Here is a 43,469-nt window from a genome sequence, read left to right as displayed (position 1 = left end):
CGGTGCGCCTATGGTACTGCCTTCACCGGTGGGAGAGTCGGTCGCCGCCAACTTTACAACGAGAGAGCCCCCTGCCCTTGCGCTTTGACCAGCGCCCGGCAGGGGGCTCTCCGCATTTTAGCCCGTCCCGCATTCAACCTCATTGTTGAATATGGTTCATTTAATTCAATGATTTCGCAGGTTATGAGCGTAAATACTAGATTGCTTATATACCCACACTTGCGCGTAGAATAAAGTTGTGCTTATTTATTGCGCATAGATAAGTTGTGGGTATTGTAATTTGCAAGAAATAGTTTAGCCTCTTATTCTCGATTATGAAAGACACAGTTGTTTTAATCACGGGTGGTACATCTGGGATTGGCCGAGCTTGCGCATTTGAGTTTGGCCGTGCAGGGGCGCATGTAGTTATTACAGGGCGTGACGCGGTGAAGCTAGCAGTTACGATTGCTGATTTGACAGTTGCTAACATTAAATGTCATGCGGTGCAAGGCGATGTAGGTATATCAGCCGATGCTAATCGTGCAGTTGTTGAGACTATAACCACTTTTGGCCGCCTCGATGTACTTATTAATAATGCAGGACTAAGTATGCGCGCAAAGTTTGCTGATGCTGATGTAAAGGTTTTAGAACAGCTTATGCAAACTAATTTCTTTGGTACAGTATATATAACCAAAGCAGCTTTGCCGTACCTATTGGCTTCTAAAGGTACAATTGTAGGAATTAGCAGTATCGCAGGTTATAGGGGGCTGCCAGGACGCACAGGCTATTCAGCATCTAAGTTTGCAATGAATGGTTTTCTTGAGGCATTGCGTACTGAGTTACTACCTCAGGGTGTAAATGTGCTTACTGCTGCCCCTGGTTTTACAGCGTCTAATATTCGACACACTGCATTGCTTGCTGATGGGCAGACTCAGAATGATACTCCACGCGATGAGGAAAAAATGATGACAAGTGAAGAAGTTGCTCATCATTTGCGTCGGGCAGTGGAAAAACGCCAACGCAGCTTCGTACTTACCAATGAGGGTAAGCTGGTCGTTTTCTTAAATAAATGGCTACCGGGATTAATGGATAAAATGGTGCTAAATAAATTTCGTAAAGAAGAAGGAGAATTATAAAAGATATATGGTTAATTATTGATATTGCTGATGTTCTATAGCCTGTGTCTTCTTTTTTCTTTTGATATAATAGGAATAGGACTTGGTATAAATTTATTATTGTTAACTCTATTTGATAAAGTTAATAATAGCTACATCTTGCGCTGATAGATAATTTATAATAGAAAAATTAAGTGCACTTCGTCTAAGCAGAGGTATTCAGCTATATATTTTTAGCTGATAATACGCCTCATGTTATAAGTATAATCATTCAATTACAAAAGTGTCGCCGGCGCGCACATAGGCTACGCGCTCTTGCCAGCGCACACGTAGCCAGATATCCTGGCGCCCAAGTACGGGCAAGCGGTCACCAGGGGCTGCAGTACTTAGCCAAGCTGCGCCTGCGCCTGGGCCAGCCATCAAGGCTACGCCGGGGCGTGCGACAATACTAGTTGACGACGGACGCAGCAAATAGAGGTAAGCGATGGTGCCAAGTAAATATACACTGTAGAAGAGCCATATTCCTTGGCTAGTGCGCCTGCGTCGTAGCATGAGCCCTACTGCTAATAGTACTGCTACACTCAGCAGCCCCTGTAATATCGGATAGTAATAGCGCTGTATTTGTACCCTTATTTCTTGCTGCCAAGTGGTAGGGTAGCCTACCAAGCGCTGCCGCTGTGCAAGGCTGGCTAGCTGTCGCCATGTACTCAAGCGGGGCTGTCGCACTAAAGCCATATTAAGGTACAGTATCTCGGCAGCATAGTGCATCTGCTGATGCTCAGCGTACGCTAGTCGTAACAAAAGGCGCGCTGATACCTTTCGCTGTTGCCAAATTTGGGCTCGATAAAGTGGTAGTACGGTCTTGAACTGCCCTTGCTCAAATAACGAGTCGGCTATTTCAATCTTTGCGGGCTGTGAGGCATTAGTATCAACCGCAATTTTTTTAATGTCTGTTGATGAAGCCAAGATGCAGAGAGGCAATACAATAAAGCTGCTCAGCAATGTAATGGCTTGGAATAGGGAGGTTTTTTTTAGCAGCAAGGTTGTCAGATTCAAAATGATGCTGTACTTTTGCACCCACAAAAACGGTAATACACCGCGAGTTGTGAACGCAAAGGTATCGGTTCTGTAGCTCAGCTGGTAGAGCAGTACACTTTTAATGTACGGGTCCTGGGTTCGAATCCCAGCGGAGCCACTAAAACCCCCTCAGATAAGAGGGGGTTTTTTGTTGTAGTTAGTTCCTTTGGAAAAACTGTTGTGTCTTCGTGTTATGGAGAAGACGAAAGCGTTTTTTAAGAGCATGTACGTTAGTGCTCGATTGAAGATAATGCTTGACATAGAGAAAGCCAAGTGTGGTTAGCTATGAATAGGATGCTGGTTAGATAGTATCTAGGGTATTGTCACCGATAAAAATCATCTGAGATGAATAACTGAGCACGAATTGAAAAACGTCGAAGCTTGCCAATACAGTTAGCGCTATGTAGATTAGTAAAAAAAGCTATGGCAGCTAAGAACATACGGTATGTGTCTGAAGAACAGGAACAGGAGTATGAAGAGATAGATTTTGCAACGCACGCCGATAATAAAACGGATTTTGAGTCAGAAATGAGCGAGCCGCGTTGCCCGGATTGTAACAAACTGCTAGCTTGGCACGAGAATACTTGTGCCGTAGTGCCACTTGAAGCTGTGGCGATGCCGGCAACGGTTGTAAGGGCTAGCGTAACATGGGTATTTGCGTATGAGTTAGGGCATCAGGTATTGCCGGTGACTAGTACTGCGCCCCGAATAGTTACCTGGCGGAGCAATTAAAAGAACGGCATCCGAAGACGAGTATAGTGCATCGCGTGCTAGTGTATAGCCTCGATGAGGGTTACTGGGACTGCTATCGCGAGGAGGAGTTGCAAGTCGCCTAGGGGCTGGGTAGCGGTTGTGTATAAACTATGTGAAAGCGTTAGACTGTGAATACTAAGAGTTTATAACGTAGAGTGCAGCATGCGTAGCCTAGGCGGAAATTCGGCGACTGCGCCTTGATAGAGTATGCCAAGGCCTGCACATGTACTTTCGCACCTATGCATCATATTATTTACTTGAGCCGGGCTACAAAGCGCCCGACAGACGACGAGCTAGCTGCTCTACTAGCACAGGCCCGGACTGCGAATGCCCAGCAAAATATAACAGGCGCCCTAGTATATGGCGATGGGCAATTTATGCAGATTATCGAGGGTGATGAGGCTGCTTTAGCCATGCTCTACGCGCGGCTACTTCAGGATGGGCGCCATGAGCAAGTATTCAAATTCGCTGATAAACCCATTGCGCAGCGCAGCTTTGCCGATTGGTCTATGGCCTTTCGGCCAGTGTCAGCTGCTGAGTTTGCCGAGTTGGCGGGGTATGTTACGCCGGAGCAACTAAATCTGAGCGCTCCTGGGCTAAGCGCCACCGATGGCATGCTCCTACAAATGATGAAGTCCTTTGTTCTCAATCCGGGAGTTTAAAACTGACGGTGTGCAACTAGAGCCCATAACTCCGATGCTGCCCTCACGTACAAGCTAGCCCACTTTCCTTTGCCTGTATGCAGCCACATCCGCCCCAACTACCTACTGACGATGCTAGCCGCCCAGTGCCAAAAAGGCTGAGAAAAGGTATGCTTTTGTTTCTGCTTGCCATTGCAGTAGCTGCGGCTCTCATTGCCTATGCATTCCCCAGAATGCAAGGCAAAGCTGCCCAAGGACCAGCCTCCGCGCAACCGGCAACCCCGCGGGCACAGCAGGCTCAAGCTGACGCTTACAAGAGCCCCGCCGCTAAATAGCCGCTTGCTAGGTGAACGGTCTGGTGACTTGCCTAGGTAAAGGGCACATAAGCAAATTATGCTAACCTAGGCAGTTTATACTGGCTTCTGCATTAACTAAGCGTATGAGGTCAACCTGACTTAGTGAGTGCCTGTTGGTTGCTTGCTTTTAAGCACAAGCCTACTAGAGATTAACGCGCGAAGGGTAATAACTTACTTAAGAACCAGCCAACGTACATTGCATGAGTTAGCTAGTGATTAGGTATGTTATTGAGCCAAGAAGTTCCTGACCGGCGGGCTTATGTGATGGCCATCTGGGATGAGAAGAGGCAAAGACTGTGCTCGGTAAGCGTTGCTCGCTAAAAGAGTCAGGGCTTGAGGAGGATAGGTGCAAAAACTGTGTAACAACTGCCTCTGTATTAACGGCGATAGGGTGGGAGGCAAGTAGCTAAAAGAGAAAGGAAGCGATGCGGACTATAAAAGGTGAAGAAGCGTATTTGGTCGATTTGATATGGCCGGAGTTGATGCCTGGGAAGCTACCAGAGCCCCCGCCGATTCATGATACCCCTAGTACCTCTGCCGACCCTGATTCTGGGCAAACCTTTACGCTGATGGGGTGGCGTGGTGCCGGTTGGCACATAGTCTTTTTCGACAAGCCTGCGGGTTAGCGAGGCCCAGGTATATGTTAGCGGGCGTAAGGCCACTTACTGCTTGCTGAATACCAGCTAGCTGGTAGAAGTAGGGCGTTTGTGTACTTATGTTGCGCAGAACGTAGGTCTTGCGAGACGCAGTGAGTATTTAAGTCGTGATAAAGCGGACAATCACAATCCGCAAGGCAGATTTTTTTCGTAGTTTGACAGGAATTGACCCAACTGCAGATGTCTCTAATTAGCTTTTTAGTAAATAATTGCTAGTTAGAACAGTAACGAATTCAACCTGTGTATACGACTACGTCTTCTACAGTTCACATTTATTTCGAGAATTCGGTTGGTCGCTTGCTAGAGCATCCGGCAGGACACTATATCAGTGTAGAATATCGCACAGGCCCGCGCCAAATAAGTGAGCTGCAGGCTTTTTTAACACACGCTGGGCAGCTTCTAGCCCACAGAGGGTGGGACAAGCTTCATAGCCATCAAGGCTCGATGACTGCTCTTACGACCGAGGAGGTAGAGTGGCTAACAGGCTATTGGCGCACCAAGCCGCAGCAGCGTACTGATATGCTCTATGGCGCGTTATTGCTGCCTCACGACGTATTTGCGCGACTTTCTTGGAAGGGTAGTAGCGGCTCGACTGCCACGGCAAAATAAAAGCATGTGCCTTGTGTAGTAACCTTCACTCACACCGATTACTATTTTAGAATAGCGAACTTCCTTAGTTGATAGCTATCTTAAAATAGGCAGTGCACTCGGCCGCAATGTCGGCAGGCAAGGCGGGGTCTACCCAAAGTACAGGTTGCAGATTAACCCACTGTGGCTGTACATACTCGGCCAGCGTGGCGGAGCGGTGCTCACCTTCTGCGGCGTACCTAGACCTCTGGCTAGCAAAATAATCCTGATGCTTTTCGGCTAGCACTTGCATGGAGTTTTCGATTGCCTTCATTTTACGGGCAACCACTTTGCCATAAAGAAAGGCGTTGATGTCTTTCATAGCGCATATGCAGATGGCGCCTTCCCTGTACGCGAGTAGGCAAGGCGCTAGTACTTGGTATCTGCAATATTAAGCGACTAACTCAATAGCCGCAACGTTGACTGTTGTGCAACAGCCATCTCGTACCGTAGTTATAGCCACGCTGTTACTCTAGCGGCTCTTGGGAGAGAGTGCTATGTTGCACTAGTGCGAAAGCAAAGAAGCTGACAATAGAAGCAAGAATGAATAGGACGAAAACCCAAATGGCTAAATAGCAGTAGATTGCCAAGCCGCCGATTACCCAAAGTAGGGTAACTAATAAACTGGTGAACATACTTCGAAGCGTGGTGGGAATGAAAAGAAGAGCTAAATACGGAGCTACTAATCCGTATTATACAGGCAGAAAGTTAACCCGTAATTGAATAATTTCAAGTAATAGGATGGGAAAATAAAAACAAATTTTTAAGAAAAGTGACTTAATAGTGCTAACATCTCAGAACTAATGGGTCTGCGTATGTAGCATAATAGTAACAAGATTAGATAATAAGATATTAATAAACAATCGAATAAATTAAGCATATGAGGAGGTTTTAAGTAGTATGCGCACGCTGTTGTTTTTTATATATGCTTTTTGTTAAATAATGATTTATGGCCACGTTACCTTGTAAATTGTCTAGCTGGTGGATAATCTTATCCCTTCTTACAACTGCATCTCTAAAGTAGCCAATTCGGCTAAGCATGGGCGTTTCAAATGAAATAAGATGGCATCGCTTAGCTCTGCTTATCTGTCTGCCAGAATATTATGGCAGCGGCCCCTTTTGCATCGCGCAAAAGGGGCCGCTATAGATAACGTTGAACTTAAGAGAATGCTGTATATATAATTAAAATACTTTGTTGAATCAATTCAAAATTGCCTTGTATTTATCGACTATATCGTGCTTGTGAAAACCCAAAGCCTTAACAGGGTATAAAGACAACACTGTAGCCAGTAGGCCATATAAATTAAAGGGTAGCGGCCGATACTGCTGCTATGCGTAGTAATGGCGCCTGTGCGGCTTTGGGGGTGGCTAAGGCCGGCTCATGAGGAGCCCGGGCGCGTAAAAAAAAGAACAGCCCTACTAGTAGAATCAACACGAAGAGAACACCAACGAATGCAGTACGGAGAACACCAAAAGATAAGCCTGGGGCTTCGAGTGGAGCAGTGGATTGATGAACGAGAGGATGAGCCGAGCGTTTCATAAGAGAGCGGGGTGGGATTACATACCCTGCTAACGGTAGATTTTAAACGCCGGTTCACTATCTGAGGGAAATCTGATTAGTATTAAGGCAAGAGTTGTGTCGTTGGTAGACTTGCTTGGATACTATGGGTAGATAGGGAAGAAATACCACCTAGATGATTAGTATGATAGTTTGCTTAATATAATATCCTGTTTTATTTATTATTATATAGTTAAGGCATTCAGAAGGTTGTAAAAAAAATAGTCATTGTTTTATGAGGTAGTAGCTTATGGCTGATGCGCTTGAGATGGTAACGTTTCATGTTTATACACCATTTCATAGCCAACTGTGATACCACTGTTGCTAACAACTGTTAGTGAGACAATACTAAGCCTGAGCCTGACGAGAATCAAGCTAATAGCCTTGCAGTTTTTAGCTGACAAACGTGTTGATTAGCGGTGCTTAATAAAAATGAAAAAGTCTTTACACTGCACCCTTACTACTTTAAGTAACCCAGAAGCCGGTCATGTGCGTAGAATAACTTGATGACCACTCAGCCACCCCCCCCTAATTACCTGCCAGCGGTAAACTATCAGCTCGAATACCAAGCCGGGTTGTTGCCTAATAAGGCGGGTCCTGTTCCAGCCGCTACAGTAGCGTCGGTGCGAGAACGTGCGTGGCTGGGAGCCGATTTTACCCACGTGATTGTCACACGCTAAGGATACGCTCTTCTCTTGGTATCCTCTACGGCCCAATACAGGGTGGATATAGAAAGTAGCAGGACCACTAGTTAATAACGAGCGCTTACGGATGCGAGATAGCGCAGAAGCGCCAAAAGTGTACATTTATTATTGGATATCAAGTTATTGGATATTTAGAGTAGTAGAGTGGCTGACTCTAGTAGGATAAAATGGATTCGTTTAGCGGGTAAATAGTTCGCGTTGCTCAACTGACTAACGTTTAGAGCGGGTTGTTATAGATGCACTACTTGCATTAGATTTGTCCAAATAAGTAGCTTCCGAGTACCAGCTTTAGTGGTGGATGATAATTGGCTTGCTTATATAGCAGGAATCTACGACAACGATATCTATGTTTAACCGCCACAGTAGCGATAATGCACTTTATCTGCTCATGCTTATTACGCTGGCGGTTATCAGCTTATGGGTATATCGGCTAATATTCTGGCTTCTAGGACAGCTGTGGTACTTCTTGCGTGCCTTATAGCTGACTTTTGAGTTCGTGAATAGTAATAGGTGCAGTAATAAGAGTATGGTTATTAGCTAGTAAGCTCCATTATGTAATGGTTAGGCAGAGTGGAGCTTTCTCAGTTGGCAGCCTCAATAGCGAGAACGTAGTAGGCAATTATGAAGCCCCTGAAAGCCGGGTCAGCCAGAAGCAGGAAGCTAAAATTGGTACGCAGGCGATATACCCTGTGATTAAAACCAGATAAATAAAAAAAATGCAAAAACGCTTTGCTTTTACGTTTTTTGATAGCTTAAATTTGCGATGTTGTTGATAAGTTAATTATTGTATTATATATGGAATATTCGTGCTACAAAGATGCGTTCGATGTTGTTGTAAAGGATAATGACGGGGTATTGCCGGATTTATATGAGGTGTTCGATTTTATAATTTATTCTCGGCCATCCAATTTAACGGAGCCACTTACTGTAGCTGAGATAGTGGCTTATGCTATTATAGAGGCCAGCGAAGCGGAAGTAATCGAAGCAGCAGTTAAGGCAACTGAGCGAGAGCTTACCAGCGTACCCGTTGTGGTTGGAGAGCCGTTGTACTTAACCAAGCTGTTTGACCAAGCGTCGGTATCGCTCAATTAAGGTCATAGTCTTCGTGCATCCTGTGCATGCCAACAAAACCCTGCGGCCCCTAGGTGGTGCGGCAAAGGGGCTCTAGCAAGCGCAGGATGCAGTACTTGGTATGCTGCGATGATAGACACACAGACTAGGAGATACGAAGTATAGGGGGTAAGCTTAACGCTAGGTACCTTCGCGTATGTCTGAATACCTAGACCTACTCCGGCCGCTGTTCGAGCATCGCAATGAGATATATTTCGCTTACGACCTAGGCGCGCAGCGGGTAGTATACGTGAGCGCTGCCTACGAGCGTATCATTGGTGACCCCGGCGAGCATATCAACGACGATTTGCCTTACTTGCTGACACGGGTGCACGCTGACGACTGGCAGTTTTTGCAACAATGCGTGGCGCAGGCCGCGCTCGAGGAGCTAGTGCAGGACGTGGAGATACGCCTCAGCAGAAGTAACCAAGGGCCTCAGTGGATGCAGGTGAGCGTGTGCCGGCGGCAACTGCCCACTGGTGCTCATTACTTGGTGGGATCGGCGCGGGACACCACGCGCGAAAAGGAAGTGCTGATTAACGGGGAAAAGTTTAACTCGAAGAAGAATGCGACGCTCGAAATATTGTCGCACGACTTAGCTGCCCCTTTGGTTTTGCTGCAGCAGCTAACCGAGCACCTCACATGGGAGCTGCCTACGCCTGACGACAAAGTGCAGGAGGTACTGCACCTGATGCAGCGCACGTGCACGCAAGGCATAAACCTGATTCGGGACTTTGTAGATAACGAGTTTCTAGAATCGTCTAACGTGGAGATGCGCTTCGACCGGGCCGACCTAGTGGTGTGGCTGCGCACCTTGATGGAGGAGTATCAGCACTCAGAACAGCATATGCACCTGAACTTCGGCTTTGTGGCTAGCGAGGAGCCCATTTACGTCAGCTTCGACATTAATAAGCTGCAGCAGGTTGTCAACAACTTGATTTCTAATGCTATAAAGTTTACGCCCGACGGCGGGCAATTAATGGTGAGTATTGAGCGCCGGGGGGAGCATGCCTTATTGCAAGTGGCAGATAACGGCGTCGGGATTCCTGCGGACTTGCAGGGAGTATTATTTGAGAAGTTTACCAAAGCGCGGCGGCCCGGGCTGCGTGGCGAGCGCAGTACAGGGCTGGGCATGTCGGTGATAAAAACGATTGTGGACCTGCACCAAGGGCGTATTTGGTTTGAGAGCACCGAAGGGCAAGGCACTACGTTTTACCTGGAGCTACCCGCACTGCCGGCCTAGGGCCTTATCAGCAAGCCCCTAGGTGGGCTACTTGCCGGTTTCGGTGGTAGGAGCATCTACTGGCTTGGACTGAGGCGAGGCCTGCTGGCGCAGGAAAATCGACAAGCCCACCAGCGAGAAGATTGAAACAAACTCGCTTTGCCAGTTCTGAAACGACTCGAACCAGAAGCGGGCCGTGTGCAAGTAGCCCCACACCGTGACGAGGGGCTTGCCTTCGTGGGCTTGTTCGATGTTGTAGACCGTGGCTCCGCCGCGGGCGTGCAGGTAGAAGGCCCCAAAAAACAACCCAAACAACGCTAGGCTCAGCGAGTGCCGGTAGAGGAGCAGCCACACACCGCCCCGGCGCACTGGCCAGGGCGCGCCGGGCTTGGCGGGGTCGGGCTGCTGGTCTACCTCCTCGGGCTCGTCAAGCTTTTTAGATTCGGGCGAGCCTTTTTGGCGCAGCCAGATGGTAAGCACCACGTACACGCCCATCTGCAGAAACTCGCTTTCCCAATTCTCAAATGTGGCTTCGAGTAAGTGACCCGAGTGCAAGTATTGGCCTAGGGTGAGGGGGACTAGCCCCATTTGCTGCAAGTCATCGTTGTTGTCGTGCCAGCCCGTAAGCACCTGGCCAAGCAGCGCGCTCGCAATGAGCCCAAACGTGACAAGTAATAAGCCATTCTGATAAAAGAAACGAGATAAGCGGGACATGAGGAATAGGAAAGCTGATAGGATGAACCAGGCTGGTAAAGCGGCCTAGGTGCCAGGTACGCCTACGGCCAAGCGAAAGCCAGGGATGGCGCATAAGCTGAAGCCTAGCCATAAAAAAAGTCCCGGCCAGTGGCCAGGACTTGCTGTAAGAAAACCCAAGCTCGGCAGCTAGCGTGCCGAGGTGGTAGTGGGCGTTAGAGTTGGCTCCAGCGAGTCGTGGTAGCCCAGGCCGTTAAGCATAAAGCGGAAGTTGCTGAAGGCCCGCACAGCTTTGGCTTGGCAGGTCAGATTTACGTACACGGCGCCGGTAGCGGCGCGCTGCGCGCTATTGGGGAGCGGGCCGGGCTTGCAGGCAGCATCGCGCAGCGTTTTGACAATGACATTGGTGCTCAAGTCGGCCGCGCCGAGCTGATACACGCGCACCGAGGCCACCTGCGGGCAGCCGCCGTCGGCCACGGTAGTCCAGTCAATCTGCACCGGTACGGTTACGGTTTTGCCAGTGCCCACCACAATATCGGTGGTGTAAGAATAGGTGCGGGGCTGCTGCGCCGGGGTAGCGTAGGTGGTATCGTAGCACAGCGTTTTGGTGGCCGCGATGGGCTCGGCCGAAGGAGCGCTCTTCACGCTTGTGTTCGACTCGCGGCAGGCAGCCAGCGCGGCGAGCGCCGCCAAGCCAAGTAACGACTTTTTCATAACAGAATAAGGTGGACCAATAGAAGTAGGTACGCCTCAAACGTAAGAAAAACGGGCTGGTTATGACCAAAAGCCGCCCGCCAGATATTATCTGAGCAGTGTGCAGTTTTTAAGCTGAATAGTACCGCTAAAGCAGTTGCTAAGGCCGAGTAAACTCATTTCTGCCACTGCGTAGCAAAGCACACCTATGTTAGTAAGCTTACAGGCTGGTTTGAAACACGCGGGCCAGTACTTCGTCTTGCAAGGCTGCCCCTAGAGGCAGGCGCCGGCCCGCCACGGCCAGGGCATTGCCAACTACGGCCGTAGTGTGGCCCAGGGCCACGGTACAGGTGGCGTTGATGCGCAGAAACTGTGGCTCGGGCAGCTGGTCGGCCAGCGCGGCAAAAGGCTCTTCGGTAACTAGCTCGTAGTGCAGGGTTTTGATGCGCGTGCGGCCGCCTAGGTCCTCTACATACAGCACTTCAGACAGGCGTAGCTGCACCAGTTGCTTATCTACCCACAAGTACAGGCCATCGGGGCGGGGCTGGGTGTGCAGGCCGCCCGCGAGGGCCGGGGCAGCGGCTGGGCGCTGGGTGTGCAGGCGGCCCGCCACTTGCCGAAAGCGCGTCGGGCAAAAGGGCTTCAGCAGGTAGTCGACCACCCCGTAGGTGCCATAGCTCTGCAGGTTGTAGTCGGGGTAGGTAGAGGTGAGCACCACGGCTGGCCCCTGGCCTGCCGGGCGCAGCAGCCGCAAGCCCTCTAGCAGGGGCAGCTCGATGGGCAAAAACAGCACATCGACGGGCTGTGTACGCAGGTAGGCCAGCGCCTGCGCCGGGCTGGTGCAGCTGGCCACCAGGGTAAGAAACGGCGCCTGCTGCACGCAGGCCGCCAAAGCGGCCGCCGCTCCGGGGTCGCTATCGACGACAAGGCAGCGAAGAGCCGCAACGGGGGCCGGGGCAGCAACGGACGAATAACGCATGGCGGACAGCATGGCGGGGCTGGGTTTGAGGTCGCCACCGATGGCGAATTGCACTTAGCTGACGCAAAACTATTGGGGCGTTTTTCGGCCTGTCGGCTTTTTAGGTGAATAATCCAAAACGGGCGGTGAACGGGCTATTTTCTCGCTTAGCCTGCCTATAGCGCTTAACCAATGGTTCGGGTTACTTAAGGTTAGGGCAGGGGTTACGGCTCACTGAATGCCCACCTGCTTGCTGCCCGTGCGGCCAAACTTGGTGGGGAAGTACACCAACTCGGCGCGGGCGGGATTAAGGATGTATTGCCCGCGGTAGCGTGGCTGCAGCGCCACCCGGAAAGTATGCCGCCCCACCGGCAGCCGGTCAATAAAAATGCCGGTCTGATGACGCAACTTTTCGCGGTGGGTTTCGAGTGGGTGGCGCGCTGGGTTGGGGCCGTATGAGCAGCCCGCCGGAACAGGCACTTCGAGCAGCACGTAGCGCGCCTCCGCTTTCACATCCACGGTCACAACAAGTTCGGCGGGCTGGCCGGCGCGTAGGCTAATACGGTGGCCAGTTTGGCCACCTAGGGTAGTAGTTACGGTGAAGGGCTTGGCAGCGGGCGTGGGTGCGGGATTCCAGCGAGTTTGATAGGCGGTGGCGTACACGAGCAGGGTGCCGGTTTTGTGTAGGGTAAGTGCGCCGGTAGCGGGTAGCTTCAAGGTGAAAGGAAACTTGCTGATGGTGCCCGCCGCCTCGGCGGCCGGCGCACTTTCCAGGCGCACTTGAGCCGTGGCCGCTTGCCCACCAGGACCTAGCAAGTCGGGGCCGATGGTGGCCAGTATCTGAGCGGCCTCGTAGGTGCTGCCCCAGTAGCTACCGCCCCGGAGGCCTAGCAAAAACGTGCGCAGTCGCGCTAGCTCGGCGGCGTGACCGCCTTGGGTGCGTAGTACGCGGTAGGCCAGCAGAGTAGTGCCCACGCGGTCGGGCAGCAGGTAGCGGTAGTAGGTGTTGCGGCCCGCCGTATCGGCATAGAAGGCACCGCCCAGCTCAGTGCGCAGCCGGTAGCGCCGCAGGCTGTCGAGCTGGTAGGGCAGGCCCAACTGCTGGCGCAGTTCTACGCTGGCCAGGTAGCGGTCGAGGGCGCGGCGGCCGGGCTGAGCACGGTCGAGGCGATCGAGGTAGGTGCGGTAGTCGGTGGCAGTGCCGAGCTGGTGCAGCAAGCGCAGTAGGCGCAGGGCTTCGTCGGCGTCGGGGTTAGGCGGGGTGGGAAGCGCAGCGGTGCCGCGCCGTTGGGCAGCCAGCACTACCGGTGGGGTGGGGGCACCTAGGCGCTCATCCAGCTCGCGCAGCAGGCGGGCTTGCAGCTGCGGCTTGTCGAGGTCGATTTTGAAACCCGCTTTTTCGGCGGCTAGCAGGGCCTCCAGCGCGTGGGCCGACACCCAGACGCTGGGCGCGGCCCCCGGCCAGGTACCCCACAGCGCCTCGGGCTGCGGCCGGCCCTGCTGCAGCTTGCGAATGAGCGCCTGCACCGCTCGCTGCCCCCTAAATTCTTCGCCCCGCGCCGCCCGAATGCGCTGCTCTAGCAGCAGCGCCAGCAGCTTGGAGGCCAGCTGCTCGTGGCAGAGGTAGGCGTACTCCTGCACGTGCCGAATCTCGGCCAGCAGCGTGGGCAGCGCGTCGCTTTCGAGATGCACCGCGACCTCCCCTAGGGTGGGATTTAGGGGAAGCGTCAGGGTAGTGTCGGGGGCCATGATGGCCGCGAAGGTGCCCAGGTGCTCGCGGGTGCCGGCCGGCAGCACCGGGAAGCTGCGCTGCTCGCCATCGGCGTAGCCCGAGGGCTGCGCGAGGCTAAACGTAACCTGCACCGAATCGGCCCCGGTGGCCGGGGCGGCCACCGTCAGCGTATCAACGACCGAGGTACCCACGCGCCGCGCCTGGCTGCGCACGGTTTGCGTGCCTATCTTAAAGGTGGTAGTCACCTGCGCCGTGTCGGGGTGGTAGTTCAAAACCTTGCCCAGCACCTGCGCCCGGTCGCCGGCCACCAGAAAGCGCGGCCCGGCCAGCTCGGCCAGCAGGCCCTTAAACGAGCGCAGCCGCCCGGTAGCCGCGCCCGTGCGCCGGTGCCCGTCCGAGCCAATCACGAAGGTGTCCCAGCTGGTTACGTCGTCGGGCAGTACCACGTCGGTAGTGGCGCGGCCTTGCGCGTCGGTGACGAGGGTGGGCCGCCACCAAGCGTAGTCGCGGAAGCGGCGCCGCAATGCCAGGCGCGGGTCGCCGGTGGGCACGTCGGGCAGGGTGGGCGGGGCCGGGGTGGGTAGCAGCTTAAGCTTGCCTAGGTTAGGGCTACCCGTGGTGCTGATAATGAGCACGCCGCTGGCGGCCTGGGAGCCGTAGAGGGCCGTGGCTTCGGTGCCCTTCAGCACTGTTACGTTGGTGATATTATCGGGCGAAATATCAGCGAGGCTGCCGCTGTACACTTGGCCATTGACCACGAGCAACGATTGATTATTGCCAGACAGAGAGCTACTACCGCGAATCCTAATACCACTGTGGACATAGCCGTTGCTGGAACTAATGCTCACACCGGCTACCCGCCCACTTAGACCTGATACCGTGGCTATTGATGCGGATAGATTACTCCGCATTTGTGTTCCGTAGCCCACTACTACCACTTCGTGCAGCGCCGAATTTAGAGCCGAGTTACTTATGCCCAGCTTGAAATAGATTTCATTAGTAGTGGTGATGTCCTGTTCTTCAGATGTATAGCCAACATAAGCGGCGAGTAACGTAAGGCTGCCTGGTGGTATGCGCAGCATGAAACTGCCATCGATAGCAGTAACAGTACCGAGGGTTGTGCCCTTCACCAGAATCGTTACCCCTGCCAAGCCCTCTTCGGTCTCAGCATCCAGCACCTGCCCGCGCAACGTGCGCCAGTTAGGCTGGGGCGGCCCCGACCGCCTAGGAAGTAGCTGCGGTGCGGGCACCGGCCGAGCGGGCGGCGTCGCAGCCGGCTCCTGCGTCACGCGGAAGTAGCGCGCCCGCACCAGCCGCCCAATGCGGCGGCTAAGTGCCCCGGCTGGCTGCCGGTCGGCCCAGCGCAGTTGGAAATACAGTTGGCCGTTGGCTTGCACACGGGCCAGCTCCCTAGGTGCCAGGCAGGTGCTGTCGCTGAGCAGCACGGCTACTCGGTAGCGGCCGGGGGCCAGGGCGGGTAGCTGCCCCTGCCGGCTCAGGCGCAGGTACTTGGGCTGGTCGGGGCGCGTGAGCAGCACGTAGCGCAGCGTGGGTAGCGGGTATCGGGCCGTATCGAGGCGCGGCGGCAGGCGCAGGGCTAGGCGGCCCTGGCCGGGCAGCGTACGGGTAGGCTCGTCGAGCTCGGGTTCGGGCTCGAACGGAGCGGGGTAGAGCTGAGACCGAATGTCGGCCTCGGTGAGGGCAAAATCGGCTAGTGGCAGCGCAGCCCGTAGGCCCGACCCATCGAGCCGGCCAAAGCGAGCCGGTGGCACGGCCACCATTTTTAACAGCTTGGGTTGCGGCGTATAGGCAAACAGCGGTTCGAATAAAAATTTGAGGCGCAGCCCATTCGCGTGGCGTAGCAATAGTGAATCGGGCCGGAAGGGGCCGGCCTGGTGGCGACCCAGCCCGTAGCTGTAGCCTGGCAGCACCCGCAGCAGCCGGCCCTGCCGCAGTGCGGTAAAGGCGGCGTTGCGGGGCTCATCGACCAACAAAATAGTACGACTCAGTGTGAGCTGCTCGGCGGGTGTGAGCAGGTACGGGCGCCTTTCCACTGTCAGCTCGGGGCTAGGGTGGTGGAGGTCTACGCTCAGCGTGAGTTTGTGCTGCGGGCGCAGGTACACCTTGCGCAGGGTAATGAGCTGACCGGGCAGGCGCAGGCTCAGCGTGTGGCGGCCGCTGTCGGCCACCATCGTGTACGGGTCGTGCTCGTTCACGTCGTGGATGTAAGCCGGCTGCCCATCGATGTACACCGCAATGGGGGCCAGCACCCGCCCCGAGTCGACCACGAACGGCGCTACCTGCGTGAGCCCACCCGGCGCGGGCCGATACTCCTGAAACGCGCCGCTTGCCGGATATAGGAAGCGGTAAAATTGCAGCGAATCGAGCCCCAACTGCGTGCGCCAGCGCGCCCACGGCAGCGGCTGATGGGCCGCCGCACGTTGGTCGAACGCTGCGCCCAGCTTGAAGCGCCGCCGGGCCGCCCGCCCCACCACCGGCCGCGCCAGCGCGGGCACGGCCGGCAGGGTCGGCGCGCCAAACTTATGGTTGTAGGCGTAGGCCGTGAGGTCGGCATCGGGCACGGGCCGCCCGCGCTCGTCGGTGACGGTGAAGCCAAGCTTGATTTTCTGGCCGGGGTAGGCCACGGCGGGCTGGTCGGTGGCTACCAGCAGCTGGCGGGGCGGCGCGCCCACTGTGTATTCGGCCACGCGCAGGGCCGCGCCCCAGCGATAGTGCATCGATACGTGCCAAGCCACCGCGCTTTTATCCTTGATTTTTAATTGGTACGCCGACCCGTAGCCTCGGTAGCGCAGCGCATTTCCCCGGTATACGAAGTACCAGAACGGCACTTGGTGCGGGTTGTTCACGGCTAGCACTACCGAGTCGGCGGTGCGGTCCGAGCGTAGGCTAAGGTTGGCGTTGCCAGCGTCGAGGTCGAGGCTGGCCGAGCGGCCCGCCGCATCGGTAAGGCGGTAGGTAGCGGCAAGAAAATCGACCGGCACACTGAGCGGTAATTGCACGGCGTGGGCTGGGGTGGCGGCCCGGCCAGGCTCCTCGCGGCCACCTAGGTGTAGCGTGGCGCGGTGGGGCCGCGCCACGCCCAGCGAGTCGTAGCTCAGGCGCACCGAGTCGGCGCTGAGCGTGAGGAGCAGCCGGCCGGGGTCGCGCTGGTAGGCTACGGCAGCGGTTTCGAGGTGGCGCTCGTTGTCGGCGGTGAGGAAGGTGGCCTGCACCGCGTAGCTAAAATCCACGTCGGGGAAAATGCCGGGCGGCAGGTTGATGCGGGTTTCGCCCACCGGGTCGAGGGCCTGGGTGTGCGTCCAGAGCGTATCGGCTATGAAAACCTGTTGCCTAGGTAGCGCCCCCGGCTCGCGCTGCGGCACTACGGCCAGCCGCACCCGCGCCTCAAGCAGGGGAAGCTCGTTGGCATCGGTGCCGCGCAGGTACACGGCCTGCGGCTGGCCGTGGCGCTGGGTTTTTTCGGCTACGCGCAAGGTGTAATGCGCATTATCAAGCTCATAATCCTCCACCTGAAAGTCGCCGCTAGCCAGCTCGGTGCCGCGCGCGTCTTTCAACTCGAGGGAGGCGTAAGAATCAGCCCGCAGCCCCAGCGTATCGGCCAGCGGCAGCACGTACTCGTAAGAGCCGGGGCGCACCGGGCGCAGCTTGGCTATTCGTTTGTCGTCGCCCCGGCCCGACAGCCACAGCGTAAGCGGCCCCCGGTAGGGGTGGCCACTGCTGCGGCGCAGCACCCGCGCTTTTAGGCGCAGGGTGTCGGCGGTGGGCCGGTAGCGTGGCTGGCTCAGTACCAAATAGCTAACCCAGCGCTGCTTGCGTTGGTACTGCCGCGTGCGCTGGCGCTCGTCGCGTACGTCTTCATCGAAGGGCGAGCGCAGTAGTCCCACCAAACCCGTAGTGGTGTTCGATGCGTGCCCTAGGTCGCGCCCCAGCTGGTACAGCGGCCTCGCGGCATAGCCCAGCGGCCAGCCAAATACCACTCGCCGCCACACCCGGCCGCCCAGCGAATACAGCCCTTGCCGAGGCTGCTCCAGCGCGTGAAACGTAGTGCGCCCGCCGTAGCACACGGCCAGCAGGCCCGCGTGGCCGCGCCGCGCCTGGCGGTAGGTGCCGGTAGCAGCATCGAAGGGCACCGGGCGTCGGCCCAGCCGCACCTGCGCCCCTGGCAGCAGGCGGCCCAGCGAGTCGCGCACCACCAGCGCCAGGTCTATTTGGTTGCTGAGCACCTCCACGGTGCGGTTGGTTTCGGTGCGCAGCCAGTACACTAGTTGCGCGCCCTCGGTGTGGGCCACCAGGTAGTAGCCCAGCGGCAGCCGCCGGGGCCGCAAGCTGTCGGTGGGAAACGAATCGACGGGTACCGCAAAAAAATCGGGCCGGGCAGCACCTAGGCCGTGCTCGTAGAGGTGCCGCGTCTGGGCTTCGGTGAGGCGAAAAACCTTGGTGAGGTAGCTGCTTTGCCGAGCCGCCGCGAGGCGCTGCTGCGCCTGGGCGGTAGAAAATATTCCGCAGAAAAACAGGAAGAGTAGCAGTCGCGGCATAGGGTAGGGTACTGGCGTGCGCCAGTACGATGCCGATTTGGAGCGGATTGCACAAGAAGGGCATCCGACAGGGTAAAAAGAAAAACGGTTGTCCTTGCGAGCGTAGCGAGGCAATCATACCCTGACGGAGCCTAGGCAGCCCGTCCTGCTATAATTACTTCGCTGCGCTCGCAAGGACAACCGTCTTCGCGCGTGCTTACTCGCTATGGGTTAGTCGACCACATGCCCGCTTCCTTAATGAAAATGCGGCGGTTCAGCTTGAGCTGCGCAATCATAAACTCGGCCAGGTCTTCGGGCTGCATCACCTTGTCGGGGTTGCCGTCGGTGAGGTTGTTGTTGATGGCCAATTCGGTAGCGACCGTGCTCGGCGTGAGGGCCGACACCCGGATATTGCTCTTGCGCACTTCCTGCATCAGCGCTTCGGTGAGGCCCATGAGGGCGAATTTAGACGCGCTGTAGGCGCTGCTGCCCGCCGAGGCGCGTTGCCCCGAAGTAGAAGCCACGTTGATGATGTCGCCGCTTTGTTTGGCCAGCATGTCGGGCAATACAGCGCGGGTCACGTAGTACACGCCCAGCAGATTGACGCGGATAATGCGCTCCCATTCGGCCGAGGGCATCTCCAGGAACTTGGCAAACGTGCCGATGCCCGCGTTGTTGATGAGAATATCGGCTGGGCCTAGCTCGGCTTTGAGCTGTGCCACAGCAGCGGTTACGGCGGCTTCGTCGGCCACGTCGGCCGAGGCTACGGCGGCTTTCACACCTAGGGCACGCAGTTCAGCAGCCACTTCTTCTAGCTGATTGGTAGAGCGGGCCAGCAGGCCCACGTTTACGCCTTCTTTGGCCAGGGCCACAGCTACGGCTTTGCCGATGCCTTTGCCTGCGCCCGTTACGAGGGCAGTTTTTCCGGTTAGGTTTTCCATGAGAAATGATAAGAATAGGTGGCCGTATAACTAGTATTCGGGCCGCGAGGTTGGCGGCCGGGCCGTAGCACGGGCTTTTAGCCCGCGAGTATTAGCGGAAGTATTCGCGGACTAAAAGTCCGCGCTACCTTGCTACCCCAATGCCCGACAACGCCACCCCGTGGAGCGCGCTCACCGTGGCCCAGGTGCGCGGCCAGTCGCGCCTGGTGGCCAGCCGCAGCCTCCAGCCTCTCAAGATTATCAACCCCGCCGCCCCGGCCGGCCCCGCCTGCCACGCTGTGCTGGCTAGCTACGGCGGCGGCCTGCTGGCCGGCGACAGCATCCGGCTGCGCGTGCGCTGCGAGGCTAGCAGCCGCCTGCTGCTCAGCACCCAGGCCAACACGCGTATTTTCAAGAGCATCGACGGCCGCCACGCCGAGCAGCTTACCGAAGGCTACGTAGCCGAAGACGCCCTGGCCGTGGTGCTGCCCGACCCGCTAGTGCCCCAAGCGGATAGCCGCTATCACCAGGCCCAGCACTGGCACCTGCACGAAAGCGCTACCCTACTGCTGGCTGACTGGACCCACGCCGGCCGCACCGACCTAGGCGAGAAATTTGCCTTCACCTCTTTCAATACCGAGCTGCGCGTGACGGTAGCCGGCCGCCTCACGCTGCTCGACCGCTTCGCCCTGCTGCCTGAGGAGCACTTGGCTACTTCGCAGGCCACGTTTGGGCCGTATCATTCGGCGCTGTCACTCTACTTGGTGGGGCCGCCCGCCGGCGCGCAGTTTCAGCGGCTGGCTGCCGCGCTACGCCAGCTGCCGCCGCCCGGCCAAACGGACTTGCACGCCACACTGGCCGGCCGGCCCTACGTAGTAGCCGTGACCCAGGCCCGCGATAATGTGCTGCTAGTGCGCGCCCTAGGTATGTCGCGCCTCGATTTGGAGCCACTATACCAAGCTGTGTCAACAGCGCTGGCGGGGGCGGAGCTGCTAGGATTCAATGCCTTGCAACGCAAGTATTAGACTGCTATGCATTATCGTCCTTCCTGGCTCAGAAAAATAAAATATGGCCTGGGTCTGCTGGCGGCCTGGGTGCTGGTGCATACGCTGGTCATCACTTGGGATGGCCTGCGCGATGACCAGCAGCGGGCCGACCTAGGTGTGGTTTTGGGCAATAAGGTCAATGAGGATGGTACGCTGTCGCAGCGGCTAACCCAACGCTTGGCGTGCGGGCTGGCGCTCTACCGCAGTGGCTACGTGCGGCAATTGCTAGTGAGCGGCGGGCTGGGCAAGGAGGGATTTTATGAGGGCACCAAAATGCGCGACTACCTGCGCGCTCACGGAGTGCCCGATTCTGTTATTATCGTGGACAATGCCGGTAATACTACTCAGCAAACCGTGCGCAACACGACCCGCCTGCGGGCTGCGCAGCCCATTCGGAGCGTGTTAGTTGTGTCGCAGTTCTACCACATCAGCCGCACCAAATTGCTGTTTCGGCAGGCTGGCTTCACGGCAGTGAGCGGCGCGAGCCCCGCTTATTTTGAGTGGCGGGACATCTACTCGCTGCTTCGCGAATTTGTAGCGTATTACCACGCCTTACTCTTGCCGCAGGCAGACTAAGCACCTAGGGAATAACCCTAGCCATAATGGCTGCGTTTAGGCTCATTTCTAATTGTATGAAGAACTTCTCCGCGTTAGTAATTGCTGGCACCCTAGGGTTGGCCAGCGTCCCCGCCTCTGCCCAAAAAGCCCCCTCGCCCTACCACACGCGCTTTGCCGTAGATGCGCCCATTATTGCCGGCGAGCTGGCCGTGAGCGGCTTTGGCCTCTACCGCTCCATGCAACGCAGCGGCCTGAATGCCACCGAGCTGGCCGCGCTGCGCAAGGAAGACGTGCCAAGATTCGACCGCTTTTCGGCCGGCTACTATAGTGCCCGCGCCCAAACGGCCAGCGACCTGCTGTGCTACCCTTCGTTGGTGATAGCCCCCGGCCTGCTGGCCCTAAACCCGGCCATTCGCAGCCACTACGGCCAAACGCTGGCGCTCTACGTGCAAACCGTGCTGGCGGCCGACGCGCTATTTACTACCTCCATCAGTAATATTCCGCGCTATCGGCCCTTCCTCTACGGCTCTGAAGGAGGCGATTTGCGCACCAGCCGCATCCAAACCAACTCATTCTTCGCGGGTCACACGGCGCATACGGCCGCCGCTACCTTCTTTGCGGCCAAGGTCTTCCACGATTATAACCCCGACTCACCGGCCCAGCCCTACGTGTGGGGGGCGGCCGCAGCCGTGCCCGCGGCCGTGGCGTATTTCCGCATTCAGGCCGGCAAGCATTTCCTGTCCGACAACATTGTGGGCTACGCTGTAGGGGCCACGGCCGGCATCGTGGTGCCGCAGCTGCACAAGGTAGCCGCCCGCCAGGGTGTCTCGTTTGCGCCGCTGCAAGGCGTGAACATAAACGGCTATTCGTACAGCGGGCTGCTTTTAAGCAAGCAGCTCTAGGACTGGCTGGCGGACCAGCCAGGTAGCAAAATGCCTGTGCCTACCGTATGCCCGCGAGTATCAAACAGCTCCGTGCCTTTTCGCAACTCATGAAAATCCTCCTTCTACTACTGGCGTGCAGCCTCTTTAGTATCAGCAGCTTCGGTCAGTCGCAGGCTCAGATGAACCAAGAGGCCGATGCTGCCTACCGCAAGGCCGACCAAGAGCTAAACCGCGTCTATCAGCAGATTTTTAAAGAATACCGTACCCAAACTGCCTTTCTGCAAAGCCTGAAAACCGCCCAAAAGCTCTGGGTTCAGTTTCGCGATGCCGAGATGAAAGCCCGCTACCCCGCCGCCAACTCGCTCGTCGAATACGGTAGCTTCTTCCCCGTGTGCTACTCTAATGGCCTCGAAGAGCTCACCAAAGCCCGCACTAAGCAGCTTCGGCTGTGGCTCACGGGCATCCCAGAGGGCGATATGTGCAACGGCTCAGTGAAGGTGGCTGGTGCTAGGAAGTAGGTTGGCTAGCTAGGCCGGCCCCGACTTGGCAACTCTGGCTAGCGCTAGCGTGCAAGCCGGAGTTGCTAAGCGGACTAAATTCGTCCTAGATGGCTTTCCGAGACCTTGAATACCGCACGGCACAACCCGCGCCTGAACTGGCCGAGTTTGTGGAAAGCTTCTGGATGCTAGCCAACTACTCGGATGCCGCCCAAGCCGTGGCGCTCGTGCCCGATGGCCGGCCCGACCTGGTGTTTGCCGACTCAGCCACCGAGCCCTACCACGTAGTGCTGCTGGGCCTGGATAGCCGGCCGAGTGCTCCCCTGATTCCGCCCCGCGCCCGTATGCTGGCTATCAGTTGGAAGTTGCTGGCGGTCGAGTACCTGTTGCCGGTGCGTATCGCTGCTTTGTTGCACACGGGCACTTATCTGCCAACTGACTACCTAGGCGTAACGGTCGGCGACTTAGACGATTTCGACGGTTTTTGCGCCAAGGCGTCGGCGGCGCTTCTAGGTCGGTTGCCGCCCGCATTAGATGTGCGCAAGCGCAAGCTCTTCAGCCTGCTCTATGCTTCTGGTGGGGCCATTACGGTAGAGGCGCTGGCCGACGCGGCAGGCTGGAGTAGCCGCCAAATCAATCGGTATTTCCAACAAATGTTTGGCTTGTCGCTCAAGGCCTACTGCAATATTCTGCGGTTTCGCGCCTCCTTCTCGCATCTCAAAGCCGGCAAGCTTTTCCCCGAGCAAAACTTCACCGACCAGGCCCATTTTATTCGGGAAGTCAAGAAATACGCCGGCGTAGTGCCCAAAGAGTTGGCCCGCAACCAAGACGACCGATTTATACAATTCTCCACCTTGCCCCAAAAATAGTTTTGTGCTGAATCTCACTCGCATTCAGCCATGCTCCTCCTAGGTAAGAAAATAGTCATTATCGGCGGTGGTCCCGGCGGCCTTACGCTGGCCCGCCTTCTTCAGCAAAGCGGTGCCGCAGTGCACGTGTACGAGCGCGACGCCAGCCGCCACGAGCGGGTGCAGGGCGGCACCCTCGACCTGCACCACGACTCGGGTCTAGCTGCCTTGCGTCAGGCTGGTCTGCTCGATGCCTTTCGGGCTGCCTACCGTCCCCGTGCCGACCACATGCGCCTGACCGACCAGCACACCACCATCTTGCACGACGACCACGCCGAAGCCCAAACGGCCACCTTCGGCGACGCGCACTTCCGGCCTGAAATCGACCGCGGCCCCCTGCGCGACCTGTTACTTGATTCACTACAGCCCGGTACCGTGGTCTGGGACCAGCAGTTTGCGGCAATGCAGCCGACTGGGCTAGCCTGGGAAATTGCCTTTCACAACGGTACTACCGCCACGGCCGACCTAGTGATTGGGGCCGACGGCGCCAACTCGAAAATCCGGCCTTTCGTGACGCCCATCCGGCCGTTCTACTCAGGCATTATGATAGTGGAAGGCACCGTGCCCGACGCGGCCCAGCAAGCGCCCCAGATTAGCCAGCTGCTACAGGGCGGCAAACTATTTGCCCTAGGTAACGAAAAAACGCTGGTAGTAAGCGCCAAAGGCGACGGCAGCCTAAACTTCTACCTCGGGTTTAAAGCCCCCGAAACCTGGGCGCAAGCCAGTGGCCTCAGCTTCCAAAGCGCGGCCCAGTTGCAAGCTTGGTTTCGGCAGGAGTTTGCCGGGTGGGCCAGCCTTTGGGAAGAGCTATTTGCCACCAAGCCCGCCGCCTGCGTGCCCCGCCCGCAATACTGCATGCCGCTCACCCAAACCTGGCCCGCCCAGCCCAACCTCACCCTCCTAGGCGACGCCGCCCACCTCATGCCGCCCTACGCTGGCGAAGGCGTGAACATGGCCATGCTCGACGCCCTGGAGCTAAGCAACTGCCTCACCAGTCCACAGTTTCCTGACTTGCAAGCCGCCATCGCACACTACGAGCAGCACATGCGCCAGCGTGCCTCCGCTGTAGCCCAAGACACGATGGCGCAAACAGCGGTGTTGCACTCGCCGGGCGGGTTGGCGCACTTAGTGGGATTATTCAGCAGGGTAGGGTCAGATAGAGAAACAGCTGGAAAGCTATCTGATAGTGATATAATCAGCATAAATTGCTCGCAGCTTCTCCCTACTATTGTAGCCAAAATTGCGGCACTAGCTTTTCAAACAATACACCTTACCTCGCTATGGGATTCTTTGACCGGTTTAAAAAAGAGGAAAAAAACGAACCAGAAGAGCGGCTAGAGAATGTGCCAGAGATGCTGAATGTAAAGCTGCTGTTTACTGAAAAGCCAGTTATCGATTCGCAAGTAGTGCTAGCTGAGTTGCGCAAGTACTATCCAAGCGTTGAGCATCCGCAAGAAGGTAAATCGCTCTTGTTCTTCTTCCCTGAGATTGAGGTGCCGTTTACCAATGGTACAGTTGCTGCGCAATGCGCCATCTTTTTGCCCGACGAAAAAAGCGCACATGCAGAGATTGAGGAAGAGGCTTTTCAACAAAACTGGCATTGGAAGGAAGCCACTGTAGCTGCCCGTAGTTGTCACTATGAGGTGCTACTCACGGATTTTATGACCAGGACCCTCGATTATAAAATCCGCTTCAAGCTATTCATGGATTTCGTGGCTGCCGTAGCTAAAGCCACCAAGCCGCAGGTAGTCTATGCTGTTACAGCTCAGAAATTGTTGAAGCCCGCAACCCTTGTTGAAGATTGGGATGGTAGAGAAAACGAAGACTTATCTACTCTTGTTAATATCCGTCTTTATAATATAAGCAATGGCAAAGCAGGCGAAACGCTTATGGATACAGTTGGGCTCCACCAATTCGGTTTGCCAGACTTCCAAATTCGTTTTATCGATTACAATCCCAGCGAAATAGGTGGTCTGCTTTGGGGCTATGCGCACTACATTTTTGAAAATGGCGACGTTATAGAAAAAGGCAATACGTTAGCTGGGTTAGGGAATGGGTCTAAATGGGTGTGCGACCGGCAAATTTCTATGGTTGGACCAGAGCGCGTTGTGCTTGATGTCATGCCGGTATAATATTGTGCAGTTGTAGTTTATATAAAAGAGAAGCCCCGGAAGCAATTGCTTCCGGGGCTTCTCTTTTACTGTTCATTCTAAACCTCTCGTTAAAACATTCCCACCGCGTTCTTGCTCGGCAAGTTGGTCTTACCCATCAAGTACATGTCAATCTGCCGAGCGGCCTCGCGGCCTTCCGAAATGGCCCACACGATGAGCGACTGGCCGCGGCGCATGTCGCCAGCCGCGAACACGCCGGGCACGCTGGTGTGGTAGGTAGTTTCGGGGGCGTGCACGTTGCCGCGCGCGTCGAGGCTTACCCCAAATTGGTCGAGCAGGCTGGCGTTGGCCGGCCCCGTGAAGCCCAGGGCCAGCAGCACCAGTTGGCATGGGATTTCGCGGTCGGAGCCAGGTACTTCCTCGAAGCGGATGCGGCGGCCCATGTCGTCGGTTTCCCAGGTTACATCGCTCACGAGTAAGGCGCGCACGTCGCCGTTTTCGTCGCCTAGGTAGGCCTTAGTGTTCACGCCCCAGTAGCGTTGGCAACCTTCTTCGTGCGAGCTGCTGGTGCGGAATACGGTGGGGTACAGCGGCCAGGGCGTATGGGCGGGGCGCTCTTCGCCGGGCTGGTGCATCATGGCAAACTGCGCTACCGACTTGGCCTGCTGGCGGTTGGCGGTACCCACGCAGTCAGAGCCCGTGTCGCCGCTGCCGATTACTACCACGTCGAGGCCATCGGCCAGAATGTGCTCGCTGTCCAAGGGGGTGTCGCTCACGCGGCGGTTTTGCTGCGTGAGGTATTCCATGGCATAGTGAATGCCCTTGAGGTCGCGGCCGGGCAGGTTGAGCTCGCGCGGGGCCGAGGCACCGCCGGCCAGCACTACCGCATCGAAAGCCTGGCGCAGCTCGTCGGCCGACAGGTCGCGGCCGATTTCGACGTTACAGCGGAAGGTTACGCCGGCGTCTTCGAGCAGCTTAATGCGGCGCTCAATCACCCATTTCTCCAGCTTGAAGTCGGGCACGCCGTAGCGCATGAGGCCGCCTGGGTGCGGGTCGCGCTCGAATACCGTAACCGTGTGGCCGGCTTCGGTGAGCTGCGCCGCCACGGCCATGCCAGCCGGGCCGCTGCCTACTACGGCCACTTGCTTGCCGGTCTTGAGCACCGGCGCAGTGGGCTGCACGTAGCCTTTCTGGAAGGCGATTTCGATGATGTGCTTTTCGATTTCCTCGATGGCGACTGGCGCGCTGTGGATGCTCAGCACGCACGCCGACTCACAGGGCGCGGGGCAGATGCGGCCCGTAAACTCGGGGAAGTTGTTGGTAGCCGATAAAATATCGTAAGCGGCCCGCCAATCTTGCTGATACACAGCTTCATTAAACTCTGGGATAATATTGCCTAGCGGGCAGCCCGAGTGGCAAAAGGGCACCCCGCAATTCATACATCGGGCCGACTGCTTGTGCAGCTCCGGCTCGGGGTAGAGGCCGATAAACTCCTGGTAGTGCGCCACGCGCTCGGTCGGGGCCGCCTTAGGCGGCGCAGTGCGCGGGTATTCTTTGAAGCCGGTGATATTGCCCATTATAAACGAAGTAGTTATTTCCCAATTAAAAACTCAACAAGGCCTGGCTCAGGCGGCGTGCCTCTCATCCCTAGGCCCGTTTATAGAACCTAGGGATGGGACGCCTGCGAGGCGGTCAATTACTATTATCCCACCTTCACCATCTTCTCTAGTACCCGCTTGTACTCCAGCGGGAATACCTTCACGAAGCGCCCGGCTTCCTCCTCCCAATTGCCCAGCAGGAAGTTAGCTAGGTGGCTGCCAGTCAGCTCATGGTGGTTTTTGAGCAGCGTCTGAATCTCGGTCTCATCCGTTTCGGTGAGGCCTTCGAGGGCCACCATGTCGGGGTTGCAGTTCACGGGGAACTGGCCCTCAGGGTCGTAGACCCAGGCCAGGCCGCCGCTCATGCCGGCGGCGAAATTGCGGCCCGTGCGACCTAGGACTAGTACTCGGCCGCCGGTCATGTACTCGCAGCCGTGGTCGCCCACGCCCTCGACTACGGCCGTGGCGCCCGAGTTGCGCACCGCAAAGCGCTCGCCGGCCTTGCCGCGCACATACAGCTCGCCCGAGGTGGCGCCGTAGAGCGCCACGTTGCCAATGAGAATGTTATTCTCAGGGATGAACGTACTAGCCGTGGGCGGGAAAATCGCTAGGCGTGCGCCGCTCAAGCCCTTGCCCACATAGTCGTTGGCTTCGCCTTCGAGCTTGAAAGTAAGGCCGCTAGCCGAGAACGCGCCGAAGCTCTGCCCGGCCGAGCCGGTAAACTTATAGCGAATGGTATCGGCAGGCAGGCCAGCCGAATGGTAGCGTTTGGCAATCTCGTTGGAGAGCAGAGTGCCAATAGTGCGGTCGGTGTTCTTCACGTCGAACTCGGCCGTTACGGCTTTCTGATGCTCTAGCGCCGGCTGGGCATAGGCCAGCAGCTGCCAATCGAGCACCTCGTCGATGCCGTGGTCTTGGCTTTCGCTGTTGTAGAGCGTGCCACCCGAAATATTCGGGGCTGGGTGCAGCACGGCGTCGAGGTCGATGAGCTTGGCTTTCCAGTGGCCGGCTTCGGGGTTCACTTTCAAGAATTCGCTGCGGCCCACCATCTCGTTGAGCGTGCGGAAGCCCAGCTCGGCCATGATTTCGCGCAGCTCTTCGGCTAGGAAGCGGAAGAGGTTGACAATGTGCTCAGGCTTGCCGCTGAACAACTTACGCAATTCGGGGTCTTGGGTAGCCACGCCCACCGGGCAGGTATTGAGGTGGCACTTGCGCATCATGATGCAGCCGCCCGCGATGAGCGCCGCCGTGGCTACGCCAAATTCTTCGGCACCTAGGAGGGCCGCTACGGCGAGGTCGCGGCCGGTTTTGAGCTGGCCATCGGCTTGCAGCACCACGCGGCTGCGAAGCTGGTTGCGCAGCAGCGTCTGGTGCGCTTCGGCCAGGCCGAGCTCCCAGGGCAGGCCGGCGTGCCGGATGCTGCTGAGCGGCGAGGCGCCCGTGCCGCCGTCGTAGCCCGAGATGAGAATCACGTCGGCGTGCGCCTTGGCTACGCCAGCCGCAATGGTGCCCACGCCCGCCTTGCTCACCAGCTTCACGTTGATGCGAGCGGCGCGGTTAGCGTTTTTGAGGTCGAAAATCAGCTGGGCTAGGTCCTCGATGGAGTAGATGTCGTGGTGCGGCGGCGGCGAAATCAGGCCCACACCGGGCGTGGCGTGGCGCACTTTGGCAATCCACTCATCTACTTTGTGGCCAGGTAGTTGTCCGCCTTCGCCGGGCTTAGCGCCCTGGGCCATCTTGATTTGCAGCTCGTCGGCATTGGTCAAGTAATGTGCCGTCACGCCGAAGCGGGCCGAGGCAATCTGCTTGATGGCCGAGCGCATCGAGTCGCCGTTGGCCATGTGCTCGTAACGCAGCGGGTCTTCGCCGCCCTCGCCGGTATTGCTCTTGCCGCCGATGCGGTTCATGGCAATAGCCAGCGTGCTGTGCGCCTCGTGCGAAATCGAGCCAAACGACATGGCACCCGTCGCAAAGCGCTTCATGATGCCCTCGATGGGCTCCACTTCTTCGAGCGCGATGCTGGGCCGATGCTTGGCAAAACCTAGCAGCCCCCGAATGGTGAACAGCTGATTGGGGTGCTCGTTGAGCAGCTTGGCGTACTTCTTATAGGTGTCGTACTTGCCAGTGCGGGTGGCGTGTTGCAGCAAGTGAACCGTCTCGGGGTCAAACATGTGCGCTTCGCCCTTGCGCCGCCACTGATACACGCCGCCCGTGTCGAGCAACTCGGGACCAACGGTGCTTTCCTGCTTGAAGCCGTGGAAGTGCTTGTAGAGCGTTTCCTTGGCAATCTCATCCAGCCCTAGACCCTGAATACGGGTTACGGCGCCGTTGAAATACTGGTCTACTACGCTCTGGTTGAGACCCAAAATCTCGAATACCTGCGCGCCGTGGTAGCTCTGCAAGGTCGAGATACCCATCTTCGAGAAAATCTTCAACAGCCCATCGCACACCGCCTTGATGTAGTTGTAGGCTAGCTTTTCGGCGGGCAAATTCGCGCCCAGCAGCCCTGCCGCGTGGCGAGTTTGAATAGTAGCCAGCGCCAGGTAAGGATTGATAGCAGTAGCCCCGAACGACAGCAGGCAGGCGAAGTGATGCACCTCCCACACATCGCCGGCCTCTACCACCAGGCCTACCGAACCGCGTGAGCCGCGCTTGATGAGGTGGTGATGCACCGCCGACACCGCTAGTAGCGACGGAATAGGGGCGTGCTCCGAGTCCATGGCCCGGTCAGACAGAATGAGTACCTCAAAGCCATCATCTACTGCGTCTTGGGCGTAGCGGCACAGGCGCTCCAGGCCGCGCTGCAACGCGCCCGGCTTGCCGTCGGCCTTGAAGTAAGTCTGCAAGGTCTTGGCCTGAAACGAGCCCGTGTCGATGCTGCGTAGCTTCTCTAGCTCGCGGTTGCCGAGAATGGGCTGCTTGGCGGCCACGCAGTGGCAATGGCGCGGGTCTTCATCCAGGATGTTACCGTTGTTGCCGATGAAGGTGGCCAAGCTCATCACCAGCCGCTCGCGGATGGGGTCGATGGGCGGGTTGGTAACCTGGGCAAAGAACTGCTTGAAGTAGCTGCTCAGGTGCTGCGGCTGGTCGGAGAGCACGGCCAGGGGCACGTCCACGCCCATCGAGCCGATGGGTTCCTTGGCTTCCAGGGCCATCGGGGCGATGATGGTTTCGAGGTCTTCGCGGGTGTAGCCGAAAGCCTGCTGGTATTTCAGCACGGCCTCGGCCCCTAGGTCAGTAAAGGTGAGGCGCGGCTCGGGTAGGTCTTCGAGGCGAATCTGGTAGTTGTCGAGCCACTGGCCATAGGGTTGCTGCCCGGCGGCTTGTGCCTTTATCTCGTCATCGGTGAGGATGCGGCCGGCGGCCATATCTACCACGAACATCTTGCCTGGCTGTAAACGGCCTTTCTTGGTGATGCTCTCGGGGGCCAGCGGCAGCGTGCCCGCCTCAGAGGCCACCAGCACGCGGCCATCGTTGGTGATGGCGTAGCGTAGCGGGCGCAGGCCGTTGCGGTCGAGCATGGCGCCCACTAGGTTGCCATCGGTGAAATTGAGCGCGGCCGGGCCGTCCCAAGGCGCCATAAAGGTGGCGTGGAACTCGTAGAACGCCTTCTTGAGCGGGTCCATCTGCTCGTTGCCGTCCCAGGCCTCGGGCACCAGCATCATCATCACGTGCGGCAGCGAGCGGCCGCAGTGCGTGAGCAATTCCACGATGTTGTCGAGGCAGGCCGAGTCCGACTGGCCCGCGTCAATTACGGGCAGCAGCATCTCCATTTCTTCGGCCGAGAAGTAGGGCGACGTGTAGGTCGGCAGGCCGGCGTAGAACCAGTTTAGATTGCCGCGTAGCGTATTAATCTCGCCATTATGCGCCATGTAGCGGAAGGGCTGCGCCAGCTTCCACGACGGCATAGTGTTAGTGGAGAAGCGCGAGTGCACCAGTCCGAAGGCCGACGTCACGCGCTCATCGCTGAGGTCGGGGTAGTACATGCCCACCTGAAATGTGGTGAGCTGCCCCTTATACACGATGGTGCGGCACGAGAGCGAGGCGAAGTAAAACGCATCGAGCGCGGCCGGCAGCTGCTCGTTCAAATTCTTAATAATCAACCGGCGCAGCACGTAGAGCTTGCGGTCGAAGTCGGCCTCGGTGGCCAGCCCCACCGGCCGGCCTAGGAACAATTGCTCAATGACTGGCTCGGCCGATAAGGCCGTGACCCCAATGCCCTCGGTGCGCACGGGCACCGGCCGGTAGCCCAGCACCGGAATACCTAGGCGCGCCGCCGAGGCCGCGATGATTTCGCGGCAGGCCTCGCGCAGCTTTTCTTTCTTAGGCAGAAAAACCATGCCCACCCCGTAGTTGCCCGGCTCGGGCAGCCGAATGCCGTGCTTCACGCACTCTTCCAGCAAAAACCAGTGCGGCAGTTGAATGAGCACACCTGCGCCGTCGCCCGAGTCGGAGTCGCAGCCACACGCGCCGCGGTGCTCCATATTAGCGAGCATGGTGAGGGCATCGGCCACAATCTGGTGGCTCTTGCGCCCGTCGATGTAGGTGATAAAACCCGTGCCGCACGCATCGTGCTCAAACTCGGGCCGGTAAAGGGTGGGCGTGGTCATATTTAAAAAGGGGATAGTTACAAAATAGCTAGTGTCCGCGCAGACCTTTCCGCCAACCCCGGCGCCCTAGGCGTGGTGGCTGGTGGGTAGCCACAGCTTCGCGGCGCTAGTCGGTGCCCCTAGGGGTGGGGCCAGACTAGTGCCCAAGGCGGGCATTCGAGAAAGGGGGTGGGGGAGGGGTGGGGAGGCGCGGCCGTAACCGTGCCAGAGGCGATTGCCCGCAGTGGAGGCGGGCTAAGGAAGGCGGGTGGGCGAGCCGGCTGGCGTGGGGAAGCCGGGTGGAGGCCGGTCTTCCCCTATCGTCGGTCTTCGCGCACGGCCGCTAGTGCTTGGACTTTAGCCATGTGAATGTGGTCGATAATTGCGCCTAAGTTAAAGCCATCTGTGGCTCTGGCAAAAATAAATGGTCCTTCGCCGCGCATTCTTCGCGAATCTCGCTCCATTACGCCTAGGTCAGCCTTAATAATTTCGGCCAGGTCAATCTTATTAATGACCAGCAAATCGGCCTGTGTAATGCCTGGGCCGCCCTTGCGCGGAATTTTGTCGCCGCCCGATACATCAATGACATAAATCGAGTAATCGACCAGCTCGCGGCTGAAGTGCGCGGCCAGGTTATCGCCGCCGCTTTCCACAAATAGGTAGTCGATTTGATTATCAAACTTCTGCATCAGGCCCTCCAGCGCGTCCATATTAAGCGAGATATCCTCGCGAATGGCGGCGTGGGGGCAGCCGCCGGTTTCGACGCCCACAATGCGGTCGGCGGTGAGGGCGCTTTCGCGGATAAGAAACTCGGCGTCCTCGCGGGTAAAAATATCGTTTGTAACCACCCCTAGGCGGTATTCGTCGCGTAAGCGCTCGCACAAGGCCTTGAGCAGCGCCGTTTTGCCCGTGCCTACCGGCCCCCCAATGCCCACCGTAAATGCCCGTTTGCGGAAGTTGCGGTAGGGAGGCAGCCGGCGCGTCTCCCGCTCCGCAAAGCTGCCCGGCGACTCCAGCACCTCGTGGCTGTGACTGTGAAGTAGCAAGGCAAGTTTATCGACGAAAGCCATGTGATGAATGGTTGGACTGTTAAACGGCTAGATGGCTGGACTGCTGAGGAAAATGCGCAAAGGACAATTCAACCCTGCAACAGTTCAGCTATTCAGCCATTTGACCAGTTAATTCTGAAATAGCCGCGAGTAAATGTCGTCGTGTAGCATTTGGGCTACATCGAGCAGCACGGTGCAGCGCGTGGCCTCCGTGTAAGGCCGAATATCGGCCGCGCTTAGCAAATTTTCAAAAACGCCGTAAAAATCGTGTTGCAGCAAGTGCCCCGCCATCGGCCCCATAAAGCCCAGGCGAATGGCCGCGCTCAGTTGGTCGCGTAGGGCCAGGTGCAGGTAGGCGTGTTGAATATCAGCGGTTGCGAAGCCTACGCGCCCCAGGCTCAGGCCGTATAGCGGCACGAAGTGCGCGGGCAGCGCTTGCCGCGCCAGTTCGATACTCAGCTCACCTAGGGCCGCCTCGGGATAAAAAGTGCTCAGCAGCTTCAGCCAGTTTTTGCCCTGCGTGAGGCTGGCGCGGTGCAGCGCGGGCGTGAGCAACTGGGCGTCGTACTCTAATAAGAGTGGCCCTAGGTCGGCGTTGGGTACTACTGCCGCCGACGTAAGGAAAGGCAACTCAAAGCCAACCGCCTGCTGAAGAAATGAATAGAGGTAGGCCCGAAATTCAGTTTCGGTGCGCAGCAAGCCAAAGGTGAGGCTGCTCTCTAGCCCGTAGGAGTAGGCAAACGAGCCCGTGGGCAGGGCCGAATCGGCGAGGTGAAGCAGGCGGGCTAGCTGAGACATGCAAAGGGCTTGAAGCCGCAAGCTACATCACCTAGGTTGCTACTAACGTGCAGCCTTGGGTGTTCCTGGTACACGTTATTCCTGCCTACTTTCGGCACGTCAGATTAGCTGTTTTCTTGACCTTATGCACGACAACATACTGCTTTGTTTGGGCCTAGCGCTGGTTATCTGCCTGCTGGTAGGGCTGAGCCGCCGCCTGCGAATAGCCTACCCCATTTTGCTGGTGCTGGGTGGCCTAGGGCTGAGTTTAGTACCGGGCCTGCCCATCGTTCGCATCAGTCCCGATATTATTTTCCTGATATTTCTGCCGCCCTTGCTCTACGAAGCGGCCTGGTTTACATCATGGAAGGACTTTTGGCGCTGGCGGCGGGTTATTCTGTTTTTTGCGTTTGGGATGGTGTTGCTCACGGCGGCTAGCGTGGCCTGGGTGGCGCACGCGGTTATTCCGGGCTGCACGCTGGCGCTGGGCTTTTTGCTAGGGGGCATTGTGTCGCCGCCCGATGCGGTAGCGGCTACCAGCGTTATGAAGGGCATGGGACTACCCCGGCGGCTCCTCGCCATTTTGGAAGGCGAGAGTCTGGTAAACGACGCCAGCGGGCTTATCGTCATTCGGTTTGCGGCCGCCGCGGTGGTGTCGGGTGGGTTTGTGTGGCACCAGGCGGCGGGCGGGCTACTGCTCATGACGGTGGTGGGCGTGGCCGTGGGGCTGCTGGTGGCAATGGGCTTCTACGTGATTCATCGCTGGATTTGTCCGACGGCCAACCTCACCACTGTGCTCACCTTGATAGCGCCCTACAGTCTCTATTTACTGGCTGAGGCGGCCCACGGCTCGGGTGTGCTGGCAGTGGTGACGGGCGGCCTCTTTTTATCCTACCACAGCCACACGGTTTTCTCGGCCACTGCCCGGCAGCAGGCCTACAGCACTTGGAGTACCCTAGGCTTCGTTTTCAACGGGGCCGTGTTCATGCTTATTGGCCTGGAGCTGCCCGAAGTCGTGGCCGGCCTAGATGGTACTTCGCGCTTGCAGGCAGTGGGCTATGGCCTGCTCATCAGCGCAGTGGTAATAATAGTGCGGCTGGTACTAACGTTGTTGGGCTCGCCATTCAGCACGTTTATGGGGCGGTTTATTACGGTGGCCGACGACCACCCCGGCTGGCGCGGGCCGCTGGTGGCCGGCTACGCGGGCATGCGCGGAGTGGTGTCGCTGGCGGCGGCGCTGGCCATCCCGCTGCTAGGGGCGGGAGGCCAGCCTTTCCCACTTCGCAATTTGCTCATTTTTATTACGTTCGTAGTCATTCTGGTAACTCTCGTGGGCCAGGGTCTAACGCTGCCGCTACTTATCCGTTGGCTGGGCGGCGTGGAAGACCGCGACCAACTGCGCCCGGCACACGAGCAACACCAGGCGCTGCGTCAATTGCTGGCCCGCGAATCGCTCGCCGAACTAGCCCAGCACTACGACGCGCAGACCCATCCCAACAAACTGCTCGACCTGCTTCAGCAGCACTACGAGCTAACCGCCCACCCCGACAACTCGCCCGCCAGCCATGAAACAATAGCCACCTACAATGCCGTGCTGCTAGAGCTGCTAGGTGCCCAGCGCCAGCGGTTGATGCACCTGCGCCAGCACAGCGAGTACGACGAAGAGGTGATTTACCAGCTCGAAAACGAGTTGGATTTGAGAGAAGAGCTAGCTACTTCAGCATTGTCAAAGGAATAAGCCACTACACCTGTGGCCAAGCCTGGCGCAGCATATTAAGTAGCAAATCGGGGTAGCTCCAGCCGATGGCGCGGGCCGCTAGGGCCGAAAGACTGTCTTGGTCTTCGCGGCCCGGCCGGGCCGCTCCGGTCATGTTGGGCTTCATGTTGAGGTCAAACAAGTAGTAGTCACCCCCAGCCACCCACTGGCGGCAATCGATGCGAATGGGCGCTTTAGCCGCTACCAACTGTGCGGCGGTGGCGCACTGCTGCATGGCCTGGCGCACGGCGGCAGTGGCCAACTCTTCCTTGTGCAGCACCGCGCTGTTTTCGGTGACGGCAACCGTACCGTTGTAGGGCGCAATGCCCGCTTGGTGGTTGAAGCGTCGGACCGGCGGCAGGCTCCAATGCTGCGGCTGCACCCGCTCGCGCCCGTCGAGCAGGTAGTGGCCCGGCGGCATCACGGTTATCGTAATTTCCTGGCCGGCCAAAAATTGCTCTATTAGTATAGCACTGCCAAAATCGCCGGTTGCGAGCACCGCCTGCAGGCGGTTGGCTAGCTGGGTGGCGTCGGGCACCAACTCCACGCCGGCGCTACCGCGGCCCCGAATGGGTTTCAGCACCACCGGAAAGGAGAAGGCGGGCGGTAGTGCTTCAGGCTTCTCTAGGATGCAAGCGGGCGGAATAAGTAGCCCCTGTTGGCGCAGAAACTCGTTGGTGGTCCACTTATCGTCGTAGCGCTCGACCAGCGCGGGTGGCTGGCCGACCACGCGGCCGCCCTGCGCCAGATACGCTTCGATGGGATGGCCGCTGAACAGGATAGTATTGAGCCAGAGCACTTGCGCGCCACTGGCCTGGGCCTGCGAAATGCCGTCGGTGGTGTCAGGAAAAACCCAGTCTAGGTCCCGGTCGGGGCTGGGGGTAGCCGTGGGGGTTACAACTTGCACGCCCGCCTGCCGCAGCACGTAGGCAATGTCGGCGCCGCTATCGGCATAGCCGCCGGGCTTCATGGGCTTGCGAATGCCACCGATAACGGGCGGCTCCTGAGCCTGATAAAGCACCGCTACGCGCGGGTAGGTGGTAGCCATTATACTCTAAAACAGATTATACAGCTGCGCCAGCGGTAGCGTCTGTGCCGGCTCGCACGTTAGGTGCACGCCATCTACCAGCACGCGGTACGTTTCTGGGTCTACCGAGATATTGGGCAGGTAGTCATTCAGCGCCATGTCCTTCTTGGCCACCGTGCGACAGCCCTTCACCGCTAGCACGCGCTTACTCAGGCCATATCCGGAAGAAACCTTCTCCACCGCAGCACCCGACACAAAGGCCACCGAGCACGGCCCAGTAGCCTTGCCATACGCCCCGAACATGGGCCGCGAAAACGACGGCTGCGGCGTGGGAATAGAGGCGTTCGGGTCGCCCATCTGGGCCTGCACGATGACGCCGCCTTTGAGAATCATCTCGGGCCGCGAGCCAAACAAAGCCGGTTTCCAGAGCACCAAATCGGCCAGTTTGCCGATTTCGACCGAGCCGATTTCATCGGCCATGCCGTGGGCGCGGGCGGGGTTGATGGTGTATTTGGCCACGTAGCGGCGGGCGCGGAAGTTGTCGTTGGGGCGCTGGGCGTTGGCATCCTGGGGTAGGGGGCCGCGCTGCTGGCGCATCTTGTGGGCCGTTTGCCAAGTGCGCGTGATGACCTCGCCCACTCGGCCCATAGCCTGCGAGTCGCTGCTGATGATGCTCAGGGCACCTAGGTCGTGCAGAATGTCTTCGGCGGCAATGGTTTCGGGGCGGATGCGGCTCTCGGCAAAGGCCACGTCCTCGGGGATGTTTTTGTCGAGGTGGTGGCACACGAGCAGCATGTCGAGGTGCTCGTCGATGGTGTTCACCGTAAACGGCCGCGTGGGATTGGTGCTCGACGGAATGACGTTGGGCTCGCCGCAAATCTTGATGATGTCGGGCGCGTGCCCGCCACCCGCGCCCTCCGTGTGGTACGAGTGGATGGTGCGCCCCTTGAAAGCCGCCACCGAGTTTTCGACGAAGCCGCTCTCGTTGAGCGTATCGGTGTGGATGCACACCTGCACGTCGTACTTGTCGGCGATAGTCAAGCAGTTATCAATCGTGGCGGGGGTAGTGCCCCAGTCCTCGTGCAGCTTAAAGCCCAGCGCCCCGGCCTCTACCTGCTCGGCTAGCCCCTCGGGTTTCGAGGAGTTGCCCTTACCTAGGAAGCCGAAATTCATGGGGAAGGCATCGGTGGCCTTGAGCATCATTTCGATGTAAAACGCGCCCGGCGTGCAGGTGGTGGCCGTGGTGCCCGCGGCCGGACCGGTGCCGCCGCCCACCATCGTGGTCACGCCCGAGGCCAGCGCCTCGGTTATCTGCTGCGGGCAAATGAAATGGATGTGGCAGTCGATGCCGCCCGCCGTAAGAATGTGCCCCTCACCGGCCACCACTTCGGTAGTCACGCCCACCACCAGGCGCGGGTCCACGCCAGGCATGATGTGCGGGTTGCCGGCCTTGCCAATGCCCACGATGCGCCCGCCCTTGATGCCAACATCGGCCTTGTACACGCCGGTGTAGTCGAGCACCAGCGCGTTGGTAATCAGTAGGTCGAGCGCGTCGGCTTGCCCGATGCCGGCCGCCTGCCCCATGCCATCGCGCAGAGTTTTACCGCCGCCAAACTTACATTCCTCGCCGTACACGCAGTAGTCGCGCTCGACCTCAATCAGCAACTCAGTATCACCTAGGCGCACTCGGTCGCCTACGGTCGGGCCATACATCGCGGCATATGCTTGGCGGGGAAGGGGTAGGGACATAATAAGTGTGGTGTAAAGACTAGAAATTCTGCATTAATTCAGCAATGAGAGCAGCAGAATCAGCACTCAATCTGCGGAAATGTCCCTGTAGGGCAACATGTGAAAGCTTGCCGGCTTTGTCACGCGAAAGCCCTTTTTCCTGTCCTGCTTTTGGGCCGAATCGGAGTTCGTCAACTACGTCAGTTGGTACTTGAAAATCAAACCTGAAACCCGTGCCGCTACCCGTAGCAGCAGTGTCGACGCAGCTTCTTGGAATTCTATGCCCTAGGTCGGGTCGCTCCTTAATCAGCCTTGGGGCGGTAGTGTCCCACAAGTCATTATCAATTCTAGCAATAGCCTGCTTCGTTAGGTAAATAGTTGCATCTGTAATGTGCTCAACCTGCATTCTTCCTAGAATAAATAGCTGACCGCTTTTGATGGAAACGGGATAAATAAAATCACCGCTTTTAATCTTACCTAGGGATGGCACAGAGGTATGAGGGCCACCATAGATTACCTGTAACGGCCCGTAGTCGTTTGCTTGGGCGAGGCTTTTGCACCAGTCATTAGGCCAGAGTATAAAATAAGAGTTCATACTTCACAGCTTGATTACCCCAGCTTCCCTAGCGCCTGCTGCTTGCCGGCTTCATCGAGCGGGCCATCAATCCAGCCATTACCGCCGTACACGCGGCGCTCGCCGGCCAGCGCTACTAGCTGCACGCGCTTGCGCTCGCCCGGCTCGAAGCGCACCGCCGTGCCAGCCGGGATGTTAAGCCGGAAGCCAAAGGCCGCTGCTCGGTCGAAGTCGAGCCCCGCGTTGGTTTCGAAGAAGGGGTAGTGCGAGCCCACCTGCACTGGCCGGTCGCCCCGATTGAGCACCTCTAGCTCGATTACTTCGCGGTTGTCGTTGAGAATCAAGTCGCCGTTGGCCAGCAGGTACTCGCCGGGCACCACGGCGGGCGCGGGCGGTGCGGCCCTAGGTGCCACCCGGCTCAGCCCACTGCCGTAGAGGGCCAGCTCGGGTGCACCGTACTCGCGGCAAATGGGCTGATGCACGGTCACGAGCTTAGTGCCGTCGGGGAAAGTGCCTTCTACCTGCACCTCGACCAGCAGTTCTGCCACGCCCTCCAGCACGTCGGCGAAGCCTAGGAGCTGCTTGCCCTTGTCCATGAGCGCGGCCACCGATTCGCCGTCGCGGATAAACTCTAGCAGCTGGGTGGCGAGCAGGGCAGCGGCCTCGGGGTAGTTGAGGCGCAGGCCGCGGGCGTAGCGCTTCTGGGCCACTACGCCGGCCTGGTGCAGCACGAGTTTGTCGAGGTCTTTAGGGGCGAGGTGCATGGGGGCGGTTTTGTTGCGAATGTAGGGATTGGCCTAGCAACGCCATCACCTCACCCCCCAGCCCCCTCTCCTTGGGGAGAGGGGGAGCCGACCGTAAGCAGACATAGCTTAGTAGTAGAAGTCGTCAGGCTCCCCCTCTCCCCAAGGAGAGGGGGCTGGGGGATGAGGTTTCCGCGTCAGGCGAGCAAATGCATATAAACCAGCCACCCGCCATACCCTATGCTCAGCGCCGACGACAGCACCACCGCGCTGGCCCGTAGCCGCTTGCCTAGCCGCATCCGCTGGGTAAAAGGCAGGTGCATCAGCCCCACGGCCACCAGCATTCCCAGCACCGACCCTAGCCCAAAAACCAGGATGTACGCCACCGCCCACGCCGGCTGCGGGATGGCGCCCAGTACCGCCAGCACCAGCGCGCCGGTGCCCGCCAGCCCGTGCACCAGCCCCACGGTGTAGGCAAAGCCCGCCTGCTGCTTCGGCTTCTGAAAAGACTGATACGAGTTCTTATCCAGCAAACGGCCAATGCCCAGCCCGATGAGCATGACGCCCACCGCTGCCTCGAAGTAGCCCGAGTGCAGCCAAGTAGCGCGGCTGAAAATGATGACGGACCCGAACAGAACCAGCATGGTAGTGTGGCCCAGGCCCCAGAAAAGGCCGTCGCGCAGGGCCGGCCCTAGCCGGTCGTGGCGCGTGACGAGGGTGCTCACGGCCAACAGGTGGTCGGGCTCGAAGGCGTGGCCCATGCCGACTACGGCCGCAAATAAAATGGGAATAATCGGCTGCATTAGGCACAAAGAAAGTACCGTGGCCCCTGCGGGTTCGCGCGTGTAGTGCAACCAGATGCTACCACGCGCGGACCTGTAGGGGCCACGGTACCCCAGGCTACACTGCCCGAATCATCCAAATCTGGCAGCCGAAATGGCCGCTGTCGCCCAACGGTGCGGGCAGGTAGCTGAAGCCCAGCCGCTCGTAGAGCGGGATGGCCTGGGTGAGCTCATCGGTGGTTTCGAGGTAGAGGCGGGCGTAGCCAGCGGCGCGGGCGGCATCGAAGCACTCCATAATCAGCGCCTTGCCGACGCCCCGGCCCCGGCCGGCAGGTAGCAGGTAGAGTTTCACTAGTTCCACGGTGTCGGCGGGCAGGCCCTGGGTGGGAAAGATGCCGCCGCCGCCCAGCACTTCGCCGTCCAGTTCGGCCACAAAATAGGCGCTGCGGGGCGTCTGGCTGAACAGTTCGTAGAGATGGTCGGTGGCCTCGTCGTAATAGGCGGTGCCGGGCTTGGCGGCGCCAAACTCGCTGAGCGTGTCGCGCACGGCGCGAGCCAGCGCCGCGTTGTCGCCAGGCGCGATGGGGCGGATGGTGATGGTTGGGTTCATAAATGTGCTAGCGTGCTCGTCGCTCGTGCGACCCCACCCCCTCCGGGACAGGGGAGCCTGACGACTGAATGACATCTGGTTACGTCAGTTAGCGGTCGGCTCCCCTCTCCCGGAGGGGGTAGGGGCCAGGGGGCCGGGGGTGGGATAGCTGCGGTTGAATAATTTATTTCAACAATTCATGCAGCACGGTCTGCATCGAAAACGTGCGGTTGCCCGCCTCCTGGATGATGAGCGAGCCCGGCGCATCTAGCACCGCGTCCGATACCTCCACATTGCGGCGCACGGGCAGGCAGTGAATGAATTTGGCCTCGTCGGTGAGGCGCATGTGCTCGGGCGTGAGCATCCAGCTAGGGTCGTTGCTGAGCACCTGGCCGTAGTCGCGGTAGCTGCTCCAGTTTTTGGCCTGCACGTAGTCGGCGCCTTCTAAAGCCTTGCGCTGGTCGTACTCGATGGTGGCGCCCTTCGTGAATTTGGGGTCCAACTCATAGCCATGGGGGTGAGTAATAACAAAGTCTACCCAGTCGATTTCCGAAAACCAGTCGGCAAACGAGTTGGGCACGCACTGCGGCAGGGCGCGCACGTGCGGGGCCCAGGTCAGCACCACTTTCACGCGCTCCTTTTGCTTGGTTTCGGCCACCGTAATGAGGTCGGCAAACGACTGCAACGGGTGCAGCGTGGCGCTTTCGAGGCTGATAACAGGCACCGTGGCGTATTGCAGAATCTTGCTTAGCACTTCCTCGCTGTAGTCGGCCTCCTTGTCCTTGAGCGTCGGGAACGTGCGCACCCCCAGCACGTCGCAGTACTGGCTCATCACCGCGATGGCGTCCTTGATGTGCTCCTGGGTGGTACCGTTCATCACGGCGCCGTCGGCCATTTCGAGCGTCCACGAGTCGGCCCCAGCGTTCAGCACCCAGGCTTGCGCGCCGAGGTTGTAGGCGGCTTTCAGGCTGCTCAGGCGGGTGCGCAAGCTGGGGTTGAAAAATATCAGGCCTACCGTTTTGTTCTTGCCCACGTGCTGATAGCCGTAGGGATTCTGCTTGATTTCCAGGGCTTGCCGCAACAACGCCTTATAATCGCCCGCGTCGGCGAAGGAGAGGAAGTTTTTCATCCTGCAAAGGTGGCTTGCAATGCCGGTACCCGCCCCGGCCCACGGCAGCAGCAACGCCCTCGGCCGCCCCCGCGTACTGCGTACCCGGCCGCGCCGTACCCTTTTTAAGCTGATGAAGCGGCGGCTCCGGTAGCCGCCAGACCCGGCGGGCCGCCCCCTTGCTTTCTCCCCAATGCTAGACCTGCTCGTTAAAAACGCTCACCTCGACGACCACCCAACCGGCGTGGACATCGGTATCGTGGCCGATAAAATCCAGCTGCTGAAACCCGGCATCACGGCCCCGGCCCACGCGGTGCTCGACGCCGAGCACCAATTTGTGTGCGCCGGCTTCTTCGAAACCCACATTCACCTCGACAAAGCCTGCATTCTCGACCGCTGCCCAGATGCGCACGGCAAGGAGGAGGCCGCCAACATAACCAAGGAAGCCAAGGCCGATTTTACCGAGGACGACGTGTTCGCGCGGGCCAGCCGGGTAGTCGAAATGGCCATCAAGAAGGGCACGATGGGTTTGCGCACCTTCGTCGAAACCGACCCTAGGGCTGGCCTACGCTCGCTGGCAGCCCTGCGGCGCGTGCGCCAAGCCTACGCCGCCGCCATCGATATTGAGCTATGCGCCTTTGCCCAGGAGGGGCTGACCCAGGAAATGGCCACCTACGACCTGTTGCGCCAGGCCCTGCAGCAGGGCGCCGACCTAGTGGGCGGCTGCCCCTACACCGACCCTGACCCCGACCGCCACGTGGAGCTGATTTTTGACTTGGCCGAGGAGTTCAACGTCAATGTAGATTTTCACCTCGATTTTGACCTGGAGCCCAGCCAGTCGGGCATCCCCAAGATAGCCGCCGAAACCCGCCGCCGCGGCTACCAGGGCCGCGTGTCCATCGGGCACGTCAACAAGCTGAGCGCCATGCCCCCGGCCCAGCGCGCCGAGCTGGCGCAGCTGCTGCAAGCGGCCGACATCGCCCTTACGGTATTGCCCGCGACTGACCTGCTGATGATGGGCCAGGAGCAGACCCACCTCATTCCGCGCGGGGTGGTGAATGCCAACGAGCTGGCGCAGTTGGGCATCACTACTACGCTGTCCAGCAACAACATCCTCAACGCCTTCACGCCCTACGGCGACGCCTCGCTGGTGCGCCTGGCCAATATGTACGCCAACATCGCGCAGCTCGCCACCGATGCCGAAATCCGGGCTACGTATGAGATGATAACCACCCACGCCGCCCGGCTGCTGGCCCGCCAAACGGGCCTGCGCGTGGGCGGCCCGGCCACCTTCGTGCTACTAGAGGCCAGCAGTGCCGTCGAGGCCATCCGCACCATCGCCCAGCCGCTGCTGGGCTACAAAAACGGCCGCCCCACGTTCAGCAATTCCAAGGCCATTCTCCACCCCCAGCCCTAACGCGCCGCCATGCCTTCCAGCCTCATTTCCGTCGATTTAGCGTACCTGCGCCGCTGCCTCGCCCTGGCCACCGAAGCCCTGGCAGCCGGCGATGAGCCTTTCGGCTCGCTGCTGGTCGGGGCCAATGGTGAGGTACTGGCCGAAGCCCGCAACCGCGTCAACGAGCTCAATGCCCTGGCTCACCCCGAGTTGGCCCTGGCGCAGTGGGCGGCGGCCCACCTCAGCCCCGCCGACCGCGCCGCCACCACGCTCTACACCAGCGGCGAGCACTGCCCTATGTGCGCCGCCGCCCACGGCTGGCTAGGCCTAGGCAAAATCGTCTATCTCAGTTCGGGCGAGCAGCTGACCCAGTGGCTAACTGACCTAGGTGCACCGCCCGCCCCCGTGCGCCTGCTGCCG

Annotated in this window: 32 protein-coding genes and 1 tRNA gene (1 of these 33 only partly in view); 15 read left to right on the top strand and 18 right to left on the bottom strand. The window is 58.4% G+C overall.

Annotated elements, in window-relative coordinates; genetic code table 11:
• The first annotated feature begins 314 nt into the window (after positions 1-314).
• Positions 315-1,115, top strand: coding sequence for an SDR family oxidoreductase (locus JAO77_RS22925; protein WP_198992877.1), 801 nt, complete (start codon positions 315-317; stop codon positions 1,113-1,115).
• A gap of 246 nt (positions 1,116-1,361) precedes the next feature.
• On the opposite strand, the gene JAO77_RS22920 is transcribed toward JAO77_RS22925, so the two are convergent.
• Entirely contained in the window at positions 1,362-2,171 is an 810-nt protein-coding gene (locus JAO77_RS22920; RefSeq protein WP_198992876.1) for an SH3 domain-containing protein, read from the bottom strand.
• 45 nt (positions 2,172-2,216) lie between these two features.
• On the opposite strand from JAO77_RS22920, the gene JAO77_RS22915 reads away from it, so the two are divergent.
• Together JAO77_RS22915 and JAO77_RS22910 are read left to right on the top strand one after the other, a co-directional pair.
• A tRNA-Lys gene (locus JAO77_RS22915) sits at positions 2,217-2,289 on the top strand.
• Positions 2,290-3,163: 874 nt separating this feature from the next.
• Complete coding sequence (locus JAO77_RS22910; RefSeq protein WP_198992875.1) at positions 3,164-3,586, top strand: BLUF domain-containing protein; 423 nt, start codon at positions 3,164-3,166, stop codon at positions 3,584-3,586.
• Positions 3,587-5,250: 1,664 nt separating this feature from the next.
• On the opposite strand, the gene JAO77_RS22905 is transcribed toward JAO77_RS22910, so the two are convergent.
• Complete coding sequence (locus tag JAO77_RS22905) at positions 5,251-5,478, bottom strand: hypothetical protein (protein WP_198992874.1); 228 nt, start codon at positions 5,476-5,478, stop codon at positions 5,251-5,253.
• Positions 5,479-8,261: 2,783 nt separating this feature from the next.
• Here JAO77_RS22905 and JAO77_RS22900 point away from each other — a divergent pair.
• Positions 8,262-8,558, top strand: coding sequence for a hypothetical protein (locus tag JAO77_RS22900; protein WP_198992873.1), 297 nt, complete (start codon positions 8,262-8,264; stop codon positions 8,556-8,558).
• Between the two features lie 175 nt (positions 8,559-8,733).
• Complete coding sequence (locus tag JAO77_RS22895; RefSeq protein WP_198992872.1) at positions 8,734-9,819, top strand: PAS domain-containing sensor histidine kinase; 1,086 nt, start codon at positions 8,734-8,736, stop codon at positions 9,817-9,819.
• Positions 9,820-9,846: 27 nt separating this feature from the next.
• Here the strand turns inward: JAO77_RS22895 and JAO77_RS22890 are convergent, their stop codons facing one another.
• The 5 genes from JAO77_RS22890 to JAO77_RS22870 form a co-directional block, all read right to left on the bottom strand.
• Positions 9,847-10,512: a DUF6766 family protein gene (locus JAO77_RS22890; RefSeq protein ID WP_198992871.1), complete on the bottom strand. Its 666-nt coding sequence runs from the start codon at positions 10,510-10,512 to the stop codon at positions 9,847-9,849.
• A gap of 168 nt (positions 10,513-10,680) precedes the next feature.
• Positions 10,681-11,205: a hypothetical protein gene (locus JAO77_RS22885; RefSeq protein WP_198992870.1), complete on the bottom strand. Its 525-nt coding sequence runs from the start codon at positions 11,203-11,205 to the stop codon at positions 10,681-10,683.
• A 199-nt stretch (positions 11,206-11,404) separates the two neighbouring features.
• Positions 11,405-12,217 (bottom strand): LytR/AlgR family response regulator transcription factor, encoded by an 813-nt coding sequence (locus tag JAO77_RS22880; protein ID WP_198992869.1) that lies wholly within the window; start codon positions 12,215-12,217, stop codon positions 11,405-11,407.
• 156 nt (positions 12,218-12,373) lie between these two features.
• Positions 12,374-18,430: a carboxypeptidase-like regulatory domain-containing protein gene (locus JAO77_RS22875; RefSeq protein ID WP_198992868.1), complete on the bottom strand. Its 6,057-nt coding sequence runs from the start codon at positions 18,428-18,430 to the stop codon at positions 12,374-12,376.
• A 203-nt stretch (positions 18,431-18,633) separates the two neighbouring features.
• Positions 18,634-19,350, bottom strand: a complete 717-nt coding sequence (locus tag JAO77_RS22870; protein ID WP_198992867.1) for a 3-ketoacyl-ACP reductase — start codon at positions 19,348-19,350, stop codon at positions 18,634-18,636.
• 140 nt (positions 19,351-19,490) lie between these two features.
• Here JAO77_RS22870 and JAO77_RS22865 point away from each other — a divergent pair, with 140 nt between their 5' ends.
• The 7 genes from JAO77_RS22865 (at position 19,491) to JAO77_RS22835 (ending at position 25,354) form a co-directional block, all read left to right on the top strand.
• A complete protein-coding gene (locus tag JAO77_RS22865; protein ID WP_198992866.1) occupies positions 19,491-20,354 on the top strand; it encodes an urease accessory protein UreD in 864 nt (287 codons plus the stop codon).
• Between the two features lie 6 nt (positions 20,355-20,360).
• A complete protein-coding gene (locus JAO77_RS22860) occupies positions 20,361-20,951 on the top strand; it encodes a YdcF family protein (RefSeq protein WP_198992865.1) in 591 nt (196 codons plus the stop codon).
• Positions 20,952-21,007: 56 nt separating this feature from the next.
• Positions 21,008-21,835 (top strand): phosphatase PAP2 family protein, encoded by an 828-nt coding sequence (locus tag JAO77_RS22855; protein ID WP_198992864.1) that lies wholly within the window; start codon positions 21,008-21,010, stop codon positions 21,833-21,835.
• 89 nt (positions 21,836-21,924) lie between these two features.
• On the top strand, positions 21,925-22,335 hold the full coding sequence (locus JAO77_RS22850; RefSeq protein WP_198992863.1) for a lysozyme inhibitor LprI family protein: 411 nt from the start codon (positions 21,925-21,927) through the stop codon (positions 22,333-22,335).
• A gap of 89 nt (positions 22,336-22,424) precedes the next feature.
• Positions 22,425-23,183 (top strand): helix-turn-helix domain-containing protein, encoded by a 759-nt coding sequence (locus JAO77_RS22845; RefSeq protein ID WP_198992862.1) that lies wholly within the window; start codon positions 22,425-22,427, stop codon positions 23,181-23,183.
• Between the two features lie 30 nt (positions 23,184-23,213).
• Complete coding sequence (locus JAO77_RS22840) at positions 23,214-24,560, top strand: FAD-dependent oxidoreductase (RefSeq protein WP_198992861.1); 1,347 nt, start codon at positions 23,214-23,216, stop codon at positions 24,558-24,560.
• Complete coding sequence (locus JAO77_RS22835; protein ID WP_198992860.1) at positions 24,503-25,354, top strand: DUF4261 domain-containing protein; 852 nt, start codon at positions 24,503-24,505, stop codon at positions 25,352-25,354. The genes JAO77_RS22840 and JAO77_RS22835 overlap by 58 nt, the downstream gene beginning before the upstream one ends.
• Positions 25,355-25,443: 89 nt before the next feature.
• On the opposite strand, the gene JAO77_RS22830 is transcribed toward JAO77_RS22835, so the two are convergent.
• The 4 genes from JAO77_RS22830 to JAO77_RS22815 all read right to left on the bottom strand — a co-directional run bounded on the left by JAO77_RS22830 (position 25,444) and on the right by JAO77_RS22815 (position 33,367).
• Positions 25,444-26,910, bottom strand: a complete 1,467-nt coding sequence (locus JAO77_RS22830) for a glutamate synthase subunit beta (RefSeq protein WP_198992859.1) — start codon at positions 26,908-26,910, stop codon at positions 25,444-25,446.
• A gap of 125 nt (positions 26,911-27,035) precedes the next feature.
• Positions 27,036-31,541 carry a glutamate synthase large subunit gene (gene gltB, locus JAO77_RS22825; protein WP_198992858.1) on the bottom strand — a complete coding sequence of 1,502 codons (4,506 nt, stop codon included), beginning with the start codon at positions 31,539-31,541 and terminating at the stop codon, positions 27,036-27,038.
• Between the two features lie 296 nt (positions 31,542-31,837).
• On the bottom strand, positions 31,838-32,590 hold the full coding sequence (gene ureG, locus JAO77_RS22820) for an urease accessory protein UreG (protein WP_198992857.1): 753 nt from the start codon (positions 32,588-32,590) through the stop codon (positions 31,838-31,840).
• Positions 32,591-32,698: 108 nt separating this feature from the next.
• On the bottom strand, positions 32,699-33,367 hold the full coding sequence (locus JAO77_RS22815) for an urease accessory protein UreF (protein WP_198992856.1): 669 nt from the start codon (positions 33,365-33,367) through the stop codon (positions 32,699-32,701).
• A 124-nt stretch (positions 33,368-33,491) separates the two neighbouring features.
• Here JAO77_RS22815 and JAO77_RS22810 point away from each other — a divergent pair, with 124 nt between their 5' ends.
• A complete protein-coding gene (locus JAO77_RS22810) occupies positions 33,492-35,084 on the top strand; it encodes a Na+/H+ antiporter (RefSeq protein WP_198992855.1) in 1,593 nt (530 codons plus the stop codon).
• A gap of 4 nt (positions 35,085-35,088) precedes the next feature.
• Here JAO77_RS22810 and JAO77_RS22805 read toward each other — a convergent pair whose 3' ends face one another.
• The 7 genes from JAO77_RS22805 to JAO77_RS22775 form a co-directional block, all read right to left on the bottom strand.
• Entirely contained in the window at positions 35,089-36,150 is a 1,062-nt protein-coding gene (locus JAO77_RS22805) for an ATP-grasp domain-containing protein (protein WP_198992854.1), read from the bottom strand.
• 6 nt (positions 36,151-36,156) lie between these two features.
• Complete coding sequence (gene ureC, locus JAO77_RS22800) at positions 36,157-37,878, bottom strand: urease subunit alpha (RefSeq protein ID WP_198992853.1); 1,722 nt, start codon at positions 37,876-37,878, stop codon at positions 36,157-36,159.
• Positions 37,879-37,897: 19 nt separating this feature from the next.
• Positions 37,898-38,452 (bottom strand): hypothetical protein, encoded by a 555-nt coding sequence (locus tag JAO77_RS22795; protein WP_198992852.1) that lies wholly within the window; start codon positions 38,450-38,452, stop codon positions 37,898-37,900.
• 14 nt (positions 38,453-38,466) lie between these two features.
• On the bottom strand, positions 38,467-39,195 hold the full coding sequence (locus JAO77_RS22790; RefSeq protein WP_198992851.1) for an urease subunit beta: 729 nt from the start codon (positions 39,193-39,195) through the stop codon (positions 38,467-38,469).
• A gap of 176 nt (positions 39,196-39,371) precedes the next feature.
• A complete protein-coding gene (locus JAO77_RS22785) occupies positions 39,372-39,977 on the bottom strand; it encodes an urease accessory protein (protein ID WP_198992850.1) in 606 nt (201 codons plus the stop codon).
• Positions 39,978-40,074: 97 nt separating this feature from the next.
• Positions 40,075-40,566: a GNAT family N-acetyltransferase gene (locus tag JAO77_RS22780; protein ID WP_198992849.1), complete on the bottom strand. Its 492-nt coding sequence runs from the start codon at positions 40,564-40,566 to the stop codon at positions 40,075-40,077.
• Between the two features lie 163 nt (positions 40,567-40,729).
• The gene (locus JAO77_RS22775) at positions 40,730-41,674 is read right to left on the bottom strand and encodes a Rossmann-fold NAD(P)-binding domain-containing protein (RefSeq protein ID WP_198992848.1); all 945 of its coding nucleotides are present in this window, start codon (positions 41,672-41,674) and stop codon (positions 40,730-40,732) included.
• Between the two features lie 172 nt (positions 41,675-41,846).
• Between JAO77_RS22775 and JAO77_RS22770 the strand changes: the two genes are divergently transcribed.
• Together JAO77_RS22770 and JAO77_RS22765 are read left to right on the top strand one after the other, a co-directional pair.
• Positions 41,847-43,070 (top strand): amidohydrolase family protein, encoded by a 1,224-nt coding sequence (locus JAO77_RS22770; RefSeq protein WP_198992847.1) that lies wholly within the window; start codon positions 41,847-41,849, stop codon positions 43,068-43,070.
• A gap of 9 nt (positions 43,071-43,079) precedes the next feature.
• Positions 43,080-43,469, top strand: the 5' portion of a protein-coding gene (locus JAO77_RS22765) for a nucleoside deaminase (protein WP_198992846.1). Its footprint extends 117 nt past the window's final position; only the first 390 of its 507 coding nucleotides appear in the window; its start codon is at positions 43,080-43,082; the stop codon falls past the right edge of the window.

The sequence above is a fragment of the Hymenobacter sp. BT559 genome, from assembly GCF_016427535.1.
Lineage (GTDB): Bacteria > Bacteroidota > Bacteroidia > Cytophagales > Hymenobacteraceae > Hymenobacter.
Note: the sequence above shows the minus strand (reverse complement) of the source record. Positions and strands in the feature narration are given on the sequence as shown.

What these genes read in the sequence shown, in the direction of transcription:
- JAO77_RS22895 (WP_198992872.1), top strand. Translation starts at nt 8,734, where the DNA reads ATGTCTGAATACCTAGACCTACTCCGGCCGCTGTTCGAGCATCGCAAT.
- JAO77_RS22860 (WP_198992865.1), top strand. Translation starts at nt 20,361, where the DNA reads ATGCATTATCGTCCTTCCTGGCTCAGAAAAATAAAATATGGCCTGGGT.
- JAO77_RS22900 (WP_198992873.1), top strand. Translation starts at nt 8,262, where the DNA reads ATGGAATATTCGTGCTACAAAGATGCGTTCGATGTTGTTGTAAAGGAT.
- JAO77_RS22845 (WP_198992862.1), top strand. Translation starts at nt 22,425, where the DNA reads ATGGCTTTCCGAGACCTTGAATACCGCACGGCACAACCCGCGCCTGAA.
- JAO77_RS22840 (WP_198992861.1), top strand. Translation starts at nt 23,214, where the DNA reads ATGCTCCTCCTAGGTAAGAAAATAGTCATTATCGGCGGTGGTCCCGGC.
- JAO77_RS22790 (WP_198992851.1), bottom strand. Translation starts at nt 39,195, where the DNA reads ATGCACCTCGCCCCTAAAGACCTCGACAAACTCGTGCTGCACCAGGCC.
- ureG (WP_198992857.1), bottom strand. Translation starts at nt 32,590, where the DNA reads ATGGCTTTCGTCGATAAACTTGCCTTGCTACTTCACAGTCACAGCCAC.
- JAO77_RS22865 (WP_198992866.1), top strand. Translation starts at nt 19,491, where the DNA reads ATGCCCGACAACGCCACCCCGTGGAGCGCGCTCACCGTGGCCCAGGTG.
- JAO77_RS22810 (WP_198992855.1), top strand. Translation starts at nt 33,492, where the DNA reads ATGCACGACAACATACTGCTTTGTTTGGGCCTAGCGCTGGTTATCTGC.
- JAO77_RS22830 (WP_198992859.1), bottom strand. Translation starts at nt 26,910, where the DNA reads ATGGGCAATATCACCGGCTTCAAAGAATACCCGCGCACTGCGCCGCCT.
- gltB (WP_198992858.1), bottom strand. Translation starts at nt 31,541, where the DNA reads ATGACCACGCCCACCCTTTACCGGCCCGAGTTTGAGCACGATGCGTGC.
- JAO77_RS22925 (WP_198992877.1), top strand. Translation starts at nt 315, where the DNA reads ATGAAAGACACAGTTGTTTTAATCACGGGTGGTACATCTGGGATTGGC.
- JAO77_RS22815 (WP_198992856.1), bottom strand. Translation starts at nt 33,367, where the DNA reads ATGTCTCAGCTAGCCCGCCTGCTTCACCTCGCCGATTCGGCCCTGCCC.
- JAO77_RS22870 (WP_198992867.1), bottom strand. Translation starts at nt 19,350, where the DNA reads ATGGAAAACCTAACCGGAAAAACTGCCCTCGTAACGGGCGCAGGCAAA.
- JAO77_RS22875 (WP_198992868.1), bottom strand. Translation starts at nt 18,430, where the DNA reads ATGCCGCGACTGCTACTCTTCCTGTTTTTCTGCGGAATATTTTCTACC.
- JAO77_RS22885 (WP_198992870.1), bottom strand. Translation starts at nt 11,205, where the DNA reads ATGAAAAAGTCGTTACTTGGCTTGGCGGCGCTCGCCGCGCTGGCTGCC.
- JAO77_RS22890 (WP_198992871.1), bottom strand. Translation starts at nt 10,512, where the DNA reads ATGTCCCGCTTATCTCGTTTCTTTTATCAGAATGGCTTATTACTTGTC.
- JAO77_RS22910 (WP_198992875.1), top strand. Translation starts at nt 3,164, where the DNA reads ATGCATCATATTATTTACTTGAGCCGGGCTACAAAGCGCCCGACAGAC.
- JAO77_RS22780 (WP_198992849.1), bottom strand. Translation starts at nt 40,566, where the DNA reads ATGAACCCAACCATCACCATCCGCCCCATCGCGCCTGGCGACAACGCG.
- JAO77_RS22785 (WP_198992850.1), bottom strand. Translation starts at nt 39,977, where the DNA reads ATGCAGCCGATTATTCCCATTTTATTTGCGGCCGTAGTCGGCATGGGC.
- JAO77_RS22905 (WP_198992874.1), bottom strand. Translation starts at nt 5,478, where the DNA reads ATGAAGGCAATCGAAAACTCCATGCAAGTGCTAGCCGAAAAGCATCAG.
- JAO77_RS22855 (WP_198992864.1), top strand. Translation starts at nt 21,008, where the DNA reads ATGAAGAACTTCTCCGCGTTAGTAATTGCTGGCACCCTAGGGTTGGCC.
- JAO77_RS22795 (WP_198992852.1), bottom strand. Translation starts at nt 38,452, where the DNA reads ATGAACTCTTATTTTATACTCTGGCCTAATGACTGGTGCAAAAGCCTC.
- ureC (WP_198992853.1), bottom strand. Translation starts at nt 37,878, where the DNA reads ATGTCCCTACCCCTTCCCCGCCAAGCATATGCCGCGATGTATGGCCCG.
- JAO77_RS22850 (WP_198992863.1), top strand. Translation starts at nt 21,925, where the DNA reads ATGAAAATCCTCCTTCTACTACTGGCGTGCAGCCTCTTTAGTATCAGC.
- JAO77_RS22805 (WP_198992854.1), bottom strand. Translation starts at nt 36,150, where the DNA reads ATGGCTACCACCTACCCGCGCGTAGCGGTGCTTTATCAGGCTCAGGAG.
- JAO77_RS22770 (WP_198992847.1), top strand. Translation starts at nt 41,847, where the DNA reads ATGCTAGACCTGCTCGTTAAAAACGCTCACCTCGACGACCACCCAACC.
- JAO77_RS22835 (WP_198992860.1), top strand. Translation starts at nt 24,503, where the DNA reads ATGGGATTCTTTGACCGGTTTAAAAAAGAGGAAAAAAACGAACCAGAA.
- JAO77_RS22775 (WP_198992848.1), bottom strand. Translation starts at nt 41,674, where the DNA reads ATGAAAAACTTCCTCTCCTTCGCCGACGCGGGCGATTATAAGGCGTTG.